At 64.9% G+C, this 49,262-nt stretch carries 48 protein-coding genes and 1 pseudogene (1 of these 49 cut by a window edge); 39 read left to right on the top strand and 10 right to left on the bottom strand.

Annotated features, from left to right (window positions below):
* Positions 1 to 613 precede the first annotated feature (613 nt).
* Entirely contained in the window at positions 614 to 739 is a 126-nt protein-coding gene (locus AC1DYK_RS16730; protein ID WP_478167344.1) for a hypothetical protein, read from the top strand.
* A 169-nt stretch (positions 740 to 908) separates the two neighbouring features.
* On the opposite strand, the gene AC1DYK_RS16725 is transcribed toward AC1DYK_RS16730, so the two are convergent.
* The 3 genes from AC1DYK_RS16725 to AC1DYK_RS16715 all read right to left on the bottom strand — a co-directional run bounded on the left by AC1DYK_RS16725 (position 909) and on the right by AC1DYK_RS16715 (position 2,637).
* A complete protein-coding gene (locus tag AC1DYK_RS16725) occupies positions 909 to 1,232 on the bottom strand; it encodes a type II toxin-antitoxin system RelE/ParE family toxin (RefSeq protein WP_478167343.1) in 324 nt (107 codons plus the stop codon).
* Complete coding sequence (locus AC1DYK_RS16720; protein WP_478167342.1) at positions 1,220 to 1,507, bottom strand: CopG family ribbon-helix-helix protein; 288 nt, start codon at positions 1,505 to 1,507, stop codon at positions 1,220 to 1,222. Before AC1DYK_RS16720 ends, AC1DYK_RS16725 begins: the two co-directional genes overlap by 13 nt.
* Positions 1,508 to 1,632: 125 nt before the next feature.
* Positions 1,633 to 2,637, bottom strand: coding sequence for a tyrosine-type recombinase/integrase (locus AC1DYK_RS16715; RefSeq protein WP_478167341.1), 1,005 nt, complete (start codon positions 2,635 to 2,637; stop codon positions 1,633 to 1,635).
* 943 nt (positions 2,638 to 3,580) lie between these two features.
* On the opposite strand from AC1DYK_RS16715, the gene AC1DYK_RS16710 reads away from it, so the two are divergent.
* Complete coding sequence (locus tag AC1DYK_RS16710) at positions 3,581 to 4,474, top strand: hypothetical protein (protein WP_478167340.1); 894 nt, start codon at positions 3,581 to 3,583, stop codon at positions 4,472 to 4,474.
* Positions 4,475 to 4,788: 314 nt separating this feature from the next.
* On the opposite strand, the gene AC1DYK_RS16705 is transcribed toward AC1DYK_RS16710, so the two are convergent.
* Entirely contained in the window at positions 4,789 to 5,019 is a 231-nt protein-coding gene (locus AC1DYK_RS16705) for a hypothetical protein (RefSeq protein WP_478167339.1), read from the bottom strand.
* A 101-nt stretch (positions 5,020 to 5,120) separates the two neighbouring features.
* Here AC1DYK_RS16705 and AC1DYK_RS16700 point away from each other — a divergent pair, with 101 nt between their 5' ends.
* From AC1DYK_RS16700 to AC1DYK_RS16685, 4 genes are all read left to right on the top strand, one after another.
* The gene (locus tag AC1DYK_RS16700) at positions 5,121 to 5,459 is read left to right on the top strand and encodes a DUF4113 domain-containing protein (protein ID WP_478167338.1); all 339 of its coding nucleotides are present in this window, start codon (positions 5,121 to 5,123) and stop codon (positions 5,457 to 5,459) included.
* Between the two features lie 211 nt (positions 5,460 to 5,670).
* Entirely contained in the window at positions 5,671 to 6,234 is a 564-nt protein-coding gene (locus tag AC1DYK_RS16695) for a phospholipase D family nuclease (protein ID WP_478167337.1), read from the top strand.
* A gap of 320 nt (positions 6,235 to 6,554) precedes the next feature.
* Positions 6,555 to 6,878 (top strand): DUF1016 N-terminal domain-containing protein, encoded by a 324-nt coding sequence (locus AC1DYK_RS16690; RefSeq protein WP_478167336.1) that lies wholly within the window; start codon positions 6,555 to 6,557, stop codon positions 6,876 to 6,878.
* A gap of 103 nt (positions 6,879 to 6,981) precedes the next feature.
* Positions 6,982 to 7,692 carry a PDDEXK nuclease domain-containing protein gene (locus tag AC1DYK_RS16685; protein WP_478167335.1) on the top strand — a complete coding sequence of 237 codons (711 nt, stop codon included), beginning with the start codon at positions 6,982 to 6,984 and terminating at the stop codon, positions 7,690 to 7,692.
* 171 nt (positions 7,693 to 7,863) lie between these two features.
* Here AC1DYK_RS16685 and AC1DYK_RS16680 read toward each other — a convergent pair whose 3' ends face one another.
* Positions 7,864 to 9,243 (bottom strand): replication initiation protein, encoded by a 1,380-nt coding sequence (locus tag AC1DYK_RS16680; protein WP_478167334.1) that lies wholly within the window; start codon positions 9,241 to 9,243, stop codon positions 7,864 to 7,866.
* A 524-nt stretch (positions 9,244 to 9,767) separates the two neighbouring features.
* Here AC1DYK_RS16680 and AC1DYK_RS16675 point away from each other — a divergent pair.
* From AC1DYK_RS16675 to AC1DYK_RS16660, 4 genes and pseudogenes are all read left to right on the top strand, one after another.
* Positions 9,768 to 11,003, top strand: a complete 1,236-nt coding sequence (locus tag AC1DYK_RS16675) for an AAA family ATPase (protein WP_478167333.1) — start codon at positions 9,768 to 9,770, stop codon at positions 11,001 to 11,003.
* 357 nt (positions 11,004 to 11,360) lie between these two features.
* Positions 11,361 to 12,446, top strand: a complete 1,086-nt coding sequence (locus tag AC1DYK_RS16670; protein WP_478167332.1) for a ParB/RepB/Spo0J family partition protein — start codon at positions 11,361 to 11,363, stop codon at positions 12,444 to 12,446.
* A gap of 609 nt (positions 12,447 to 13,055) precedes the next feature.
* Positions 13,056 to 14,987, top strand: a complete 1,932-nt coding sequence (locus tag AC1DYK_RS16665; protein ID WP_478167331.1) for a phage integrase family protein — start codon at positions 13,056 to 13,058, stop codon at positions 14,985 to 14,987.
* Positions 14,962 to 15,105, top strand: a pseudogene (locus tag AC1DYK_RS16660) (IS3 family transposase); the annotation flags it as partial. The gene AC1DYK_RS16665 and the pseudogene AC1DYK_RS16660, both read left to right, overlap by 26 nt.
* Positions 15,106 to 15,358: 253 nt before the next feature.
* Here the strand turns inward: AC1DYK_RS16660 and AC1DYK_RS16655 are convergent.
* Positions 15,359 to 16,120, bottom strand: coding sequence for an IclR family transcriptional regulator (locus tag AC1DYK_RS16655; RefSeq protein ID WP_478167347.1), 762 nt, complete (start codon positions 16,118 to 16,120; stop codon positions 15,359 to 15,361).
* Positions 16,121 to 16,322: 202 nt separating this feature from the next.
* Here AC1DYK_RS16655 and AC1DYK_RS16650 point away from each other — a divergent pair, with 202 nt between their 5' ends.
* The 12 genes from AC1DYK_RS16650 (at position 16,323) to AC1DYK_RS16595 (ending at position 26,124) form a co-directional block, all read left to right on the top strand.
* A complete protein-coding gene (locus tag AC1DYK_RS16650) occupies positions 16,323 to 17,477 on the top strand; it encodes an ABC transporter substrate-binding protein (RefSeq protein WP_478158378.1) in 1,155 nt (384 codons plus the stop codon).
* 16 nt (positions 17,478 to 17,493) lie between these two features.
* Entirely contained in the window at positions 17,494 to 18,375 is an 882-nt protein-coding gene (locus tag AC1DYK_RS16645) for a branched-chain amino acid ABC transporter permease (protein ID WP_478167330.1), read from the top strand.
* Between the two features lies 1 nt (position 18,376).
* Entirely contained in the window at positions 18,377 to 19,285 is a 909-nt protein-coding gene (locus tag AC1DYK_RS16640; RefSeq protein WP_478167329.1) for a branched-chain amino acid ABC transporter permease, read from the top strand.
* On the top strand, positions 19,282 to 20,064 hold the full coding sequence (locus AC1DYK_RS16635; RefSeq protein WP_478167328.1) for an ABC transporter ATP-binding protein: 783 nt from the start codon (positions 19,282 to 19,284) through the stop codon (positions 20,062 to 20,064). Before AC1DYK_RS16640 ends, AC1DYK_RS16635 begins: the two co-directional genes overlap by 4 nt.
* On the top strand, positions 20,057 to 20,797 hold the full coding sequence (locus tag AC1DYK_RS16630) for an ABC transporter ATP-binding protein (RefSeq protein ID WP_478167327.1): 741 nt from the start codon (positions 20,057 to 20,059) through the stop codon (positions 20,795 to 20,797). Before AC1DYK_RS16635 ends, AC1DYK_RS16630 begins: the two co-directional genes overlap by 8 nt.
* A 4-nt stretch (positions 20,798 to 20,801) precedes the next feature.
* Positions 20,802 to 21,539: an SDR family NAD(P)-dependent oxidoreductase gene (locus AC1DYK_RS16625; RefSeq protein WP_478090642.1), complete on the top strand. Its 738-nt coding sequence runs from the start codon at positions 20,802 to 20,804 to the stop codon at positions 21,537 to 21,539.
* 37 nt (positions 21,540 to 21,576) lie between these two features.
* A complete protein-coding gene (locus AC1DYK_RS16620; RefSeq protein WP_478167326.1) occupies positions 21,577 to 22,410 on the top strand; it encodes a polysaccharide deacetylase family protein in 834 nt (277 codons plus the stop codon).
* 5 nt (positions 22,411 to 22,415) lie between these two features.
* Positions 22,416 to 23,849 (top strand): amidase, encoded by a 1,434-nt coding sequence (locus tag AC1DYK_RS16615; protein ID WP_478167325.1) that lies wholly within the window; start codon positions 22,416 to 22,418, stop codon positions 23,847 to 23,849.
* Positions 23,846 to 24,298, top strand: coding sequence for an N-acetyltransferase family protein (locus AC1DYK_RS16610; RefSeq protein WP_478167324.1), 453 nt, complete (start codon positions 23,846 to 23,848; stop codon positions 24,296 to 24,298). Before AC1DYK_RS16615 ends, AC1DYK_RS16610 begins: the two co-directional genes overlap by 4 nt.
* A gap of 16 nt (positions 24,299 to 24,314) precedes the next feature.
* Positions 24,315 to 25,079 (top strand): SDR family NAD(P)-dependent oxidoreductase, encoded by a 765-nt coding sequence (locus AC1DYK_RS16605; protein WP_478167323.1) that lies wholly within the window; start codon positions 24,315 to 24,317, stop codon positions 25,077 to 25,079.
* Between the two features lie 357 nt (positions 25,080 to 25,436).
* On the top strand, positions 25,437 to 25,577 hold the full coding sequence (locus tag AC1DYK_RS16600) for a hypothetical protein (protein WP_478167322.1): 141 nt from the start codon (positions 25,437 to 25,439) through the stop codon (positions 25,575 to 25,577).
* A gap of 67 nt (positions 25,578 to 25,644) precedes the next feature.
* Positions 25,645 to 26,124 (top strand): hypothetical protein, encoded by a 480-nt coding sequence (locus AC1DYK_RS16595; protein WP_478167321.1) that lies wholly within the window; start codon positions 25,645 to 25,647, stop codon positions 26,122 to 26,124.
* Here the strand turns inward: AC1DYK_RS16595 and AC1DYK_RS16590 are convergent.
* Both AC1DYK_RS16590 and AC1DYK_RS16585 read right to left on the bottom strand, forming a co-directional pair.
* A complete protein-coding gene (locus tag AC1DYK_RS16590) occupies positions 26,115 to 27,581 on the bottom strand; it encodes an NAD-dependent succinate-semialdehyde dehydrogenase (RefSeq protein WP_478090056.1) in 1,467 nt (488 codons plus the stop codon). The two genes, AC1DYK_RS16595 and AC1DYK_RS16590, sit on opposite strands and share 10 nt — an antisense overlap.
* Entirely contained in the window at positions 27,578 to 28,846 is a 1,269-nt protein-coding gene (locus tag AC1DYK_RS16585; protein WP_478167320.1) for a 4-aminobutyrate--2-oxoglutarate transaminase, read from the bottom strand. Before AC1DYK_RS16585 ends, AC1DYK_RS16590 begins: the two co-directional genes overlap by 4 nt.
* 107 nt (positions 28,847 to 28,953) lie before the next feature.
* Between AC1DYK_RS16585 and pdxR the strand changes: the two genes are divergently transcribed.
* The gene (gene pdxR / locus AC1DYK_RS16580) at positions 28,954 to 30,414 is read left to right on the top strand and encodes a MocR-like pyridoxine biosynthesis transcription factor PdxR (RefSeq protein ID WP_478167319.1); all 1,461 of its coding nucleotides are present in this window, start codon (positions 28,954 to 28,956) and stop codon (positions 30,412 to 30,414) included.
* 428 nt (positions 30,415 to 30,842) lie between these two features.
* On the opposite strand, the gene AC1DYK_RS16575 is transcribed toward pdxR, so the two are convergent.
* Positions 30,843 to 31,775 carry a MurR/RpiR family transcriptional regulator gene (locus tag AC1DYK_RS16575; protein ID WP_478167318.1) on the bottom strand — a complete coding sequence of 311 codons (933 nt, stop codon included), beginning with the start codon at positions 31,773 to 31,775 and terminating at the stop codon, positions 30,843 to 30,845.
* Positions 31,756 to 33,186 carry an amidase gene (locus AC1DYK_RS16570; RefSeq protein ID WP_478167317.1) on the bottom strand — a complete coding sequence of 477 codons (1,431 nt, stop codon included), beginning with the start codon at positions 33,184 to 33,186 and terminating at the stop codon, positions 31,756 to 31,758. Before AC1DYK_RS16570 ends, AC1DYK_RS16575 begins: the two co-directional genes overlap by 20 nt.
* 180 nt (positions 33,187 to 33,366) lie before the next feature.
* Between AC1DYK_RS16570 and AC1DYK_RS16565 the strand changes: the two genes are divergently transcribed.
* From AC1DYK_RS16565 to AC1DYK_RS16490, 16 genes are all read left to right on the top strand, one after another.
* A complete protein-coding gene (locus tag AC1DYK_RS16565) occupies positions 33,367 to 34,989 on the top strand; it encodes an ABC transporter substrate-binding protein (RefSeq protein ID WP_478167316.1) in 1,623 nt (540 codons plus the stop codon).
* 47 nt (positions 34,990 to 35,036) lie between these two features.
* On the top strand, positions 35,037 to 36,008 hold the full coding sequence (locus AC1DYK_RS16560) for an ABC transporter permease (RefSeq protein WP_478167315.1): 972 nt from the start codon (positions 35,037 to 35,039) through the stop codon (positions 36,006 to 36,008).
* Positions 36,005 to 36,859, top strand: a complete 855-nt coding sequence (locus AC1DYK_RS16555) for an ABC transporter permease (protein WP_478090063.1) — start codon at positions 36,005 to 36,007, stop codon at positions 36,857 to 36,859. The genes AC1DYK_RS16560 and AC1DYK_RS16555 overlap by 4 nt, the downstream gene beginning before the upstream one ends.
* Positions 36,856 to 37,836: an ABC transporter ATP-binding protein gene (locus AC1DYK_RS16550; protein ID WP_478167314.1), complete on the top strand. Its 981-nt coding sequence runs from the start codon at positions 36,856 to 36,858 to the stop codon at positions 37,834 to 37,836. Before AC1DYK_RS16555 ends, AC1DYK_RS16550 begins: the two co-directional genes overlap by 4 nt.
* Positions 37,836 to 38,600, top strand: coding sequence for an ATP-binding cassette domain-containing protein (locus tag AC1DYK_RS16545; RefSeq protein ID WP_478167313.1), 765 nt, complete (start codon positions 37,836 to 37,838; stop codon positions 38,598 to 38,600). Before AC1DYK_RS16550 ends, AC1DYK_RS16545 begins: the two co-directional genes overlap by 1 nt.
* Positions 38,601 to 38,638: 38 nt before the next feature.
* Positions 38,639 to 39,493 (top strand): carbon-nitrogen hydrolase family protein, encoded by an 855-nt coding sequence (locus AC1DYK_RS16540; RefSeq protein ID WP_478167312.1) that lies wholly within the window; start codon positions 38,639 to 38,641, stop codon positions 39,491 to 39,493.
* Positions 39,494 to 39,527: 34 nt separating this feature from the next.
* On the top strand, positions 39,528 to 40,844 hold the full coding sequence (locus tag AC1DYK_RS16535; protein WP_478167311.1) for a M20 family metallopeptidase: 1,317 nt from the start codon (positions 39,528 to 39,530) through the stop codon (positions 40,842 to 40,844).
* Positions 40,845 to 40,917: 73 nt separating this feature from the next.
* Positions 40,918 to 41,121 (top strand): hypothetical protein, encoded by a 204-nt coding sequence (locus tag AC1DYK_RS16530; RefSeq protein ID WP_478093458.1) that lies wholly within the window; start codon positions 40,918 to 40,920, stop codon positions 41,119 to 41,121.
* A 70-nt stretch (positions 41,122 to 41,191) separates the two neighbouring features.
* Complete coding sequence (locus AC1DYK_RS16525; protein WP_478167346.1) at positions 41,192 to 42,457, top strand: Glu/Leu/Phe/Val family dehydrogenase; 1,266 nt, start codon at positions 41,192 to 41,194, stop codon at positions 42,455 to 42,457.
* A 4-nt stretch (positions 42,458 to 42,461) separates the two neighbouring features.
* A complete protein-coding gene (locus tag AC1DYK_RS16520; RefSeq protein ID WP_478167310.1) occupies positions 42,462 to 43,778 on the top strand; it encodes an NAD(P)/FAD-dependent oxidoreductase in 1,317 nt (438 codons plus the stop codon).
* A gap of 78 nt (positions 43,779 to 43,856) precedes the next feature.
* A complete protein-coding gene (locus tag AC1DYK_RS16515) occupies positions 43,857 to 43,991 on the top strand; it encodes a hypothetical protein (protein WP_478167309.1) in 135 nt (44 codons plus the stop codon).
* A 201-nt stretch (positions 43,992 to 44,192) separates the two neighbouring features.
* Positions 44,193 to 44,441, top strand: a complete 249-nt coding sequence (locus AC1DYK_RS16510; protein WP_478167308.1) for a hypothetical protein — start codon at positions 44,193 to 44,195, stop codon at positions 44,439 to 44,441.
* Between the two features lie 139 nt (positions 44,442 to 44,580).
* The gene (locus AC1DYK_RS16505) at positions 44,581 to 46,389 is read left to right on the top strand and encodes a serine hydrolase domain-containing protein (RefSeq protein WP_478167307.1); all 1,809 of its coding nucleotides are present in this window, start codon (positions 44,581 to 44,583) and stop codon (positions 46,387 to 46,389) included.
* Between the two features lie 429 nt (positions 46,390 to 46,818).
* Positions 46,819 to 47,181: a hypothetical protein gene (locus AC1DYK_RS16500; RefSeq protein ID WP_478167306.1), complete on the top strand. Its 363-nt coding sequence runs from the start codon at positions 46,819 to 46,821 to the stop codon at positions 47,179 to 47,181.
* 663 nt (positions 47,182 to 47,844) lie between these two features.
* Positions 47,845 to 49,038: a CaiB/BaiF CoA transferase family protein gene (locus tag AC1DYK_RS16495; RefSeq protein WP_478167305.1), complete on the top strand. Its 1,194-nt coding sequence runs from the start codon at positions 47,845 to 47,847 to the stop codon at positions 49,036 to 49,038.
* Between the two features lie 159 nt (positions 49,039 to 49,197).
* Positions 49,198 to 49,262, top strand: partial view of a Bug family tripartite tricarboxylate transporter substrate binding protein gene (locus tag AC1DYK_RS16490; RefSeq protein WP_478167304.1) — the start only. 907 nt of this gene lie beyond the right edge of the window; the window shows 65 of its 972 coding nt (coding positions 1–65); the start codon lies at positions 49,198 to 49,200; the stop codon falls past the right edge of the window.

Here is a 49,262-nt window from a genome sequence, read left to right as displayed (position 1 = left end):
CAACACACTCAGATTCGACAGGCTGACGTTGCCTCTTTGCAGTGGCAGGCAGTGCTCTATCTGGGCGAACTGGGCTGGCGAAATCTCCATGCACGAAGTGTCTCGCATCAACCATGGTCAGCTCAATTAGTGTTAACACGCCCTAGTCGGTCAAGCCTCCGCAAGTTCTGGAGGCGCTGCAGGAGTTGGCACACGTGCGTCGGCAGTTGCGGCAGTTGCGCGCCGACACCTACCTCCCAAATTCACCTCAGCTATCGTGTCCTCGCCCGGGCCATCTGCGAAGTACCCCACGACGCGCGCCCTGTCCTCGGCGCTCGCCGGCCCTGGGATGCCGCCGCCGCTGACGCTAGACCTGGCCAGATAGTCCCCCATCACATTGCCAAACACATCGGTCCTGTCGTCCGGTCCTAGCCACATCGCCCCGCACGCCAGTACTGGCGCGGGTTCGCGGGCGTCACATCGATCGCATTTAGGCGCGTGCCACGCCCCGCGCGCACGCGGTATCGGGTTTGAAGGTGGCGCAGCAGCTAGGAAGGGATGGCTGCGTGTTCAGGGTTTGCACCGAGTGAAGTCGCGCCGACCAGCCCGATCTACGCCGCTTTGAGGAGAGACGATGGCCAGCTTCACGATCCGCATGGTTCTGCACAAGGCGACCTGGGACGACTACACCCAATTGGCCACCGAGATGGCGCGTGAGGGCTTCGGGGACATCATCACCGCAGACGATGGCAAGCGCTAGAAGATGCCTGATGTCGAGTACACCGGCACTGCGGTGGATCGTGCCGTCGCCCTGAACAAGGCCGCCGCGGCGGCAACGCGGGTCGTAGGGAGCAGGTTCGCGGTTCTGGTGACGAAATCGGCCGGACGCACTTGGCAGGGGCTCGAGGAGGTCTGAGCCTCGCTTTTGTTCAGTTGCCTGAGGCGCTTGAAGCCGGCTCGTAGCCGGCCTCGCGCTGGTGACGCAAGGCCAGCACGGTGACGACGTCGCCCTCGCCGGCATAGCGGTACAGCGCCACGTAGCCGCTCGCGCCGAAGTCGATCACCCACTCGCGATATTCAGGCGGCAGATCCTCCACGGGCCGCCCCACCATCGGCTGCTGACGCAGCACCTGCACCGCCTTGATGATGGTCTCGCCGGCACGCCTGGCGGCCGCCGGGTTCTTCGGGCGCAGTAACCCCCGCAGCAGCTCCAGATCGCGCAGCGCCGCCGGCGCGAACCTCACTTGTGGCATGCAGGCGCTGGCAGCTCGTCGTCAGTGCCCCAGGTCTCCAACCACGCCATCACCTCGTTGCCCGTAACGTGCAAACCGGTTTCCTCGAACTCTTGCCACGCGGCCACGGCTTCCTGGTGCAGGGCCTGGCGCTTTTCTTCGCGATCGACGTACTGGGCAATCGCCTCGCGCATCAGCCAGTGCGGCGCCCGGTGGCGCGCCGTGGCCAGGCGCTTCAGGCGCACCTTGAGCTCGGGATCGAGCTTGACGGGCGTCGGGCTGATGGGGGTATTCATGGGTAATACTTTACCAACAAGGCGTTGGTCGGCCAACAACGGTCGCCGAAGCCCGTACGGAGGACCGACAGGCGCTGCGCGCCGCAAGATGGACTCGTGGCCGCAAGATGGATGTGTGCAGCCCTTCAAGCGTCGTCGTCCTCGGCCTCCCCCGCCAGGGCGTCCAGAAGCGCGCTGGCATCGTCCCCGCTCGCCCGTTGAGGGTCTCCCCCCATCCAAGGCCGTCCGCTCACCCCTCGCCCGCCGGCGGGCAGTCCACGTTCTCGCCGCCTGATCCCGGGGTGCGTCTGCGGATGCATCCGCTGCAGCTGCCGGATCGCCACCTGCGTGTAGATCTGCGTCGAGCTGATGTCCGCGTGCCCGAGCATCACCTGCATGTGGCGGATGTCGGCACCGCCCTCCAGCATCAGGGTGGCCATGGTGTGGCGCCACAAATGGCAGCCGCCGCGCTTGTCGACGCCGGCGGCTGCCACCCGGTTGGCGATCAGGGTGGACAGCCACATCGGATGCAGCGGATGGCCCTCATTGCCCAGGAACAGCGTGCGGTCAATCTGGTTCCAGGCGAACTGCTCGCGCGCCTCGTCCAGGTACAGCTGCACCCAGCGCAACGCCCGCTCGCCCAGCGGGATCAGACGATCCTTCTGGCCCTTGCCGAGCCGGATCAACACCACCACCCGCTCCACGTCGATGTCGTCGATGGCCAGGCCCGAGAGCTCCATCCTGCGCATGCCCGTGGCGTAGAGCACCCCCATCATGGAGCGGTCGCGCAGGCCGATGGGCGTTCCGATGTCCACACTGGCGAGTACCCGCTCGGCCTCGCTCGCGGTGAGCACGGCATGCGGCAAGCGCTTGATCTGGCGCGGCAGGTCCAGGTCGGCCGCGGGGTTGGCCGGGATCTCACCCGAGCGCGTGAGCCACTTGAAGAAGCCGATGATCTTGCCACGCTGGCTGGTCGCGGCCAGCGGCGCGCCGTCCTTCTTGCGGTAGTGGTACAGCCAGCGCTGGTAGCGCTCGAGTACGGCGCGCGTGACCTGCTGCGGGTGCGTCAGACCACGCTCGTCAGCCCAGGATGAACTCGCGGATGTAGCGCTCGACGTTGTACCGCCCGATCGGGGTGTAGGTGGCGGCAACTTACCTCGCACATTGGGAGGGCCGGTTGACCCAGTGCAGGGCCCATTTCTGCGCGCGGGTCATTTCCGGGCCGGGCGCAGCACCAAGGTCTTCATCAGCAGTTCGTCCGCACGCGTCGGCTCGATGCTTCCGCTTCGCCCGATGATGCTGTCGACGTCACGTCGTCGAAATCGGGAGGCGTACCGATTGCGCGGCGACCTCGTGGGCAGTCCTACCAATGCGACGGTTTGCTGACTGGTTTCTTCCTGGAAGGCACATGCGTCGGCAATTGAGAAGGTGCAAGTCGGCCTTGTTCGGAGGCTGTCCTGGGACATAGGGGGGAAGGGATGAGGGCCCCAGGATGTGGAAGCCGTGGATGACCTCGACGAGTTCGGGGTGCCTGAGCATCAGGGCGCGGTGATACCGCTTCCGGGCGGACTCCGAGTCGGCACCGTGGCTAGCGTAAGTCGCCTTGATTGGCGCCGTGAAGAACTTGACTGCCACCACATTCGCGGACGAATCCCGTATGGTGAGGATGGCGTCGCGAAAAAGTGCAGCCACGTCCAGCCACTTGAAGGGCGACCCGCGCAGGCGCGAGAAGTAGAGGTTGTAGCCGTCGATGTAGACCGTGGTTCCGATACAGTCGCCAGATGTGAAAAGACCACCCGGAGGTGGTCCTTTCGCCCTAAGCGAGAGCCAACCGAATGACACTGCGAGAGGATTGTCCCTTCGTTTTAGCACTTCGCCGGCCCAGAGGCCTGCCGCACACCGAAGTGCGATGGGCATACCGGCTCCCCGAGGCGCTCGCCGACACCCTCCCAAGCCTCGATACATCGAGCTCGAGTTGTTCGGCACCGAGTGTCCCTGAAAGACGCGAAATGCCTCATCGCAAACGAACTTGCCATGAAGCCGGGCACAGTTGTTTCCGCGCTGCCTTGATACCATTGATGCACCGGTGACCCGATGCAACTTGACATCTTCGAACACGGCCGCGAAGTGATGCTAAGGAACGACGCTGCGCATGCGCTCGAGCGGCGCGACGCCTCGGCCGCTCGGCAGGCTTGCAATCTCCTTTCCCAGGAATATCCGGCCGACGACTGCTTGCCGTCGCTGCGCCTTCTCACTGACTACATCGAGGCCGCCGAAATCGGCCGCGACGATGCGTTTCGCGACCACGCATCCTTGCGCGAGGCGCGACAGATGTTGGAGAAGACGATTCGTGACGCTGCGCGGCGCACTTTCGGCGACCGGGCTGCCGCCGGCTGGCTCGCTGCGAGTTGGCAGGACATCGCACGCCGCGCCGGATCACTGGCCTTCGATGCCCGGGATCCGCAGGACCATGCGGCGCCGATCTGGCTGCGTGCATGCAACTGGGAGGCCGCCGCGCAGGCGGTCGCCACCATCGAATCGTGGCGACGCAAGCCGGCGCCGCTGGCCTGGATGGCCGAGGCCCGTTTGCACCTGCTCGGTCTGCAGGCGACCTGGCCACTGCTCGCGGAACTGGGATGGCTGTCGCCGACGCTGCTGGAGAACGTTGCGCAACGCTCGCCCGACCCGCTTCTGCCGCAGTTGATACGCAGCTTCGATGCGAAGTTCGACGAGACCTCCCCGGCCGACGGCGAGATTGCGGACCTGAGTTGGTTTGCTGCCTGGGTGCTCATCGAGCGCCCCGGTCTTCGTGAGCAGCTGGCGCTCGCCCAGGCCTCGCAGCACAGCGTGCAGGAGCAGGCGATGCGCCTGCTGGTGGAACTGCTCGGCCTGGAGCGGCAGGGCCGCCACGCCGACATCGTTGAGCGACGCAAGGTGCTGCGCGACCTCCAGCCCTCGCTGTACGCGGCATACATGAAGAGTCGCTGACGACCGCGCCGGAGGCCACGACTCGAGTGAACTACCCGCGGCCGGCCCCGCTTGCTTCTGCGGCGGCCGCTGCTTGGGCGACACCCGCCGTCAGGGTCAGCCAGGTCTGGTGGTCGAACAGCAACAACTCCCTTCGGGATGTCCGCGCACGGGCAGTCGTGGCCTTGCGGCGGGCGGGCGCCGCCGCGGCCTTCGCGTTCCCGAAAATGGGAAGTTCGAGGTTCTTGTGACGATCTTTGCCCAAACTGGAAAGGTTCTCAGTGACGCTGGCACCGAATACCGGCCAGCGCCCAGTCCCTGCCCCTGGCGGTGCGTCAGGGCCAGGGGCCGACCTGCACGATCACGACCAGTGTCAGTGCGTCGAGCGCGAAGATGATCGCCAACACGACGTTTTGTCTGAAGCGTTGTCGTCCTGCGGACCCCTTGAGTCTGATTCTGCGCTCGAAGGCAGCGAGGGTTCCCGCGTCGCTCGACATCGCGACGCCGGCCGGGGTTTCGGCGGACTCGCGATTGCTCTTGTCGGTAACGACATCGCTGCTAGGCATGCCTCCAGTCTGCATCATTCGCGCCTCCCCTGCTGCGTTCGTTGAGATTTTCGGAAAGTACCGGGCCGTGCCATTGCGCAGGCCGACGGGCAGGCACCCGCTTGTTTGCGGCGGCGTCAGCAATTCGCGGCCATTACGCCATCTTCAAGCCTGGCTACAACGACGCCAAGGCGGGCGTCGGGCTCCAGGACGCCGCCGTTATGCAGGGCGAACTCGCGGTGGACCAGCCCGGCAAGGATCCTCGCTATGAGATGCGCGCGATCGACGCCATCAACCAGCAGCATGGGCGCGGCGCGATTCCGTGGGCAAGCGCGAGGATCACCAGCGCGAAGCACAGGATGGTCATGCGCCAGTCCCTAGAGATGCCCCACCACCCAACCACACCATCACTTGCGCCGACTCGCCGTTGCACGCGCATGACCAACGAGCTGATCAAGTAGGCAGCTTCCCCGTGCAGCAACCACCAAGCGTTCCAGAAGAGCGCGACCACAGGTGGGGCCACGAACGCCGCAAGCATCGTAGCTGAGCTGTCGTGGCGCACCATGGAATGTATGCAAGATCGGCTGGCAGCTTCGCCGAACAGGCGCGGCTGCGGCGCGCCAGACAGCGCGTACAAAGTTGCTACAGTCGCCGCCCCAACCTGAACACCGCATGCGATCCTTTTTCCTTCCGGCCTCGCGCCCTACCCTGCTGGGCATTGCCTTCGCCCTCCTCGCTGGCTGTGCCAGTTCCCTCAGCGCCCCGCCTTTCGACTCGCAGATCGAAGTGGCCTTTTCGCCCGATGCGGGCTCCGAAGCGCTCGTGCTCAAGGTCATCGGCAGTGCCCGCAGCTCGATACGGCTGGCCGGCTATTCCTTCACTTCGCCTTCAGTCGTCCGCGCCCTGACCGATGCGAAGCGACATGGCGTCGATGTGCGCGTGCTCATCGACGACAAGGGCAACCGCGGCAAGGCGAACATCGCGGCGATGAACCTGCTCGTCGGCGCCAACATTCCGACCAAGGTGATCTCGACCTATGCGATCCACCACGACAAGTACATTGTGGTGGACGGCAAGCACACGCAGACGGGCTCCTTCAACTACAGCCAGGCGGCAGCGAAGTCCAATTCTGAAAACGTGCTGGTGGTGTGGAGCAATCCGAAGGTGGCGGCAACCTACCTCGCCCATTGGGAGAGCCGGTGGGCCCAGGGCACGGTCATCGAGATGACCTACTAAGGCACCGAAGAGTTCAACGACAGTCGTTGGCGAAGCGCCCTGCCCTGCCCCTGCGTCTGCTGCAGGCCGACCGCAGCCTTCGTCACGGCTGGGCGGCGCCTTCAGGCCCAATAGGGAACGTATTCGGCGAAGTTCTCACCCGCCCCGAGATCCTTCCGGTTGATGCGCACTGCCTGCGTACATCGTGATGATGAGCCGCTCGGCCCGCACTTGTGGTCATGTTGAAATCCATCGCCTCCTTGGACCCGATTTGGCGGGGAACAAGCAGAGGTATCGCATTGACGCGGGCGCCGCGCTCACGCTGGTCTACAGTGGGAGCAATGACTCGCAGCCCTGACCTCGCCGACGACTACGCAAATTTCATCAAGACCTTGAAGGAGCGCGTCGCCGCGGCGCGCCTGTCGGTCGCGCGCGCGGTGAACCGCGAGCTGATCGCGCTCTACTGGGACATCGGCAAGGCCATCGTCGAGAAACAGCAGGCGCTGGGTTGGGGCCAGTCCGTGGTCGAGCAGATCGCGCGTGACCTTCGCGCCTCGTTCCCCGGCACCCAAGGCTTCTCGGCGCGCAACGTCTGGGACATGCGTCGACTCTACGTACTCGAGCGCGCCGGTTCTGCGACAGCTTGCCGCAGAAAATCCCCGTAGCTCCGTCGGTCGGCCGCGCCGGTCGTTAGTGACTGCGGGTCGCGGCGCGAAGGTCGAACTTCTGCGACAGCTTGTCGCAGAAGTTCCTTGGGGCCATCACCTGGTGCTGCTCGGCAAGGTGTCCGACCCGGCCGAGCGCATCTTCTACCTGAAGGCCGTCGCGGCGTTCGGCTGGAGCCGCAATGTGCTGCTCAACCAAATCAAGGCCCGCGCGTACGACCGCTCGCTCGCCGAGGGCAAGAGCCACAACTTTCCGCTCGCGCTGCCCGACCACCTGGCCGAACAGGCCGAGGAGGCGCTCAAGAGCAGCTACAACCTCGAGTTCCTCGGCATCCGCCAGGCAGTGAGGGAGCGCGAGCTCGAGAATCAGCTCATCGACAAGCTGCGCGACTTCATCCTCGAACTCGGCTATGGCTTTTGCTTCATCGGACGTCAACACAGGCTCACCCTCGGGCGCAACGAGTACTTCATCGACCTGCTCTTCTATCACCGCTTCCTGAAATCGCTGGTGGCCATCGAGCTGAAGATCGGCAAGTTCGAGCCCGAGTACGCCGGCAAGATGGATTTCTACTTGAACCTGCTCAACGAGAAGGAGCGCGCAGCCGACGACGCACCATCGATCGGCATCATCCTCTGTGCCGAGAAGGACAACCTCGAGGTTGAATTCGCGCTCAAGAGCAAGACAAACCCGATCGGGGTTGCCGAGTATCAGCTCCAGGACAAGCTGCCCCCGGCTATGAAGGGCAAGCTCCCCTCCCCTCGGCAGTTGCAAGATGTCATCCGTACCGCGCTCCCGGGTGCGACAAGAGCCTGACCGGATCCAGCGGCACCGAGAGCCTGGCGAGATGGCTCCCTGCGCGTCCACGACGGCGCTGAAAACAGCGTCCGTGATCAGCCTGAAACAGGCGTCCACGATCGCTGAAATCAAATCCGCAGTTAGTCCACCTCAGGCTCTCAGACTGAGAGAGACCGGCGCTTGCATGCGCTAAATCCCCTGCACCCCACGTTGCAGTGCGAAATCGAGCAATACGCGATCGCTGGGCTCCTCGGGCCAGGTGTCCTGCGCGAGCCACTTGAAGAAGGTCGTCGCTGCGATGCGGCTGTCCGGTCCGTCGCGCCGCCAGGCGCGGGCGATTGGCGCAGCCACTTGTTCGAGTCGCTCGGTCTCGAAACGGGTACGCAGGTCAGCCTGCGTGGGCTCGAGCATCTCGGCGAACATTGCGCGCGCCTTTCCCGTACGGTCGTTCTCCCACAGTTCGCGGATACGGCGCAGCCGATCGGCCTCAGACAATGCCGGGGCCGGGGCCGGGGCGACGAGCGCGGGAGCCGCGCCTGCCACCAAGGAAGACGCGGGTTCGACTGCGGTGAGCCCGGCGTAGCCCTTCTTCAATGCGTCCTTGAAGTAGGCCGCCGGCGATTTAAGGGCGGGCATCGACGCATTGCGCATGCGGGCATCGACATGGTCGAGGGTGGCGCGGATCTGCCCCTCGTCCGTGGTCGCGTAGAGATCCTGTGCCTCGTCCTGTTTGATGCCGAGTCCGACCAAGCGCGCCACAAGCTCCAGGTCAAACACGTTGCGGTTCGGCGCATCGATATCGCCGAGGCGCTGCTGAACCTTGGGCACCACCCGGAACTGGATTTCCTCGATTTTGCGGCCCCGTTTGTGCTCGATCAGTTCCAGGCCGAATTCCTCGCACAACGCATCGATCTCGGCGATGGCCTTGGTAATCACGTCGCGCTTGAGGAAGCGATAGTCGACCTCCTTGATGTCGCTGCGACCGGTGAGGACCGCGGCCCACCACATCACGTCCTCGCGCATCGAGAGCCGTCCCGGCGACGTCAGGTAGCGCGCGCCGATCTCGTAGAGCACAGCGGCCGAGTAGCTGCGCATCTGGCTGCTCATCTCGAGCAGGACTCGGGTGTACTGGTGCGGCTTGACCAGCCTCTCCTTGATTTCCTCCGGATAGCGCCACGTCACCATGCAAGGACGCCCCCTGCCCTGCTCCTCGATGGTCACGGTGCCAAGCAGCTGCGAGGAGACCCAGCGCTTGAGTGAACTGCTGCTTGTCGACCATTCGATCGTGGTGGCTTGCATGTCGCGCAGATGGGACTTCAGCAGTTCGGTGTTGTTGGAGTTGAAGCGCGCGTCGCCGATGAGTTCGCTCAGGGCGAGCCGGTAAACCGGCTCGTCGACGCCCTGGCGCTGCGAGTGATAGAGAAGCGCGTTGTAGATGCGGCGCGACAGCAGGGTCAGGCGTCCGCGCTTGGGCCGGATGGCGATGGCCTCGTTGGCCTTGGCGACGCTCTGCTCCTCGGCTGTCGGAGGCTGACGAGGTGCGCTGCGTGGAGAGTCATCCTCGGCCATGGGGAAAGCGATCGTTGGAAGGGTTCACATGATGCCCAGGTATTGTGAAGAGGTCAATTCACAGTGAGCGAGCGATCGTTCTTTGTTTCTTTGGAATTAAACACTTGGGATATTGAAGAGTTGGGCGCGGCGTTTCCCCAGGCGGGGCAAGGAGTTGGCGCGCATTCTGTGAGTCCGTTTGGGATTCTGTGTGAGATCCGATGGGATTTGACGTGAGTGCGGATAGGGTCAAGGTGTGTCGTACGTGAGTGGCAGTGGGGTTTGATGTGAGTGGATATGGGGAACTCCCCTCTCCTTCCCGTTCCGCGGTCCGCAGGAGCGCGGAATTGGGTCTCGGCGTGGCCGATGAAGGGCATGATTCGCCTCGTGGAGGGCTTGGGCTGCCCTTGTCTTGCCACTGAAGACGGGAGTTGCCCAACCGTCCTCACAATAGGAATGGCGTATTCCTTGCCGATATCATCGGATATTGTTCATTCGATGGATTCCCATAGAATGGCCAAATTCCGTTGAATAGGGCTTCCTATATGTCAGTTACTGTCCCGCCGGTCGGTGGAAACCAGGTTTCCACCGAGATCCAGGCACCGCCGCGTCAGGTCATCAACATGGCGAAGATTGCCGCCTTGGCAACCCGGGCCGGTTCCATGGTCGAGCAGATCCGCGGCTTGCTCCTTGCGCCCGAGGCCAGGAAGATCGCCCCGACATATTCCACAGCCCAACTGGCCGCACTGTGCGGGGTCGATAAGGCGCACGTGGCTTACCGGATCACCAAGGAGGATCTGCCGTCGGGCCGTCTCACGCCTTCGGGCGGCAAGCGCACCTTCGGCCTGGACGAGTTGCGGCGCTGGACGCGCACCTACCGCGGCGAGAAGATGCGGCCCGCCGGACGCAAGGCGGTGACCATTGCCGTGGGCAATTTCAAGGGCGGGGTCGCCAAGACCACGACCGCCATGATCCTGGCGCAGGGGCTGAGTCTTCGGGGCCACAGGGTGCTGGCCATCGACACCGATCCGCAGGGGTCGCTCACCACCTTGCACGGACTCCTGCCGGAGGCCGAGGTGACTGAGGACATGACGATCGGGCCGCTTTGCGACGGAACCGAGAACGACATTCGTTATGCGATCCGCTCGACCTATTGGGATGGCATTGACCTCGTTGCGGCGGCACCTTTTCTGTTCTCGGCCGAGTTCGCCCTCCCCGCGCGTCAGATGCAGCAGCCCGGCGCCAAGTTCTGGGACGTGCTGAACGAAGGCCTCGAGGGTGTGCGGGACCTCTATGACGTGATCGTGATTGATACGCCCCCTTCTCTGTCGTACGTCACTATCAATGCGCTATGGGCGGCGAACGGCATCGTCGTGCCGGTGCCCCCGTCCGGCCTGGACTTCGCCTCGTCGGCGCAGTTCTGGTCGCTATTGGCGGATCTCGGAGGCAACCTGGACGGGCAGAGCCAGGATCGTGAGGGCAAGGCCTTCGACTTCCTGCACGTCCTTCTGAGTCGGGTCGACGCGGCCGATCCTGCCATGCCCGCGGTGCGCCAGTGGATCCAGGCGACGTATGGGGAGTACACGCTGCCGGTCGAGATCCCGAAGACCAGCGTCACCAGCAACAAGGCGGCCGAGTTCGCGACCGTCTATGACGTCCAGAAGTACGAGGGGGCGGCTAAGACCTACAAGCGCGCTGTCGATGCCTATGACTCGTTCGTCGAACTGGTGGAGCAGTCGGTCGTCGGTGCCTGGGCCGCCCAGGGGAAGACGCAGAAATGAGGTCGACCGACGGCACCCCCAGTGGAAACCCGGTTTCCAGGTATCGCAATCGGGCGGAGCAGGGGAGGGGGAGCGCGCTGCGCCACACCACGCCGAGGCACGATCTCCGCTTCCCGGACTTGTGCCGGCGCGTAGTGCGCTCTGAGCAGACGCGGGGTCGTGGAAACCAGGTTTCCACGTGGGTCCCAGCCACTCCGGGAAGGGAAGATGTGGAAACCTGGTTTCCACGCAGACAGGCTGTTCTGCGGCGGGCGCGTGACTGCCCGATTGGAAGGGTCGAGTCGTGTCTTCCTCCGCGGTACACGCCCGCCGAGGCGCATCCCCGATCAAGCGTCTTCGTTCAAGGAGATACCCATCATGGCTAGTACCCGAAAGCGGCTTGAGGCGCTGACCGCAGGATTGTCGCTTCCCCCAGCCGCGCCGGACCATGCGGGCCCGGTACCGCCAGCAAGCTCGACGGAGTCTCAGCCGCTCGCCGCCGCAGCCGTGGAAACCAGGTTTCCACCGGCCGTCACGGGTCCGATGGCGCCTCGAACCGGTCCCGGCCAGATGATGGCGTTCCGTGGGCAGATTCAGCAAGTGGAAGGGGAGATGGCGGCGTTGCGCGACAAGCTTCGCCAATATGAAGGGGCGCTTCCGACCCGCAAGCTGGATCCCCGAACGATTCGCCCGAGCAGCTGGGCCAACCGCCATGCATCGTCGTTCAGCACGAGCGAGTTCGCGGGATTGAAGGCTGATATCGAGCATGCCGGGGGAAATGTGCAGCCGATCCTGGTGCGCCCGCTGAAGGACGATGCGGACCAATACGAGCTGGTCTTTGGCCACCGTCGCCACCAGGCAACCTTGGAGCTCGGTATCCCCGTACTGGCGTCGATCTGGACGGAGGAGCTGAGTGATCGAGACCTGTTCGCGGCCATGGATCGGGAAAACCGCGAACGTGCAGACCTGTCGCCGTATGAGCAGGGGGTCATGTACCAGCGGGCTCTCGAGGCACAGCTCTTTCCGACGCAGCGCCAGCTCGCCGAAAATCTCGGCGTGAGCCATACCTGGGTTCGCAAGGCGCTGATCGTGGCCCAACTCCCGTCAGCCGTCGTCGACGTGTTCAGAAGCCCACTGGAGATCAGCTTCCGCCACGCGGAGCAGATCAACGCCGCCATGGACAAGGATCGAAAGGGTGTCCTCAAGAGAGTGGAAAAGCTGCGCGGCCAGAATCTGCCGGCAGCCACGGTACTTGCGCGTTTATTGGATGTGAATGCTAACTTTCAAAAACTCAGGAGGGTGGAGGTTGAGGTGGCGGGAGCGAAGGCTGGGGTCTTGAGCAGGTCGGTGGCGGGCGATGTGACCATCACGTTGGCTGCCGGACCCGCCGCGACCGCATCCACGATGGCCTTGGGTGCGGCAATAGGGGAGGCATTGGAACGGCTGCGCCGACTCGACGCTTGAGCCATGCCACGCCCAATGTGAGAACCGTTGGGATTGTTGCGGGGCTATGGAGATGCATGGATTTGCCAAACCGGCAACCATTCGCGTCCAACAGCGCTTCCTCCTGCAACAACCGGAATTCGAAAAACTCCAATAAATTCAACCACTTGAAAAGAGCTTCTCGAAAAATGCCCTCGGCGACGCTACAAAATGATATTGATGATAATAATGTCCATCATCACGTCAAACCCGGTCACACGCGATTCCGCTCTCCAAGAGGGAGGAGGGCAGTGCTATCTCGATGGCCCCACCGTTTGTGATGCATCCGACCAAACGTCCAGCTTTTAATCGGTTGACCTTCCCAGCCATGGCTGCCGTACCGACACCTGCGCAACTGGAGCACCTTGATGAGGAGGCGCTCGAGCGCCTGGCTGTGTCCTGGCGCACCCTGGCGCTTCGCGGCGACCGAGAGGCGAACGGGGTTGCCCATGCCCTCGAGGTCGAGCTGCGCCGAAGGGTGCGGGCGAGCCAGTTGGCGCGACTGCCGCCGCAGCCGCTGGCGGCACCTCGGCCCTGGTGGAAGTTCTGGGGATCCCGGGCCGAGCAGAACCGCGGCCCTTCGTGGCCGACATGAAGCAGCCCAAGGCACTTCCGCGCAAGCTGCACGGCGGGCACTTCGCCTTCATGCGGGCCCTGGCCCAAGGCCTCGATGAGCGCGCGAGCTGGGACCGCTACCTGCGCCTCGAAGGCGAGCACACGGACCTGAGGACAGTCCGAAAAACGATCGCCTGGATCCGCGACGAGTTTGCCGCCGCGGCCAGGCGGGAGAACAAGCCAGGCACCGCCCGGCTGATCCTGCTGGACGCGGAACGGATCAAGTCGGCGCCCAAGCAGCCCACGCTGGCCGAGTTTGCCCAAGCGCAGGGCATGGAGGATTTTTCGGAAGCCGAGCAGCTGGAAGCCTATGAAGAGGCCTACCCGCCCAGTGCGAGGGGAGCCAGGAGCGGGCAGGGCAGGGGACCCCAGGGCGCTTCGGCCCAGCCCACGCGGCGGGCCCGCGTCATCGAGCGGCAGCTCGAAGCGCTGCGCTGGTTGCAAGGCCTGGTGGCGCAGGATCCTCGACCGGGCGATCGCGTGGGGGCGTGGCTGAATCCTTCGCTGGCCAGCCGCCTCGAGCGCGCCGGTGTCCCGACACTCGCGGCGCTCGTCGAGCGCATCAACGGCATTGGCGCGCGCTGGTGGGTGCAGGTGCCTGGCGTGGGAGCGCTCAAGGGCGCACGGATCCTCGAATGGCTCCATGCGAACGAGATCGTGCTGGGGCTGCGCATCGGGTCGCACGTGGACCAGCCGCGTGCGCAACTGTCGGTGTCCACTCTGGCCGAGGTGGTGCCAGCGGCCACCGCCATCCGCCCTTTCGAGAAATTCCTGCTGCCGGCCGATCTGGATGGCCGTGCGGGGCGCTTTCGTGCCCCGATCGAGAGATGTCTCATCCTGGCCCGCAACGACCACGAGGCGATCGGCGCCTGGCTGGCTTCGAAGCAGGCGGGACGTTTGAACGGCGAACTCTCGTCGACGCAGCGGGCATATCGCAAGGAGGCGGAGCGGCTGCTGTTGTGGGCGATCCTTGAGCGAAAGAAGGCGTTATCTTCGCTGTCGGTGGAGGACGCGACGGATTACCGATCCTTCCTCGCCGATCCGCCGTCGACCTGGTGCGGGCCGCGGCATCACCAGCGCTGGTCGCCTCTGTGGCGGCCCCTTGAGGGACCGCTGGCCCCGGTCGCGCTGCGGCATTCGCTGACCATCCTGAGGAGCCTGTTTGCTTTCCTCGTGGGCCAGGGCTACGTCACAGGGAATCCTTTCACAGCTGTGGCATTGCCGAGCCAGCCGCCGCGGCCGCTCGGCGCGAGCCGGACCCTGACCTTCGCCCAGTGGGACCACGTCGACGTGCTGTTGAAGGACCATGTCGGCACGGAGGCCGGGCGGCGGCTGCGGCGCGGCATGCGCTGGCTCTACGCGACCGGGCTGCGCCTGGCCGAGATCACCAACGTGAAATGCGAGGACCTGGAGCAGGTCGACGACAAGGCGGCCAATGGGACGGTGGCGAACGACTGGATGCTGTTGGTCGTCGGCAAGGGCGGGCGCCGCCGGCAGGTGCCGGTTCCGGGCGAGCTGGTCGAAGAGCTTGGTGAAGAGCTGGCTCGATTCGGCTTCGAGCGTCAGGTGAGCGCACCGAGCAATCGGGGCATTCCTGTGATGGCGCGCTTCGACGCCACGCTCGAGCGGCCGGCATCCTGGTCGGCCTCGGGGCTCTACCAAGCGATCAAGGCGTTCCTGGCGCAGGCCGCCGACAGTCTTGACGGCGCCGATGCGCGGCAGCTGAAAAGGGCCAGCACGCATTGGCTACGTCATTCACATGCGTCGCATGCCTTGCAGGGCAGGGAAGGAAAGGCGCCGGTCCCCATCCAGGTGGTGCAAAACAACCTGGGGCATGCTTCCGTTGAGACGACGTCGATATACCTCGCTAACGAGCCCAATGAGAGCCTGGCAGGCGACGACCATTGAGCAGTTCATTGAGGTAGTTGATTCCTACATCCGTTGGTACAACGAGAGGCGGATCAAGATCTCTCTTGGCTCTCTCAGCCCCATCGAATACCGGGAGAGCCTTGGACTTGCGACTTAAAACCAGTTCAAGTTTTTATCCGCATCCCCGGTGGGTCAAAGCTCAACCGGCGCCGACACTTTCGCCTTCAGCCGTGCGGACCTGAGGCGAGGTCGCGCAGGCGAGATAGGCTCGTCGTCTTGCACGCCGACGGCGGCGGCAGTTTCATCGACAACAAGACGCGACGTGAAGAATTGTTTTATGGAATCCTTGAGGCTGACATCGCAATTCGACCCCTATGCCTTTGAGCAGAGAATGGGCGCCTTCGTTCATCCTATCCGCGCCCGAGGGCTCTGGCAGCCTCGATGACTAGTGGTGCGAAGCGCTGTGTGAACGACTCGCGGTTCCATTCAGAACAAGACCCGGCAATATGGACGGCCGCGATGGGTTGGTTGTTGTGGTCGAGGATTGCCGAGCTTACTGCGATCTCGCCAAGCAGGCTCTCCTCCAGTGACAGGCCGTAGTTGAGCGCTTTCGCCTCGGCGACCTTCAACTTGATCTGCGCCTTGTCCGTCACGGTCTTGGGCGTCAGGGGCGCAAGCACCGAACGATCCAGGATGTCGTCGACCGCTTCTTCGCTCAAGAACGACATGATGGCTCGCCCCCCCGATGAGCAGTAAGTTGGGATACGTCGTCCCACCAGTGTCGCGAAGAACGTCTCGCGCTTACTCTGCCTGCGCATCGCATAGATGATGGACAAGTCGTCGAACAGGCTCAAGTCGACGCGCTCACCCGTCTGCCGCTGCAGATCGGCAAGGACGGGTGTAGCACGTTCCATGAGCGGATTGCCGCGCAGAAAGTCGAACGTGCGCTCCAGCAGTTTCTTGCCAAGAACGTAGCCGCGGCCATTCGGTCCCTTTTCCAGATATCCCAAGGTGGCCAGGGTATGTGCCATGCGTTGGGCCGTGCTTCGGTCTATGCCGGCCTGCTCCGCAAGCTCATTCAGGCTGAGCGGCCCCGGCCGCGCCCCCAGTGCTTCCAGCACGCTCATGCTCTTCGCCACGGACTGCACAAACAAGTGATCAGGCGCTGACATCCGGTTTTCCAAGGTAAGTAAATCGACGCGATCCAGGGCACGCACGAAAATCTGCGTACTAACCCTGATAAATGGTTTGATCGTACTATTATAGAATCATAGTGTACTGCATTGCAATACAGATAGCCCAAAATTTATGGATCTGCGTCGAATCGGTGCATTTCCGAGACTGTGTTGACTCCCCAAAAGAAGGATCCTTGATATGAAGCGAATCGTCATGCGTCGTGCCGTTCTGGCACTGTTTGCTGCTGCCGTCGTTCCCATGGCTGGTGCCCAGGGTCAGAGCGAACCGATCCGGCTGGGTGTGATGCTCCCCTTGACCGGGCCCGCCGCGCTGGCCGGCACCTCCATCCTGGAAGGAATTCGCTTCGCCGCGGACGAGGCCAATGCCAAGGGCGGCGCCAACGGTCGCAAGGTGCAGCTCTTCGTCGAGAACGACGAGGGCTCGTCGACCAAGGGCGTGACCGCCGTGCGCAAGCTGGTGGAATCCGACAAGGTCATCGCCATCAGCGGCACCTATGTGAGCGCGGTTGCGCTGGCTGCATTCAAGGTGGCGCGGGAGTTCAAGGTGCCCATGGTCTCGGCAGGCTCGACCTCGTCGAACGTGACCGACGCGAACACCGCAGGCGACCCGTGGTTCTTCCGTGCCTTCCCCGGCAGCGACGAGCAGGGCGAGCAATCGGCACGCGACATCGTCAAGAAGCTCAATGCGAAGAAGGTCGCGCTCATCCAGGAGAACTCGATCTACGGTTCGTCCCTGGCCGAGCAGATGAAGAAGGTGATTCCGCAGTACGGCGGCCAGATCGTCGGTGTCGAAAGCTACAACCCCGACGAGCGCGACTTCTATACGGTGCTCACCAAGGTGCGCATGAAGCAGCCCGACGCGATCTACATCGCGGGCCTGATGGATGCCGGCGCGCAGATCATCAAGCAGTCGCGCGAGGTCGGGCTGAAGGCCGAGCTGGTGGGCTCAGGCTCGATGATGAGCGACAAGCTGATCGAGCTGGCGGGACCGGCCTCGGAAGGTTTCGCGGTGTCGTCCATGTTCGAGCCGTCCACGCCCAACAAGGTCGGCCAGGCATTCACCGCCGCCTTCCGCCAGAAGATGAGGAAGGAGCCCGACGTCTACAGCGCGCTGGGCTACGACTCAATGCACCTGCTGATCGAGGCTGCCCGCCGCGCGCCGAAGCTCGACGGCGCCGCCATGCAGGCCACGCTCAAGTCGATGAAGGACGTGCCGCTGGTGCAAGGACCGGACGGCACGGTGTCCAAGTTCGACGACAAGGGCAGCGTCAGCTTCAAGATCGGCCTGGCCGTGGTGCGCAACGGCAAGCGCCAGTGGCTGCCGTTCGACTGACGAGCCCCAGGTCAAAATGGATTTGCTCAGTCTGTTCCCGCAGTTCCTGGCCAACGGGCTGGTCAACGGCGCCAGCTACGTGCTGGTGGCCGTCGGCCTGACCCTGGTCTTCGGCATCCTGCACATCGTCAACTTCGCCCATGGCGAGTTCTACATGCTGGGCGGCTATGCGGCCGTCACAGCCTCCGCGGTGTTCGGCCTGCCTCTCTTTCTCACGCTGCTCGTGGTGGTGCTCTGTCTTGCCGCATTCGGCATGCTGGCCGAGCGGATCGTCTTCAAGCCGCTGGCCAATCGAGATCCGGGCAACGCCATCATTGCGTCCTTCGGTCTCTCGGTGCTGCTGCAGAACGGCGCCCTGCTGGTGTTCGGCGCCCAGCCGCAGTCCCTGAAGACCGACCTGGCGAGCGTCCCGGTGCAGATCGGACCGGTGTTCCTGACGGGGCAGCGCGTGCTGATCGTGGGCGTCACGATCGCGATCGTGGTCGCGCTGCTGCTGGTGCTGCGCTTTACTTGGACCGGACGCGCATTGCGGGCGATGGCGCAACACTCTGTCGTGGCGCTGATCAGCGGCGTGAACGTGCGCAAGATCGCCGTGATCACCTTCGCCATCGCCGCCGCCATGGCCGGTGTGGCAGGCGCTTTGATGTCATCGGTGTTTCTGGTGCAGCCGACTGCGGGTGCCATGCTGGTCATGAAGGCCTTCACGGTCGTGATTCTCGGCGGCATGGGCAGCATCGGCGGCGCCGTGATCGCCGGTATCGGCCTGGGTGTGATCGAGGCGATGGTGTCCGGCTACATCGGCAATGAACTGCGGGACATGATCGGCTTCTTCCTTGTCATCGCCATGCTCCTGATCCGCCCGCAGGGCCTTCTGGGCCAATCCACGGAGCGTTCCTGACATGCGTCATCTTCTTGCATTGCTGGTCGCCATCGGCGCCTTGCTTCTTCTGCCGGCGATGGGGCCGGGCGGCTATGTCCTGAACATCCTGGTGATGATCTTCATCTTCGTCATGCTCGCGGTGAGCCTCGACCTGGTCATGGGCTGGGCCGGGCAGTTCTCCTTTGCGCATGCGGCCTTCTTCGGGATCGGCGCCTATACGACCGCCATTCTCGCGCGGGATCTCGGGACCGGCATCTGGCTCAACCTGCCGGCGGGCATGCTGGTCGCCGGCCTGTGCGGTCTGCTGCTCGGACTGCCGGCGCTGCGGCTGCGCGGCCACTTCCTGGCAATCGTGACGATCGCGTTCCAGACCATCGTCTACCTCGCACTCACGCAGTGGAAGGGGCTCACCGGCGGCCAGTTCGGCATCGAAGTGAAGCCGGTTGCGGGCTTCGAGTCGATCGACCGCTTCTACTACCTGGCCCTTGGACTGAGCGTGGCGAGCGTCGCCATCGGCTGGTGCCTTGCGCATTCGCGCCTCGGCATGACGTGGAAAGCCGTGCGCGACGACGAGGTGCTGGCACGGGCCATCGGCCTGAACACCACGGCCAGCAAGCTGACGGCCTTCGTGATCGCCTCGGCGCTGGCCGGCGCGGCGGGCGTGCTGGTGGCACACCACATCCGCGGCGTGACGCCGGACGACTTCACCGTGCTGACCTCCTCGACGATCGTCGCGATGGTGGTCGTGGGCGGGCGCGGCACGATCTGGGGCCCGCTGCTGGGTGCGGTCGTCTTCACCGCGCTGCCGGAGGTGCTCGGTTTCGCCGCCAACTACAAACTGATCATCTATGGCCTGCTCATGATCGTGATGGTGATCGTGATGCCGCAGGGCGTGTTCGGCGCATGGGTCGGAAGGACGAAGAAATGAAGGCGCCTCTGCTGCGATTCGACACCGTGACGCGCCGCTTCGGCGGGCTGGTGGCGCTCAACGGGATCAGCTTCGACGTCGGCGAGGGCGAGATCGTGGGGCTGATCGGGCCCAATGGTTCGGGGAAGTCAACGCTCGCAAACATCGTCACGGGCGTCCTGCCGCCGAGCGCCGGGGCGGTCTACATGGGGGACACCCGGATCTCCGGCACCGCGCCGTGGCGCATTGCGCGCGCGGGCGTCGCGCGCACCTTCCAGATGCTGCGGCTGTTCCCCTCGATGTCGGTCGCCGACAACATCGCGCTGGCGATGCAGCCGGGGCTGAAGAGCGGTTACGGCGCCTCGATCTTCCGCCTGGCCTCGGCCGGCCGGGAAGACGGCGAGGTTCGCGCGAAGGCCATCGAGACGCTGTCGTTGTTCAACCTCGAGAAGTTCATCGACCAGCCTGCCACGGCGCTGTCGATCGGCCAACAGCGCATGGTCGAACTGGCGCGCGGCCTGGCCACGGGACCGCGTGTGTTCGTTCTCGACGAGCCGGCCGCCGGGCTCTCGCCGCCCATGGTCGACCGCCTGATCGAAGTCATCGGGCGCATGCGTGCCGACTACGGTGTGACCGTGCTGCTCGTCGAACACGTGATGCGCGTGGTCCAGGCCGTGTGCGACCGCGTGGTGGTGCTCGATTACGGCGAGAAAATTGCCGACGCCACGCCGTCGGAGGCCATCAACGACGCGCGCGTGGTCGAGGCGTATTTGGGAACAGGACGGTCGAAGCATGCTTGAAGTCAGGAACATCGAGGCCGGATACGAACGCACCAAGGTGCTGTATGGCGTGTCCTTCTCCGTGCTCAAGGGCGGCCTGACGGCGGTGCTGGGCGGCAACGGATCCGGCAAGTCGACCACGCTGAAGGCGCTGGCCGGCCTGGTGGTGCCGACCGCCGGCGAGATCCTGCTCGACGGCCAGCGCGTCGATCAGGTGCCGGCGTACCAGATGGCCGGCAAAGGCCTGGTGCTGGTGCCGCAGGGCAAGGAAGTGTTCGCCGGCATGTCGGTGGAGGAGAACATCCTGATGGGCGCCTATCACCGTCGCAGCGAGAAGGCGCAGATCCGGCGCGACCTCGCCGAGGTCTACGCGCTCTTCCCGCGGCTCGTCGTGCGCAGGAAGGCGCTGGCCGGACTGCTTTCGGGGGGCGAGCGCCAGATGCTGTCCATCGGGCGCGCGCTGCTGGCCAAGCCCCGCTTGCTGCTGCTCGACGAACCCTCTGCCGCGCTGTCGCCGAAGGTCGTGGGAGAGATCGCGGACATCATCCGCGACCTGCGCACCCGGGGCCTGTCCATCCTGCTCGTCGAGCAGAACGTCTCGATGGCACTCGAGCTCGCCGACGAGATCCACATCCTGCGCGAAGGCCGGGTGGCGCACTCGTGCGTCAACGGACCCGATGTCGACCTGGCCTCGCTGCAGCAGTTTTACCTGGGCGCCGCGCCGATGCCGGTCGCCGCTTCGAAGGAGGCCTGAGCGCATGCGATTCAAGGACAAGAACATCATCGTCACCGGCGCGGCCCGGGGCATCGGTCGCGCGACCGTGGAGCGCTTTGCTTCCGAGGGGGCCAGGGTGCTGGCCGTCGACCTCGATTTCGAGGCAGGCGAGGCCATCGGCGCCGGCGTACACACGCTGGCGCTGGACCTCGCGAGCGACGAGGCGCCCCTGCGCGTCATAGAGGCGGCCCGGGGGCTCGGCGGCGCCGTCGATTTCCTGGTCAACAACGCGGGCGTCGGCGGCTCCAAAGCGCTCGCGCTGTCGGACGATGCCCTGATCGACCGCATCCTCGGTGTCAACCTGCGTGCGGTGCTGCGCCTGACGCGCGATGTGCTGCCCGCGCTCGCGGACGGCGGCAGCATCGTGAACGTCGCCTCGGTCTTCGGCGAGACGGGCTTCCCGGGTTCGACCGCCTACGCGGTGGCCAAGGCCGGCATCTCGCAGCTCACCCGGCAGCTCGTGTCCGATCTGTCCGCGCGCGGCATCCGCATCAATGCGGTGGCGCCCGGCGTGATCCATACCGCGATGACCGCGCACCGTCTGAATCACGACGCCGCCTACCAGAAGGCCATGGTCGACGCGACGCCACTGAAGTCGATCGGCACCGGTGCGCAAGTCGCGTCCGTCATCGCGTTCCTCTGTAGCGAGGACGCCTCCTTTGTCACAGGCCAGGTCATCGCCGTGGACGGCGGGTGGCTGGCCTGCCACGCGCACGCCTGAGCGCCGCGTGCCTTCCATCCACTCCAAGGACATACCGATGAATCCCAACGATCCCGTGATCTGGCCGAACGGCGCGCGCTGCGCGGTCATGCTGGCCTTCGACTTCGACGCCGAGACGCTCTGGCTGTCTCGCGATCCCGCCAACGCGAAGCGCCCCGGCACCTTGTCGCAAGGCACCTACGGTGCCAAGGTCGGCGTGCCGAAGATCGTCGAGACGCTGAAGGACGCCGACGTGCCTGCCACGTTCTTCGTTCCTGGCTGGACCGCCGAACGGCACCAGGACAAGGTCGAGCTGGTGCTGCGCCACGGGCACGAGGTCGGGCACCACGGCTACCTCCACGAATGGATCGATCCCGACAAGCCGGAGCTCGAGGAAGAGGTCTTCGTCAAGGGGCTCGAGGCGCTTCGGGCCACCGTCGGCGTCAAGCCCCTGGGCTACCGCTCGCCGGCGTGGGAGACGAGCCACAACATGATCGCGTTGATCCAGAAGTACGGGCTGCGCTACGACAGCTCGCTGATGGACCAGATCAATCCCTACCGCCATGTGCTGGCCGACGGCAGCGCCGGCCCGATCGAACTGCCAGTCCATTGGAGCCTCGACGATGCACCGTTCGCGCTGTTCTCCATCAAGACGCCGCGCACGATCGTCTCGAACCAGCAGATCCTCGAGGTCTGGAAGGACGAGTTCCGCGAGATCTACCGCTGGGGCGGCCTCTTCTCTCTGACGATGCACCCGCAGGTCATCGGCCGGCCGTCGCGCATCGCGATGCTGCGCGAATTCATCGCCTGGATGCAGGGTTTCCCCAATGTGTGGTTTGCGCGCGGTGGCGAAGTCGCCGACGCTTGGGCGAGCGCCGAGGCCAACGCCTGAGCTCCATGCAAGATCACGAGTACGAAAAGCTGGACGGCCTGGGCCTGGCCGCGCTGCTGCGGGCCGGCGAAGTTACGTCGCAGGAACTGATGGAGTGCGCGATCCGGCTGGCGCGCGCGCGCGCCCCGGCCCTGAATGCGCTGAGCTACGAGCAGTACGAGGAATCGATGGCCGTCGCGCGGGCGTGGACGTCGCGCGGCGCCTTCGGTGGGATCCCGTTCCTGTTGAAGGATTCCGGCCTGGCCTCGACGCGGCTGCCATCGAGCCTGGGTTCGAGGCTGTTCAACGACATGCGCTACACGCGCAACGCCACCCTCGTGGACCGCTTCGAGATGGCCGGCTTCATCGCGTTCGCACGCTCGAACGTGCCGGAGCTGTGCATGGCGCCGAGCACCGAGGCGGTGCGCAACGGCGGCCCGACGCGCAACCCCTGGGATGGAGGCCGTTCGGCCGGCGGATCCAGCGGCGGCGCGGCCGCTGCGGTGGCGGCCGGCATCGTTCCGGTGGCCCATGGCAGCGATGGCGGTGGATCGATCCGGATTCCCGCCTCGTGCTGCGGGCTGTTCGGCCTCAAGCCCTCGCGCGGCCTGGTGCCGATGGGGCCGTTCCGGGGTGAAGGATGGGGCGGCCTGGCGGTCGACGGCGTGTTGAGCCGCACGGTGCGCGACACCGCGGCCGCCATGGATGCCATCGCCGGCGCGGAGCCCGGCGCGCCCTATGCCGGCCCGGTGTTCGAGAAGACCTTCCTCGCAGCGCTCGATCAGGGCCCGGCGCGGGCGCTGCGCATCGGCGTATGGCGCAAGCCCTTCGGCGACATGGTGCTTGCCCCCGAATGCGTGGCGGCACTCGAGGCGACGGCCAGGCTTTGCGCATCGCTCGGACACGAGATCGTCGAGATGGACACGCCCGCCTTCGACTACGACGGCTTCGTCGATGCGCACGCCGAAGTGCTGGCGGCCAACATCGTGGTGTCGGTCGATGCACGCCTGAAGGTGCTCGGCCGGGCCTTGCGCGACGACGATCTCGAAGCGGCGATCCGTGACGGCTACGAGATGGGCCATTCGGTGTCGGCGGCGGTCTACGCCTCGGCGATCAACCGCTTCCATGACATCGGGCGCCAGATGGAGGCTTGCATGGACGGCGTCGACGTGCTGATGACGCCGGGGCTGGTCCAGTTGCCGGCTCCGATCGGCGAGCTGGCGATGACCGGTAGCTTCAGCGACTTCCGCCGCCGCATGGGGCGCTACTCGACCTTCTTTGCATTGATCAACGCTTCGGGGCAGCCCGCTGCGAGCCTGCCGACCTACTGGACACCCGAACGGCTGCCCGTGGGCACCCAGATCATTGCGCGCCTCGGGCGTGACGACCTCATTCTTCAACTGGCCGCGCAGATCGAAGCGACCGGAACCTGGCAACCTCACAAAGGAACAGCGACATGACAAGCGCGGTCTCCATTCGTCTCCTGACCTCGGCCGACTTCGATGTCTGGGCGTCGCTCTGGAAGGGCTATCAGCAGTTCTACAAGGTCGACCTCGCGCCGGCGGTGAGCGAGCGCACCTTCGCGCGCCTGCTCGACGCCGCCGAGCCGATGCATTGCGCGCTGGCCGTGCAGGACGGCCGGCCCGTGGGTTTCGTGCATTTCATCTTTCATCGCTCGACCTGGACCGAGGGCGACTACTGCTACCTGCAGGACCTGTTCGTCGACCCGGCATGCCGGGGCGGCGGGCAGGGCCGGAAGTTGATCGAGCACGTCTACGACACGGCCCGCAAGCAGGGCGCCTCACGCGTCTACTGGCTGACCCACGAGACGAACACGGACGCCATGAAGCTCTACGACAAGGTCGCCGAGCGCTCGGGCTTCGTGCAGTACCGGCGTGCCATGCCCTGACACGGGAGACCCATCGATGACCCAACGTTTCGAAGGCCGCGTGGCGGCCGTGACCGGGGCCGCGAGCGGCCTCGGAAAAGCTACCGCGCTGGCGCTTGCCGGGCAGGGCGCACGCGTGCTCCTGTTCGATCGCGACGCGGCCGGCCTGGCATCGACCGCCGCGCGGTGTGCCGGCTCGGTGAGCGTCGTGGGCGATGCCTCGTCGGCCGACGACGTCGCGCGCGCCGCCGAGACCGCGCGCCGCGAGCTCGGCCCGGTCGAGCTGCTGGCCGCCGCCGCCGGCATCCTCGGCCCGGCCAAGCCGGCCATCGAGATCGAGGAGGCCGAGTGGGATCGGCTGTTCGCGGTCAACGCGAAAGGCCCGTGGCTCGCCGCGCGCGCTTTCGTGCCCCAGATGCGGGAGATCGGCCGCGGCTCGATCGTGCTGTTCTCGTCGACCGCGGGCCTGATCGGCTCGCCCTTTCTCTCCGCGTACTCGGCGTCCAAGGGCGCGGTCACGATGCTCACGCGCAGTCTCGCGCTCAACCATGCGGCGGAGAAGATCCGCGTGAACTGCGTCTGCCCCGGGACCATCAACGGGCCGATGACCGACACGAGCTTTGCGCAGGCAGGGGACAGCGACGCCCGGGCGGTCCGTGCGCAGACCATGCTTTCGCGCATACCGAGCGGCCGCTTCGGCGAACCCGAGGAGATCGCCGCGGCGGTGCTCTATCTGCTCGGGGACGAGGCCGGCTTCACCACTGGAATCGCGCTGCCGGTGGACGGCGGTCGCATTGCCTGAGCGGGAAAGGCCATGGGCTCGCATCCCACACCCATCCCCTCGAGCGACGGCGATCCCTACGAAGACAGCGTACTCGAAACGCTTTTTCGGGATGCACGCCCAGGTGCGGCAGGCCGGCCCCGTCGGGTTCCTCTCGCGGTACGGCGTCTACGTGATGGGCCGCCATCGCAACGTCCAGCCGGCGCTGAAGGGCTGGCAGACCTTCTCCTCTGAAGGCGGTTCGGGCCTGCCCGACATCCGCAAGCCGGGCGCCTGGCGCGCGCCCAGCCCGATCGTCGAAGTCGATCCGCCGCGCCACACGCAGGTGCGCACGGCCGTCCAACGGATCCTGTCGCCGCACAGGGCACGTTCGACGGCGTGCAGGACTTGGCGGAGGCCTATGTCGGCGAGACTCTTCCGAATGCGCCCAGGCTGTGGCACTCGCCGGAACGGCGCGCCAACCTGTTCCTGCTGGGCGAGCGGACCTTCGACGGCCAAGGGCCGCGCAATGCGCGCTAGGAGGAGACGCAGCGCCGCGTCGACCTCTTCGCAGATTGGTACAACGCGAACATGCAGCGAGAGAGCCTTGATTCCGGAGCAGTTCGCAATCCTCAGGGCCGATCCGGCCAAGGCCCGCATGGCATTGGAAGAGTCGATGCGGCTGGTCGCGCACGATGGTGCGGTTTTGCGGCGGCTCGAGCTCCTGGACGACCTCGTAGAAGGCATCTCTCTTCATACGTGTCACAAAGAAGACGCCCCGGTTGTCCACCACGATGGTGCCGGCGCCGAAGTCAGTCAACTGGGCAACCTTCACGTCTGGCACCTTGCCGTCGGCGACCACGCCGAGGCACGGCAGGTAACTGTCGTGGTCGAGAACCAGGTGCAGCTTCACGGCGCCCTTGGTACGCTGCTACTTGGCCCAGGCGTACATGGACAGGCTCAGGTCAATGACGGTGGAGTCGATGCTCACCAGTGGGGTCAAATGCACTATGTGTATCACTGGTTGCCCGGGACACCGGTCCTCTTCGCACGCACCGTCATTTGTGGGAGCACGGGTCAATCCTGAAGACACACGTACTTGAGTTCGAGGTAGTCCTCGATGCCATGCCGCGAGCCTTCGCGGCCCAGGCCTGACTGCTTGACGCCGCCGAAGGGCGCGACCTCGTTCGAGATCAGCCCGGTGTTGACGCCCACCATGCCGGTCTCGAGCGACTCGCTGACGCGCCGGATGCGGCGCCTGTCCTCGGTGAAGACATAGGCGGCGAGCCCGAACACCGTGGCATTGGCCATCGCAATGGCGCCGTCCTCGGTCTCGAAGCGGAACAGCGGCGCCACCGGCCCGAAGGTTTCCTCGCCCGCGACGCGCATCGATTGCGTCATGCCGGTCAGCACCGTGGGCTCGAAGAAGTTTCCGCCGAGTGAATGGCCACTGCCGCCGGTCTGCAATTTCGCGCCCTGGGTCAGCGCATCGTCGATGTGCTGGCGCACCTTGGTGATGGCGCGCCCGTCGATCAATGGGCCCTGCGTGACGCCCGGTTCCAGGCCATTGCCTACGCGCAGCGCCTCGACAGCCTTCACGAGCCGGCGAGCCAGCTCGTCATAGACGCCGGCTTGCACGTAGATTCGGTTGGCACACACGCAGGTCTGGCCCATGTTTCGGAACTTCGAGGCCATGATGCCCGTGACCGCGCGGTCCAGGTCAGCGTCGTCGAAGACGATCAAGGGCGCATTGCCGCCGAGCTCGAGAGACAGCTTCTTGATGGTCGGCGAACACTGCTGCATCAGCAGACGGCCGACGCCGGTCGAGCCGGTGAAGCTGAGCTTGCGCACCGTGTCGCTCTCGCACAGCGCGGCGCCGATCGCGGCGGCATCGCCGACCAGGATCTGCAGCACGCCGGGCGGGATGCCCGCCTCCTGCGCCAGCGCGCCGAGCGCGAACGCGCTGAGCGGCGTCAGCTCGGACGGCTTGACGACGATGGTGCAGCCGGCCGCGAGCGCCGGGCCGACCTTGCGCGTGATCATCGCAGCCGGGAAGTTCCAGGGTGTGATCGCCGCGCAGACGCCGATCGGCTGCTTCAGCACCAACATGCGCTGGCCGTCGCGCTGCGCCTGCAGCACCTCGCCGTCGACGCGCTTGCCCTCCTCGCCGAACCATTCGATGAACGACGCGGCATAGGCGATCTCACCGCGCGCCTCGGCCAGCGGCTTGCCCTGCTCGAGGGTCATCAGGCGCGCCAGATCCTCCTGGTGCGCCAGCATCAGGTCGGCCCAGCGGCGCAGGATCGCGGCACGGTCGCGCGCCGTTCGTGCGCGCCAGGCCGGCAGCGCGGCCTCGGCGCCGGCGATGGCACGCCCGGCTTCGATGCGGCCCATGTTCGGCACCAGGCCGAGCAGTTCCCCATTGGCCGGGTCGCGGACCTCGAGGGTGCCTTCGTCATCGGCGGGCACCCACTGGCCATCGATCAGGCAGGCGTTCTTTAGCAGTTGCGGGCGGCTGAGCCCGAGGTCGCGCAAGCTGCTCATGCCTGCAACGCGCCATCGAGGATCGTCAGCGCACGCTCGAACAGCGCATCGGGAATGGTCAGCGGAAACAGAAAGCGGATCACGTTGCCGTGCATGCCGCAGCTCAGAAGCAACAGGCCCTGCGCCAGCGCGCGTGCCTGCACGCGCCGCACGGCCTCGGGATCGGGCCCGCCAGTCGCGGGGTCGCGCAGTTCGATCGCGACCATGGCACCCTGCGCGCGCACATCGGAAATGCCCTGGTTCGATTCCTTCGCCGCCAGCAGGCGCGCCACCAGCCGACGGCCGAGCGCGTCGGCGCGGCCGCAGAGCTGTTCGTCCTCGATCACGTCGAGCACCGCATGGGCCGAAGCCACCGCCAGCGGATTGCCCGCGTAGGTGCCGCCCAGGCCTCCTGGCGCGGGCGCGTCCATGATCGCCGCGCGGCCGGCGACGGCCGACAGCGGCATGCCGCCGGCGAGGCTCTTGGCCATGGTGATCAGGTCGGGCTCGACGCCGTGATGCAGCATCGCGAACAGGCGTCCGGTGCGTCCGAAGCCGGTCTGGATCTCGTCGGCAATCAGCACGATGCCGTGCGCGTCGCACAGCGCGCGCAGCCCCTTCATGAGTTCGGTCGGCGCGACGTTGAAGCCGCCCTCGCCCTGTACCGGCTCGATGATGATCGCCGCGACGCGCTGCGGGTCGATGTCGGTCTTGAACAACTGTCCGATGGCGGCCAGCGAGTCGGCTGCGGCCACACCCTGCTGTGCGCTCGGGAACGGCACGTGGAATACGTCGCCCGGGAACGGGCCGAAGCCGACCTTGTACGGCGCCACCTTGCCGGTCAGCGCCAGGCCCATCAGCGTGCGGCCATGGAAGCCGCCGCCGAAGGCGATCACGCCCGGCCGCCCGGTGTGGGCGCGGGCGATCTTGATGGCGTTCTCGACCGCCTCGGCGCCGGTCGTGAAGAAGGCCGTCTTCACCGGACCGGTGATCGGCACCCGCTTGTTCAGCCGCTCGGCCAGGCTCACGACGCTCTCGTACGGGACGATCTGGTAGGCCGTATGGGTGAAGCGCGCCAGTTGCTCGGCGATGGCTGCCTCGACGCGCGGATGGCGGTGCCCGGTGTTGAGCACGGCGATGCCGGCTGCAAAGTCAATGAACTCGCGGCCTTCGACGTCCCAGAGGCTGGCGTTCTCGGCTCGTTGGGCAAAAAAGTCGCACATCACGCCGACACCGCGCGGCGTGGCTGCAAGGCGTCGGTCACGGAGTTCACTGTTGGTGGTCATGGTCAAGAAAGTGGAGTGATTGCTGAAGATCTGATTGAATGTCGAATTGGCACCAATTGAAAGATCCACTTTCGTTTGTTTGGTGGTGCCAATTCAAAGAGCCAAGTATGAAATCGATCTGCGCCGACCTGGTGCTGCAGCGCCTCGCGGCCGACGTCCGCACCGCGCTGAACCGCCGGCTCTACGACTGCCTGCGCGAGGCGATCCTCGACGGCAGCCTGCCGCCGTCGAGTGCGCTGCCGGCTTCGCGCGACCTCGCGCGGGAGACCGGCATGTCGCGCAACACCGTGCTGCACGCCTATGCGCAGCTGCAGGCCGAGGGCTACCTGCATTCGCGCGTCGGCAGCGGCACCTTCGTCGCCGAGACCACGCCAGACAGCCTCCTCAGCGCGGGCCTCGCACGCAGCACCGAGCCCGCCGCCAGCTCACCGGTGCGCCTGGCGAAGCGCGCGCAGGCACTGCTGGCCAACGCCTCGGCGGCTCCGCAGCAATGGGGAGCCTTCATGCCCGGTGTGCCCGACGTGACGCAGTTCCCGCACCGCACCTTCAGTCGCATACTCACGCGACTGTGGCGCGCACCGGCTCCGGAGCTGCTGACCTATTCGCATGGCGGCGGCCATCCGGCGCTGCGTGCCGCCATTGCCGAGCACCTGCGCGTGGCACGCTCGGTGCGCTGCGATCCAGACCAGGTGCTGGTGACCGAAGGTGTGCACCAGGCGATCGACATGACCCTGCGCATGCTGGTCGACCCACGGGACACCGTGTGGGTCGAGGAGCCGGGCTATTGGGGCTTCCACAAAGTGCTGCAGATGGGCTCAGCACGCGTGCGGCCGTTGCGCGTCGAGGCGGGGTCTGCTGCCTGGCCGCGCGGAGGGCAGCCGCCGCGGCTGATCTTCGTCACGCCGTCGCACCAGTACCCGCTGGGTTCGGTCATGAGCCTGGCGCGGCGGCGCGAGTTGCTGGACTTCGCGCGCGCATCGGGCAGCTGGATCGTGGAGGACGACTACGACAGCGAGTTCCGTTTCGCCGGCCGTCCGATTCCCGCAATGCAGGGGCTGGAGGCCGAGAGCCCAGTGATCTACGTCGGAACTTTCAGCAAGACGCTGTTTCCGGGCCTGCGCGTGGGCTACATGGTGCTTCCGAAAGCGCTGGCCGAGCCGTTTCGCACCGCCCATGCCGATCTCTACCGCGAGGGGCACGCAATCACGCAGGCTGCGCTGGCCGAACTGATCGACCAAGGTCACTACGCCGCTCACATCCGGCGCATGCGGGTGCTGTATGCGCGGCGGCGCGCGCTGCTGGCCGGACTCATCGGCGAGCGGCTCGGGCCGGCCTACCTTGATGCGCAGTCGAGCAATGCGGGGCTGCACCTGGTGCTGCGCCTGCCCGACGGCAGCGATGACGTGGCCGTCACGCAGCAGGCGCAACAGCGCGGCGTCCTGACGCGGCCGCTGTCGCGTTACTACGCGCGAGGGGGCACGCAGCGCGGCCTGCTGTTGGGATACGCCTGCGTGCAGGAGGAGCACATTGCGCCGGCGTTCGAGTTGCTGCTGGGATGCTTGCGCTGAATGAAAGGTACGTCACGAAAATGCCCGATCCCAAATCCGTAGTTGGCGCTTTTCCCTGACGCTCAACGAGGGTTGCGATCTGGCTGTGGGAACTTCTGAATAGCAAGTCACCTTCTCAGTGACCGGGCACTGCTCGTCGGGGATCTGATTTGGAATCAACTCCAAAAGTACCGCACCTACCTTGCGGAGAACTCTGTGCTTGCCACCCACCAGGTCGTCAAGGGCTCTGAATTTCTCCATGTCATGGTGGTGATGAACGACAAGCTGGCCGGCGGCAACCAAATTTCCTACGACAAGATGTTGGGGCTCTGTTGAATTTCAAATGGGATGCGGGGCTTGCGGGTTGATCGCATGAAAGTCGAACTTCCCCGCGATCAGCGGTTCGAAAAAACCCAACTCAAGCCCGCGTGGCGTTCACCGCGCGCGAATCAGTCGACGAACATGCCGAACGAGTCCTGCAACGCGCGAAGAGCCTTCAGCCGGTCGGCGGTGCGGTGCCTTAGCTTGCAGGCCACCTGGTCGAGCATCAAATTGGTGAGGCTCAAGTAAGGCGCCTGCGCGTCCCAGAACAGGTTGCTCTCGGTATTGACGGTGAAGACCGCGTCGGTGCAGTCGCGAGCCCAGTGGCAGTGGGTGTCGCAAATTATCACGAGCGGGACACCCTGCTGGCGGCACTGCTGCCCCAGCAACTGGCTGAACTTTGTGTAGCGACGCATTTCGAACAGCACCAGGCATGGACGTTTCGCGCTGCCAGCGAACAACTCCGCGAAGGTGCCGTCGCGGCCATCGAGCATACCGACCCCGGGGCGCAAGTACTGCAACCGGGCCGCGAAATCGGCGGCAAGGCCGCCCAAGGTCTGGAAGCCCGCGACGAACACCTGGTCGCTCGTGACGAGCCGCGCAACGGTCTGGTTCCACAATGGTGTGCCGACCTGCTCGTACACCGCGATCAGTGCGTTCACTTCGAGCTGGAGGTTGTCGTGCAGCGCGACACCATCGCGGTCGTTGCCGCGGATGCGGTCGAGCCGGTCGCTGACCAGCAGGCCGGGAGTGGTGGCAGTGCCGCGCAATTCGTTCTTCAGTTGATCAAACCCTCGATACCCGAGCGAGCGCAGGAACCGGCTGACTGTCATCGCGCTGACGCCCACCTTGTCCGCAATCGCAGCAGCGTGTTCGAACGGCAGCAGGTGCTCGTTGGCCAGCATGTAGCTTGCGATCCTGCGGGACGAAGGTGTCATGTCCGGGTAGGCCCCGGCTATGCGGTCGCTGAGCGTCGCGCCTACGCCACCCCCGCGCGCCGGCCGTTTCGCGGCCGTCTTCGCGGCGCTGCCCGCGCTCCGTTCAGACTGGCGCGGGGACATGGTCGAACCAAGGCTGCGCCTGTTCCAGCTGGCCGGCGAGTCGAAACAGCAGGTCTTCCCGACCGAACGCCGCACTGAACATCACGCCCACCGGTAAGCCGTCCGGGGTCCAGTGCAGCGGCACCGACATGCTGGGCGCGCCGCTCATGTTGAAGAGGTTGCAGAACGGGGTAAAACGCATATGTGTCCGAGTGTACGCTTCGAGCTCGGGATTGCTCATGCTCAGCGGGCCGAGTGGCACGGCGACCTGCGCCAGGGTCGGACTGAGCACGATGTCGTACCGCTCGTGGAACGCCGCCATGCGGCGGCCGTGCTGGTGGATCCTGAGCAGCGCGTCCGCATGGTCCAGCGCGGAGAGCGTGGCTGCATGGCGAACAGCGCGCCACGTCACGGGTTCGACATCGTCCTCGCGCAGTGCGCGTCCCAGCACCGCTGCCTGTCGGTGCAGGGCGCCGCTCACGCCGGTGGCCACCAGCGCCCAGGAAGCGGTTCCCAGCTCTTCCATGTTCCCGGGCAGTTGTGCCTCTTCGACGATGTGCCCGAGGCTCGAGACCAACTGCGCGGCGCTCCGGGCTGCAACGATGCACTCCGTATCGACCGGGGAGCCGGAGAGCGGTGCAAGTTGCAGCGCCACGCGCAGCCGGCCCGGGTCGGCCCCGACCTCGCTGAGGTACTTGCGCGCGACTGGAGGGGCGGCATAAGGGTCGCCCGGGGCGGCGCCTTGGGTCTCATCCAGCAGTGCGGCACTGTCACGCACGCTCCGCGTGAGGACGTGAGCGACGCCCATGCTGCCCCAGCTTTCTCCAATCACCGGGCCCAGCGGTGTGCGGGCACGGGTCGGCTTCAGCCCGAACAGGCCGCAGCAAGACGCCGGGATGCGGATCGAGCCGCCGCCGTCGCTGCCCTGGGCTGCCGGCACGATGCCGACAGCGACCGCGGCGCCGGCACCGCCCGACGATCCCCCCGAGGTGTGCTCGTGATTCCACGGATTGCGCGTGATCCCATGGAGCGCAGTCTCGGTGGAAGCGGCAAGGCCCATTTCCGGGGTGTTGGTCTTGCCGAAGATCACGAGGCCCGCCCGCTTGTAGCGCTCGACCAGCGTCGAGTCCGCAGGCGCCACGCTGTCGGCAAAAAGCTTGCTGCAATTGCTCGTCGCCGTCCCGGCGAGCTGCACGGAGATGTCTTTCAGCAGGAACGGAACGCCCCTGAACGGGCCGTCCGGCAGCCCGTTTCGGATCGCCGCGCGTGCCAGATCGTAATGCGTCTGGGACAGGGCGCCGATCAGCGGGTTTACTGATTGGGCGCGATCGATGGCCGTTTGCAGCAATTCGTCGGGGGTGATGTCGCCCCTGGCCACCCGTTGGGCCAGGCCGATCGCATCGTGGCTGCGGTACTCGTCAAAAGTCAGCACGTAATCATCCTTTCGCGCGGCGCGCGTAGGCAGCCAGTATGCGCCTGTCGGCAGCTGAATGTTATGCAAGCAACAGCATTGACATGACGATATTTCGATAACATAATCGCACGGCACTGAAATGACAGTCGAACCACGCGCTGGCGCGAACCCGACGACCTACTCAAAGGAGCGTTCCCAATGAAGATTCCTATGCTCGCCTGTGGCAAGCGCGGCGCGGCGACCTTGATCGCCGCCGCCATCCTCTTCGCCCCCTGCACCGTGCTGGCGCAAAAGGCGCTCAGCTGGGGCGTCGGCGGCGACGTGGACAGCATGGACGTGCACGTCGCGGGTACCGTCAACTCATGGCAGATATACGAGATGGTTTATGAGACGTTACTCACGATCGACAAGGACATGAGGCTTCGTCCTGGGCTGGCTGAGAGCTGGAAGCAGACGTCGCCGACCAGCTATACGCTCACGCTGCGCAGGGACGCAAAATGGTCCAACGGTCGTCCGGTTGTCGCAGCCGACGTGATCGGCAGCCTTGAGCGCATCACGGGCGTGGAGATCAATGCGGCCGGCGTGGCGGCGGCGAAGACCGAAGACGACGCGAAGAAGGCGAGCGGTAAGATCTCGTCGTACTGGTCCCGTCAATTTGGGGTCATCAAGTCGATGTCCGCGCCCGACGAGCACACTGTCCGCGTGGAGCTTGAAAAACCGCACACTGCCTTCCTGCCGGCACTTGCGCACATCACGGCGGCGGTCATCCCGATGAAGGAGCTGAAGGATGGCAGCTACGATCCGTCCAAGCAGCTCATGGGCTCCGGCCCGTTCATGGTCAGCGCCTACAAGCCCAAGGAAAGTTGGGCCCTGGTGCGCAACCCGTACTACTGGCGCAAGGGCTATCCGAAAGTCGACAAACTCAATGTGCTGATCATCCCGGACGACGCGGCGCGCGTGGCGGCGTTGCGGGACGGCCGGATCGACTACTCGACGTTTTCCAATCCGGACATCGGCCGCCTGGTGGCCGGTGACAAGCGCCTGGTCGTCGACACACAGGCGACGAGTAATTACTACCGCCTCGACATCAACGCGCTGTCGGACAAGTCGGCCTTCAAAGACAAGCGGATTCGCCAAGCGATGAATCTGGCGATCGACCGCGATGCGATCGCGAACATCGTGTTTGCAGGCGCCTCGAAACCCGACTACCCGGTACCCAGCGCCTTCGGCAAGAACGCGTGCAGGGACGTCGACACCTACCGGCTGCCGCGCGCGGAGCGGCTGGACAAGGCGAAGAAGCTGATGGCCGCGGCCGGCAAGCAAAGCGTGGATGTCGAGGTGATCGCCTCAACCGCAGACCCGATCTACGCGCGAATTGCGCAGGTGATCCAGCAGAACGTGAGGCAGGTCGGCATCAACATCAAGATCCAGCAGATGCCCGCGGCCGAATACCTCAACAAGACCTTCAACAAGGGTGAGTTCGATGCCTCCCTGTCGTGGCTGGCCGGATACAGCGACCCGAGCATGGTTGTGGCCTGGTGGAACCCGAAGTATGCGGTCTGGAATACGGTGTTCCAAGAATACGTCCCGGCGCTGGCCGACTTGCTCGACAAGACGAAGAGTGCCCCTGAAGGCGCCGAGCGCGACGCCCAGCTGGCCGAGGTGTGCCGCATGATCGACGATGGAGCGAACATCCTCGCGCTGGTCACCAAGGTGGACTTCATCGTGCATCGAGGCGACACCATGGACATCCGGCTCGACCCGGTGTCCGGCTCCTCGAACACGTTCCAGTATGTGGCCGAGTTCGGCTCGAAGCGATGATTGCGCCAGCACACCCACGGAATCGGCAGCTTGCTCGCGTTCGAGCAGTGAGCGCGCGTCTGATTCCCTTCCTTGCGCCGAGGCTCGGGATCGCGGTGATCACGATGCTCGGGGTCGCTCTGATGGTCTTCGTCGCGCTTCGCCTGCTGCCCGGCGGCTACGCCGATGTCCTTCTCGGACCCTTCGCCACGCCGGAGGCGCGCGCGATAATCGGCGCGAAGTACGGACTCGATCAGCCTGTGCCCATCCAGTTCCTCAAGTGGCTCACGGCGCTGATGCGCGGCGACTTCGGCGTTTCAATGGTGAACAAGAGCCCCGTGATTGACGAGCTGCTCCGTCGGCTGCCAGTGACGGCTGAAATCGCAGTGCTGACGCTGGCGTTCGCGCTTGGCGTCGGCTTTCCGCTCGGGATCGCCAGCGGCATTCGATCGAGCGCCAGCGGAACAGGGGGGGCGGGCCGGCTGGTGGGTGCACTTGGCGCCAGCGTGCCGGAGTTCGTGCTCGGCAGCGCTCTGATATTCCTGTTCTCGCGTTGGTCGCTGGGCCTGAAGGTAGGCGGCTTCGTTCCGCTGATGCAGGACCCCTGGGAAAACCTGCGATCCGTCGTGCTGCCCACCGCTTCCCTCAGCATCTTCGGCATCGCCCTCATCCTGCGGACCACCCGGGATGCGGTCCTGAGGGTGATGACCGAGGGACATATTCTGGCAGCGGTGGCCCGTGGCGAGACGCCGAACCAGATCGTGCGGCACCACATCCTGCGCAACGCGGCTATCCCGATCGTCACCGTGACTGCTACCTATTTCGGCTTCCTGCTCGGTGGCGCGATCATCGCCGAGATCCTGTTCTCGATCCCCGGTGTCGGGTACTACATCTTCAGTTCGCTCGAGAGCCGCGACTACGCGGTGGTGCAGGCTGGTGTGCTGGTGGCGTCATTTGCCTTCATCTCGCTCAACATGCTCGCGGACGTGGCGTATGCGCTGATCGACCCACGCATTGGCGCTAAGAGGGCCAGCACGTGAAGCTACTGTCTAGCCGCGCTGCGCTGCGCGTCCTGGGGGGTGACCGGCTCGGCCTGCTCGGTGCGTGCCTGCTCGCGCTGTTCCTGTTTCTCGGCGTCTTCGGCCCCCACCTGCCGCTTGGGGATCCGACGGCGATCGGCGCGGGTGTACGGCTCGGCGCGCCGACTGCACAGTTCCTCTTCGGCACCGACGAACTCGGCCGGGACTATCTGCCACGCGTGGTCGAAGGCATTGGTGCGACCTTCCTGCTGTCCTCGATCGCGGTGGTCATCACCGCAGTCATCGGCGCTTTCCTGGGTATCGCCGCCGGCTATCTGGGCGGGGCCGTCGATAGTGTGATCGCGCGCTGCGCGGACGTGCTGTTCGCCTTTCCGGCGCTGCTGTTCGGGTTGCTCGCCGCCGCCGTGATTGGCCCGGGCAGCACATCTGCCATCGTCGTGATCTCCACGGCGACGCTGCCGCTGTTCATTCGCGTGATTCGTTCAGTGTCGCTCACAGTAGGGGAGCGCGAATTCGTCGTCTCGTCGGTCATCGCCGGCGCGTCGACGATGCGCGTGATGGTGGTACACATCCTGCCGAACGTCATGGGCGCGGCCATCGTCCAGCTGACCTACGCGCTGTCGGTCGGCATGCTGATCGAGAGCGGCCTGAGCTTCCTCGGGCTGGGCGTGCAACCGCCGAGCGCGTCGCTCGGCTCGCTGCTCCGACTCGGGAGCGTCTACCTAACGGTGGCGCCATGGCTGGTATTGATCCCCGGCGTCGTGCTGGCGTTAGCGATCGCATCCGTCAACTTGCTTGGCGACGCTATCCGGGATGGTTTGGAGCCCCTGCGTGGGAGGCCACTGACATGACGAAACGAGTTGAAATCCGGGATCTCGTAGTGTCGTACGCGTCGCGCGACAGCTCGATTTGCGCACTTGATGGCGTGAGCCTTGCGATCGCCGCCGACGAGACGATCGGCATCGTCGGGGAAAGTGGGTCAGGCAAGTCCACACTCGGCATGACCATCGGCCGCTTGCTGGCTCCGAATGCAACTTTCGACGGCGGCGACGTCTTGGTCGAAGGCCGTTCGATTCTGCGCTGCACGGACGCGCAACTGCGCGCCGTCCGACGCGACCGGCTCGGTTTCGTCTTCCAAAACCCGATGTTGGCGCTGGACCCGACGATGCGCATTGGCCGCCAGATTGCCCTCGCGCTGAACTTGCCTTCCGGCTCGGCCCGCATCATCGAACTGCTCGCGAAAGCGAGCCTGAGCGATCCCGCCAGGGTGGCGGCCTGCTTCCCACACGAATTGTCCGGCGGCATGGCGCAGCGGGTGGTGATCGCCCTGGCGATCGCGCGCAACCCCGCGGTCGTGATCGCCGACGAACCGACCGCGTCCCTCGATGCCTCCATCACGGGCGCGATACTCGACTTGCTTATGGCGCTCGGCCGCGACACTGGCGCCAGCTTGGTGATCACGAGCCACGATTTGCGGATGGTCGCCCGGCGCTGCGCGCGCATCCTCGTCATGTATGGCGGCCGCGTCGTTGAGTCAGGCGAGAGCCGCCAGGTCTTCGCCGCGCCCCGTCACCCCTACACGCAGGCGTTGGTGCGGGCTGCGGCCGGCAACGAAGGCCCCGGTGGCCAGCTTCAACCTATTCCCGGAGTGCCGCCCGTGCTGCACCAGCGATCAACCAATTGCGCATTCGCGGCGCGTTGCGCGCATGCGCAGCCGATCTGTCACAGCCAGCGCCCGGCTGACGTCAACCTGCGAGGACGGGTGGTCGCGTGCCACTTTGCGCTCGACGGCAACACTGTTCCTGCCAAGCCCTTGGAAGCGACGTGATGGTCACCGCCCAACCTACCATCCAGTTGCGCGGACTCGGTGTCACCTACCGCAAGGGTCCGCCTTGGCACCGCATCCCCGTACCCGCCGTCAATCGGGTCGACCTCGACATCGCCCCGGGCGAAACGGTCGGCCTGGTCGGCGAATCCGGATCGGGCAAGACAACGCTGGGGAGGATCATGCTCGGCCTCGTGCGGCCCACCTTCGGGACTTTTCTGTTCGAAGGCAAGCCGTTCGATCCCGTCGTGCGGCGGCAGGGCGCGCTGTCGGTGGTCTTCCAGCATCCGGAGTGGGCATTGAACCCTCGCCTGCGCTGCGGCGCCTCGATTGCCGAGCCGTTGCTGATCCAGAAACTCGGCGACCGCGCCGAGCGACAGCGCCGGGTCGCCGCCATGCTCGCCGAGGTCGGCCTCGACGGCGAGCTCGCGGCCCGCTACCCGGGCGAGCTGTCGGGCGGGCAGCGCCAGCGCATGGCGATCGCACGGGCGCTGATCACGAGCCCACGGTTTATCGTGTTCGACGAGGCAGTGAGCGCGCTCGACGTCTCGGTGCAGAGCCAGATCCTGAATCTGATCCGCGGCCTGCAACAGCAGCACCGCTTCGCCGCACTGTTCATTTCGCACGATCTCGCGGCGACCCGCTACGTCTCGCACCGGATCGCGGTCATGCGCGCGGGCGACTTGGTGGAAGTCGCTTCCGCGCAGCAGTTCTATACCCGTCCCGAGCACCCGTACAGCCGTGCGCTGCACGATTCGATCGTGTGACGACCCCGACCGCGCGAGTCGATTCCTGGAGACCCTGTTTGAAGCCTTTCTCTATCGCTGGCCTGCAACTCGCCCTGGCGCCCGGGGACAATCGAGACCGCATCGAGCGCGAAATCGCGTCGACGGTGAAGCGCTTTCCATGGGTGCAGATGGTCCTGTTGCCTGAACTTGCCTCGTTCGGCTCGGCGCTCGGCAGCGCCGAACCATTGCCGGGACCGACCGAGGCGCGTTATCAGGCGCTCGCCCGAAAGCTCGGCATCTGGCTCGTGCCCGGATCGTTGTACGAACGGGAAGGTGACCGCATCTACAACACCGCCATCGCGATCGACCCGGCGGGCATCACCGTTGCCCGTTATCGCAAGATCTATCCGTTTCTGCCTTACGAAGCCGGCGTCGCCCATGGCAGGGAATGCGTGGTGTTCGACGTGCCGGAGGTCGGGCGCTTTGGCCTGTCGATCTGCTACGACCAATGGTTTCCGGAAGTGGCCCGAGCTCTCGCGTGGAAAGGGGCGGAAGTCATCCTGCATCCCACGCTCACCAGCACGACCGATCGTGCCCAGGAGCTTGTGCTGGCGCAGGCGAACGCCATCGTGAACCAGTGCTACTTTGTGGACATCAACAATGCGGGGGAGCTTGGCAACGGCCGCTCGATCATTGTCGGGCCCGAAGGCGAGGTCATCCACCAGGCCGGCGAGCACAACGAGGTCATTCCGGTGACGCTCGACCTGGAGCGGGTCCGCGCGTCCCGCAGGCGCGGGATCAACGGGCTGGGCCAGATGCTGAAGTCCTTTCGCGATACGCGCGTCGACTTTCCGTGCTACGCGAACCCGCCGGCCGATTCGCGAAGCTTGCGTGAGTTGGGACCGCTGACGCTGCCGGCGCGCGGCGAGTAATTGTGAATGCGCGCCAGCGCGATGGAGGAACGCAATGAGCACCTTGACCTCGAGCACCTTGAATGAACAGCAGATCCTGGGCGCCGTCCGCAGTTTGAAAGGGGAGAGCGTCGACATGCTGTGCGAACTGGTGGCGCATGCGTCGCTGCTGGGGGAGGAAGCCCCGGCGCAGGCCGTGATGGCGCGCAAGTTTGACCAACTCGGGCTGAAGGTCGATGAGTTCGAGATCGATGAATCGAAGATCCAGCAGCATCCAGGCTACTCGCCTTCGCTCATTTCATACCACGGCCGACGCAACGTGGTGGGCGTGCACAGACCGCGTGGCGCCACAACCGGTCGCTCGCTGATCCTGAACGGACACATTGACGTGGTGCCAATCGGCCATCCGCAGCTGTGGGCGACGCCGCCCTTCGAGCCGCGCATTGTCGGCGATCGCGTTTACGGGCGTGGTGCTGCCGACATGAAGGCGGGCATCGTCGCCTACACGATGGCGTTCAAGGCGTTGCGCCAGCTTGGCTTCGAACCGGCAGCGCCGCTCTACCTGCAGTCTGTAATCGAGGAGGAGTGCACCGGCAACGGTGCGCTGGCCTGCCTCGTCGCCGGCTACACGGCGGATGCGGCACTGATCCCGGAGCCTAGCCAGGAATGCGTCATGACTGCCCAGATCGGCGTGATGTGGATGGCGATCGAAGTCTTTGGCGTGCCCGTGCATGCGTCGCGTGCACAGGAGGGCATTGCCGCGACCGAGTTCGCCCAATACCTGGTCGACGAACTGCGCGCCCTGGAGCGGCAGTGGAACCAGCCCGAAGCGCGCCATCCGATGTACTGCGAGCATGCGCACCCGATCAACTTCAACCTTGGCCGGCTGGCGGGCGGCGAGTGGACCTCATCGGTGCCCACGCATTGCCGCGCGGACCTGCGAATCGGCTACTACCCGGGGCGGCCAGTCGTTGAGGTGCAGGCCGAGATCGAAGCATTGCTGAAGGCAGCGCACGCCCGGCATCCGCGCGCCGCCAACGTCCGGTACGAGGTGGTCTACGGCGGATTTCAATCCGAGGGCGTCGTGGTTGACATGGAAGCGCCCGTGATCTCCACCTTGATGCAGTGCCACCAGGACCTGTTGGAGGCCCAGCCCGGAACAACTGCCTTCACGGCAACGACCGACGTGAAGTTCTTTCACCTCTACGGAAAAATCCCGTCGACTTGCTACGGGCCCACCGGCGAGAGCATTCACGGCGTCGACGAATGGGTATCGATCGAGAGCCTGCAGCGCGTGACGGCGGTCTACGCCCTGTTCATTGCAAGGTGGTGCGGAGTAAATCGGCTTGCGGACCGTTCTGGAGGGCGTTGATCCGGCGTACCACTGCGGTACGCAGCCGGCGGGCGCTTTTTTGCCCGCGCGCCGGCGAACAACTGGCGTCTACATGTCGACCACCCACCTTGCCGCCCCGCAGGCCGCCGATGCAGACCGCGTGCCGCCGAACAACCCCGACTGGCGCCGTCGCAAGGACGAGGCCACGCCGCGCGGCGTCGCGGTGCAGCAGACCTTCTACGCCGCCCGTGCCGAGAACGCCGAGCTGATCGACGACTACCTCGTCACCAAATACGTGGCCCTGGCGGGCCTGTGAGCCGCATCCAATGAACCACCGCACCACCTCCACCGAACTGGCCGACGCCAACGCCAACGACGTCAAAGGCATGCTGTCCTATGTCCAGCCCACGGCCGTCAGCCCCTGGGGCACTTACCTCACGCAGGTCGACCGCGTCGTGCCGTACCTCGGCCCGCTGGCGCGCTGGGCCGAGACGCTCAAGCGCCCCAAGCGCGCGCTGATCGTCGATATCCCGGTCGAGCTGGACAACGGCGCGGTGGCCCACTTCGAGGGCTACCGCGTGCAGCACAACCTGTCGCGCGGGCCCGGCAAGGGCGGCGTGCGCTACCACCCCGATGTGACGCTGGAAGAGGTGATGGCGCTGTCGGCCTGGATGACGGTGAAGAACGCGGCCGTGAACCTGCCGTACGGCGGCGCCAAGGGCGGCATCCGCGTCGACCCGAAGGGGTTGTCCATCAAGGAGCTGGAGCGCATCACGCGGCGCTACACCAGCGAGATCGGCATCATTATCGGGCCGCAGCAGGACATCCCGGCGCCCGACGTCAACACCAACGCACAGGTGATGGCGTGGATGATGGACACCTACTCGATGAACACCGGCGCCACCGCCACCGGCGTGGTCACTGGCAAGCCGCTGCACCTGGGCGGCTCGCTGGGCCGCGTCAAGGCCACCGGGCGAGGCGTGTTCGTCACCGGCCGCGAGGCGATGCAGCGGTTGGGCATCGAGCTGGCCGGCGCGCGCGTCGCGGTGCAGGGCTTCGGCAATGTCGGCGGCGTGGCGGCTGAACTGTTCGCGCAGGCCGGCGCGCGCATCGTCGCAGCGCAGGACCACACCGGCACCGTATACCAGTCCGGCGGCCTGGACGTGGCGGCGCTACAGGCCCACGTGGCACAGCATGGCGGCGTGCATGCTTTTGCGGGCGCCGAGGTGCTGGGCGACGATGCCTTCTGGGACGTACCCACAGAGGTGCTGATTCCGGCCGCGCTGGAAGGTCAATTGACCGCGGAGCGGGCCGGGCGCTTGGCCGCGCGGCTGGTGCTCGAGGGCGCCAACGGGCCAACCGTGCCGCGGGCCGATGACATCTTGGCCGAGCGCGGCATCACCGTGGTGCCCGACGTGATCTGCAATGCCGGCGGCGTCACGGTGTCGTACTTCGAATGGGTGCAAGACTTTTCCAGTTTCTTCTGGTCCGAGGAGGAGATCAACCAGCGACTGGACAAGATCATCCTCGATGCCTTCCGGCACATCTGGCACACGGCTGACACGCACTGCATCGGGCTGCGCACGGCGGCCTTCGTTGTGGCCTGCTCGCGCATCCTGACGGCGCGGCAGGAACGCGGCCTGTACCCCTGACGCGATGGCCAGCCCCGTGCATCGCATCGTAGTGGTTGGGGGGGGCGCCGGTGGCCTGGAGCTGGCGACGCGGCTGGGCAATCGCCTGGGCCGCCGCGGCTGTGCCCACGTCACGCTCATCGACCGCAACCGCACCCACTTCTGGAAGCCCCACCTCCACGAGATTGCCGCCGGCAGCATGAACCTCGGCCTGCACGAGCTGAGCTACATGGCGCAGGCGCACTGGCATGGCTTCACCGACCGCATCGGGGAGATGACCGGGCTGGACCGCGACCGCCGCGTCGTGCAGGTGGCGCCGCATCTCGATGAGCACGGTCGGCCGGTGACACCGGCGCGCGAGTTCCTGTACGACACGCTGGTCATCGCGGTCGGCAGCCAGACCAACGACTTCGGCACGCCCGGCGTGCGCGAACACGCGGTGGCGCTGGAGACACCGGCCGATGCCGAGCGCTTCCACCGTCGGCTGGTCAACGCCTGCATCCGCGCCCATGCGCAGAGCTCGCCCCTGGCGCCCTGGCAGTTGAAGGTGGCCATCATCGGCGCCGGTGCCACCGGCGTGGAACTGGCCGCCGAGCTGCAGCGCACGACGCGCGAGCTGATCAGCTACGGCCTCGACCGGCTCGACCATGCGCGGCACATCGGCATCCACCTCATCGAGGCCGGCCCGCGTGTGCTGCCGGCGCTGCCCGAGCGGCTGTCGGCCGGTGCCCTGCGGCAGTTGCAGGCCCAGCACGTGACCGTGCACACCGGCGCCCGCGTCGCCGCGGTGGACGGGCAGGGCGTGCAGCTGGCCGACGGCCGGCGCATCGATGCCGAGCTGGTGGTGTGGGCCGCGGGCATCCGCGCGCCGGCATTTTTGACCGGGCTGGGATTGGAAACCAATGCATTGAACCAGCTGAAGGTGCTGCCGACGCTGCAGACCACGCAGGACGAGCACGTGTTCGCCGTTGGCGACTGTGCCGCCTGCCCATGGCTGGGCCGCGAGCCGGCTACCGTGCCGCCGCGCGCGCAAGCCGCGCACCAGCAGGCCACGCATGTGGCCGATGCCCTGGCGCGCCGGCTGCGCGGCCGACCGCTCAAGCCTTGGCACTACCGCGACTTCGGGTCGTTGGTCTCGCTGGGGCGCTACAGCACGGTGGGCAACCTGATGGGCAGCCTGAAGGGGGGAACTCTGTGGCTGGACGGGTACTTCGCGTGGGTGATGTACCTGTCGCTCTACCAGATGCACCAGCACGTGCTGCATGGCGCGGCACGGGTCGTGCTCAACATGCTCGGGCACTTCTTCACGCGCCGCACCCGCCCGCGCGTGAAGCTCCATTGAGCCGTTGGGGCATGGCACCCCAATGGGTTACGCACACGAGGGATTGGTCGGGGCGGCAAGGGCATCACCCCGTCGAGCATGTGGGCCTACGACGCCAAGCTGAACACCCCGTTGTTCGACGTGGCGAAGGCAAAGCAGCTGATCGAATCTTCCGGCGTTCCGAAGGAGCAGCGCAAGCTCACCGCGGCTTACATCAGCAACAGCGAGGAGTAAAAGAACTCGCTGCTGCTGTTCAAGGCCAACCTGGAGAAGATCGGCGTCGAGCTGGAGCTCAAACCCGGACCCCGGGGCAAGATCTGGGACGACGCGAAGAAATTCGAGTCGGTACCGAACATGATCTCAATGACCTGGTGGCCGGCCTACGCCACGCCGTCGGACTGACTGATCGGCCTGTTCCGCACCGAGAAGCCGACCGTGTTCAACCTGTCGCACTACTCGAACCCGGCCTTCGACGAGCTGGTCAAACAAGGGCGTCGAGAAGGAAGCCAGCGACCGCGTGGCCGCCACACCAAGACCGCCAACCCGGACATGATGTCCGGCCCCAACACGCCGTCGGTGTTCGGCGTACGCGGCGGCAAGCAGGTGGCCGAGAGCCTGACCGGCAAGTTCGCTCTGGAGACCAACAACATCGGAGCCGACGGCACGATCGCCGCCCGCTTCTGAGGCCGCTGGATCTCAGGGGATACGGCAGCAGGATTGACGCCGGGACGTGAGCATTCATGAGGGAGGGTTACAGGCGAATTGCAGGGGTGACTATTGAGTCATCTTTAGGCAGTCCAAAAATCCAAATCGGAAACAAATAATGACAAGCCTTCAACTTCTAAAAACGCTGTGCGCCGCCGCATGCGTGGCTGGGGCGCTGAGTGCCCGCGGAACAGGAGGACAGGTTGATAACATCGAATCTTATGCGCCTCTTTATGCGCCTTTGTCAGGTACCGGCGCGGTCGCCCGCACCGCCGCCAATCTCAGCTACGCCACCTTGATGGGTAGCTCCGCCAGCTTGGTCGACTATGGCGCCTTTGCCGTTCCAACGAACGCAGCCAACCCCGGCCAAACTTTCGAGGGCACACTGAAGCTAAATAACCTCGGCACCACTGGTAGCTTCAGTGAACAGGGCACCTCGCGTGCCGTTTTTTACCAGGATCCGGGCCACCTACCCGCCTTTTCTTTTCAGTTCGTTCAGACCGGAACGCACATCGTCCCCGTCGCGCGCGGCTTGATCAGCACCACCCATCCAAATTGGTCCTACATCCTAGAACCGGGTCGGGTTTGGAAGGAAACGAACGATCAAGGCTACGCCCGCGCAGCTATGCCTTTTTCCCTGCAGGAGAAAGGCGCGAACTGCACCCATAACGGGGTGATGAGCTTTCTCTTCAAGTCTGACGGTAGCGTCAGCAAAGTTGCCTACCAGATCGCTGGCGAGACGTGCCAGTACTTCAAATTCAATATGTGGGGCCTTGCGGCGGCTAGCTACACGCCACAAACCATCGACAACGCCGCCGAAACAATCGCCGCCTACCAGACCGAAGTCGCCGCACGCATGCCGACCAGGCCAATCGATCAGTTAGCCACTGATTTCCCCGCCTCTGGAATCGTGCCAGCAAATATCGGCAGCGAACAATCCCTTTCTGCCAGGAGCCTCTGGGGAGTTGCCACTGACGGCATCAACTACGTCGGCGGCTGCGAAACACGCTATGGAACCTATCCGTTTTGCGATGTCATCGACCTGCCCTCCTACTCGCTGGCCAAATCGGTGGCTGGGGCCATTGGCCTGATGCGGATTGAGAAGAAGTATGAAGGTGTTCAGAGCGCGATGACCATACAAGCGACGGTAGGGCCGTGCTCCGGCGACCAATGGAGGGAAGTAACACTACTGAATACGCTGGACATGGCGACGGGCAACTATGCGAGTACCGGCTATGAGGTGGACGAACGCTCCGCAAACGCATACAGCAATTTCTTCAGCGTCAATACGTACAGCGAGAAAGCCACTCATGCCTGCAGCTATTCCAGGATGTCCACGCCTGGAACAACCTGGGTCTATCACACCTCCGACACCTTTCTGCTCGGCTCCGCTCTCAACATGATCTATAAACATTGGGAAGGCGATACCAAGGACTACTACCGCGATATGCTGGTGACCGAGCTGTGGAAGCCGCTGAAAATGAGCCCAACCACTTGGACCTCCACCCGTGTCATCGACAGCGTCGCCCATCCCTTTACCGGCTATGGCCTCACCTTTCACCATGACGACATGGTCAAGATCGGTGAATTCCTGAACAAGAACAACGCGTCCATCGCCGGTGTCCAGATGCTCGACAGCACCCTCTACGACGAAGCCATGCAAAGAACCAGCAACCACGGTCTGACCGCCGGCGCCGCCAGCTACAAGTATCTGCACGGCTTCTGGGCTTGGGACGCGGGCAGCCCGGATTCAGACGCGGCTGTCTGCCCAAATGCGAAGTGGATTCCCTTTATGTCCGGATTCGGCGGCATCGGCCTTGTCCTTCTTCCAAACAATATGGTGTATTACTACGTAAGTGACAATCACGAGTATGGGTTCAAAAACGCAGTGATCGAACTGAATAAGATCCGGAGCATCTGCAAATAGACATGATGGTCGCCGTCCCATGGTAGGCGGCCGGCTCCAACATCGTAGATTGAACGCCGAGGCGTGTAGAGCTACATGCTGTGACTTTCGTCGTCAGCAACACAAGGAGACCGACCATGAAAGAGCGTACCAAGTTTCACGTGGGCCTGGATGTCCATAAGGACAGCATCAGTGTTGGCGCGGCCGAGTTGGGTCGAGCACCGGCACCTTGATTGGCAAGGTGACGCACGATCTGAACAAGCTTCTGAAAGTGTTGACCAAGATCGGATCCGCCGAGCAGTTGCACATCGTGTATGAGGCTGGACCGACCGGCCTCGGGCTGCAACGCGCCTTGAAGGAAAGGGGCTACCTCTGCGAGATCATTGCCCCTTCGCAGATCCCGCGGCGTCCGGGCGACCGAGTCAAGCCGATTGACGTGACTGCATTCAATTGGCCGAGTGCTCCCGCGTCGGACAGTTCAGTGCGGTGTGGATACCCGAGCCTGGCGACGGAGCGATCCGCGACTTGGCGCGGGCGCGCGAAGACGCCGTCAACAGCCGCGTCCAGGCCCGACACCAACTCAAGGGCTTCTTGCTGCGCCACGACATTCGCTACCCCGGCAAGACCTCGTGGAGCATTGCCTACTACCGCTGGCTGTCGACGCTGAACCTCGACGCCGGCGCCACCCAGACGGCGTTTACCGAGAAATGGCACACGGTCGAGGCCGCTGACGAGCGAGTCGATCGGTTGATGGAGGCGCTGGTGGCGTCGATCACGAACCGGCGTTTCGAGCCTGTAGTCCGTGCGCTCTAAGCTCAGCGACCATTGCAGCAAAGACGTCGCGGCAATCCCAAAGGCGGCGATCATAGGTGTTCAGTCCACCATCTACATCTGAACATCCGAGGGCCGGCTGTAGCGGCTGCGAAGCTCGAGCTGTGCTCGCGTCGCATGTGTCCTTCACTCAGCGCAAGCATTTCGCGATCCAGCTGCCCGGTGCGCGCGCGAAGTCCAGCAACTCGCGCCGCCGCGCCAGGCTCATGACCGAACCAGAGGGTACTGGTGCGACGGCGTGACGAAGATCAGCCACGGCGGCGTGCCACCGCGCGGCCAGGCCGCCGGCCCCACCTCGACGCGCAGCGGCCGCACGCGTGCTGAGCCCATCTGAAGCATTTTGTGGAAGCCCCAGTGGCCCGGCTCCTCGACCCACTTCGGGCGTGGTCTCGGCGACGAAGGTGACCATGCGTTCCCTCGACGAAGCGCTGTCGTCAAACGGAGGTAGCCGTATCGGCCCTTATAAGAATCGAGGCAATTTAAAATGTGTGCCTTGAGATCGACATACCTGTCTGCTGACGCGCACCTGCGCGCGTAACCGCTCCAAGCCAACTAGTGAGCGCAAACCTTTGTGCTGACCGTTGATATATCAGGAAGACCGTGCCGTAATCGTGTCGTCCCATACGAAAAGCGAGTCGTGTAAGCATGAGAGGTTATGTCAAGCAAGGTGCACTCGCGCCACTGCGAGTGCTGGATCTTAGTCAAGCGCGAGCCGGTCCTGTGTGCGCAATGCATCTGGCGGGCTTCGGCGCCGAAGTGCTCAAAATCGAGACGCCTATCGGTGCGGCTCGAGAGGAGCTGTACGTCGGTGAACGAGATGGCGCCGACATGCAGAACCTGCATCGCAACAAGCGTTCCATCACGCTCGATCTCAAGTCCGATGGTGGCCGGGAGGTAATGCACCGCCTCGTGGCGACGTCGGACGTAGTCGTGGAAAACTTCCGACCCGATGTCAAGCGCCGACTCGGCCTCGACTATGAGAGTTTGAACCGCATCAACGGCCGCATCATTCTGGCGAGCATTTCCGGTTTTGGCCAAAATGGGCCCTACGGCAATCGCCCGGGTTTTGACCAGATCCTGCAGGGAATGTGCGGTCTGATGAGTACCACTGGTGATCCCTCCGGCGAACCAACTCGGGCTGGGGCGGCAGTGATCGATGTCGGAGCAGGCCTTTACGCTGCGATCGGAATTCTGGCGGCGCTCTTCGAGCGGGAACACAGCGGTCGCGGACAATGGGTGCAGACTTCGCTATTGAGCACTGGTATCAACCTGATGGATTTTCAGGCTGCGCGCTATCTCGCCGACGGTGTCGTCGCCGGGCGTGTTGGGAATGACCATCCCACCAACATGCCGACCTCCGCATACCGCACTGGCGATGGCTACTTGAACATCGGAGCTGGAAGCGAAGCCATGTGGGTTCGGCTGTGCGAGGCGCTGGGTGATCCGGATATGGCCACTGCTCCCAAATTCCACAAGAACGCAGACCGCGTGGCGAACAGGCAGGAACTTAACGAGCGAATCTCCGTGCTACTTCAGACGCGGACCGCTGCGGAGTGGGTGGACAAGCTCCTGGCGGCTGACGTGCCATGCGGACCGGTCTACACCATGGACCAAGTCTTCAACGACCCCCAGGTCAAGCACATTGGGATCGCTAAACCGATGTTGCATCCGCGTCGCGGAAAGCTCCATGTCGTCGGGCAAGCGGTCGAGATGTCGCGCACACCTCCCACGGTGACAGCGCCGCTGGAGGACAGGGGCGAGAGTACGGAGGCAATACTGAAGGAGCTGGGTTACGCCTCCGGAGAAATACACAGCCTTCGTGTGGCCGGGGTCATTTGACGGGGCTGTCACGCTGGAAATTCAACGTACCCGCACGGGAGCGCCCTTCGCCATCCTCAGTGGGAGACGGTCCGCCGGCGGTGCAACCGATGTTTCTGCTGCGTGGCTACCTCGCGCATCAATTCCACGACAGCATTTGGATAAGGACAGGAGACAAAAATGACAGTGAATCGTAGAGCGTTCACGACGGCACTGCTGACTGCGACGCAATTTCGCGCTGCATG

This window comes from Variovorax sp. P2_H12 (genome assembly GCF_056403395.1).
This window is presented reverse-complemented; position numbering and strand designations above follow the sequence as displayed.

Coding starts and splice junctions, on each gene's coding strand:
- AC1DYK_RS16665 (WP_478167331.1), top strand. CDS start 13,056: ATGAAGCAGCCCAAGGCACTTCCGCGCAAGCTGCACGGCGGGCACTTC.
- AC1DYK_RS16695 (WP_478167337.1), top strand. CDS start 5,671: ATGCGATCCTTTTTCCTTCCGGCCTCGCGCCCTACCCTGCTGGGCATT.
- AC1DYK_RS16720 (WP_478167342.1), bottom strand. CDS start 1,507: ATGAATACCCCCATCAGCCCGACGCCCGTCAAGCTCGATCCCGAGCTC.
- AC1DYK_RS16615 (WP_478167325.1), top strand. CDS start 22,416: ATGCAAGATCACGAGTACGAAAAGCTGGACGGCCTGGGCCTGGCCGCG.
- AC1DYK_RS16550 (WP_478167314.1), top strand. CDS start 36,856: ATGACGAAACGAGTTGAAATCCGGGATCTCGTAGTGTCGTACGCGTCG.
- AC1DYK_RS16625 (WP_478090642.1), top strand. CDS start 20,802: ATGCGATTCAAGGACAAGAACATCATCGTCACCGGCGCGGCCCGGGGC.
- AC1DYK_RS16505 (WP_478167307.1), top strand. CDS start 44,581: ATGACAAGCCTTCAACTTCTAAAAACGCTGTGCGCCGCCGCATGCGTG.
- AC1DYK_RS16675 (WP_478167333.1), top strand. CDS start 9,768: ATGTCAGTTACTGTCCCGCCGGTCGGTGGAAACCAGGTTTCCACCGAG.
- AC1DYK_RS16525 (WP_478167346.1), top strand. CDS start 41,192: ATGCTGTCCTATGTCCAGCCCACGGCCGTCAGCCCCTGGGGCACTTAC.
- AC1DYK_RS16725 (WP_478167343.1), bottom strand. CDS start 1,232: ATGCCACAAGTGAGGTTCGCGCCGGCGGCGCTGCGCGATCTGGAGCTG.
- AC1DYK_RS16585 (WP_478167320.1), bottom strand. CDS start 28,846: ATGACCACCAACAGTGAACTCCGTGACCGACGCCTTGCAGCCACGCCG.
- AC1DYK_RS16495 (WP_478167305.1), top strand. CDS start 47,845: ATGAGAGGTTATGTCAAGCAAGGTGCACTCGCGCCACTGCGAGTGCTG.
- AC1DYK_RS16690 (WP_478167336.1), top strand. CDS start 6,555: ATGACTCGCAGCCCTGACCTCGCCGACGACTACGCAAATTTCATCAAG.
- pdxR (WP_478167319.1), top strand. CDS start 28,954: ATGAAATCGATCTGCGCCGACCTGGTGCTGCAGCGCCTCGCGGCCGAC.
- AC1DYK_RS16645 (WP_478167330.1), top strand. CDS start 17,494: ATGGATTTGCTCAGTCTGTTCCCGCAGTTCCTGGCCAACGGGCTGGTC.
- AC1DYK_RS16575 (WP_478167318.1), bottom strand. CDS start 31,775: ATGTCCCCGCGCCAGTCTGAACGGAGCGCGGGCAGCGCCGCGAAGACG.
- AC1DYK_RS16670 (WP_478167332.1), top strand. CDS start 11,361: ATGGCTAGTACCCGAAAGCGGCTTGAGGCGCTGACCGCAGGATTGTCG.
- AC1DYK_RS16655 (WP_478167347.1), bottom strand. CDS start 16,120: ATGTCAGCGCCTGATCACTTGTTTGTGCAGTCCGTGGCGAAGAGCATG.
- AC1DYK_RS16630 (WP_478167327.1), top strand. CDS start 20,057: ATGCTTGAAGTCAGGAACATCGAGGCCGGATACGAACGCACCAAGGTG.
- AC1DYK_RS16635 (WP_478167328.1), top strand. CDS start 19,282: ATGAAGGCGCCTCTGCTGCGATTCGACACCGTGACGCGCCGCTTCGGC.
- AC1DYK_RS16530 (WP_478093458.1), top strand. CDS start 40,918: ATGTCGACCACCCACCTTGCCGCCCCGCAGGCCGCCGATGCAGACCGC.
- AC1DYK_RS16610 (WP_478167324.1), top strand. CDS start 23,846: ATGACAAGCGCGGTCTCCATTCGTCTCCTGACCTCGGCCGACTTCGAT.
- AC1DYK_RS16565 (WP_478167316.1), top strand. CDS start 33,367: ATGAAGATTCCTATGCTCGCCTGTGGCAAGCGCGGCGCGGCGACCTTG.
- AC1DYK_RS16590 (WP_478090056.1), bottom strand. CDS start 27,581: ATGAGCAGCTTGCGCGACCTCGGGCTCAGCCGCCCGCAACTGCTAAAG.
- AC1DYK_RS16710 (WP_478167340.1), top strand. CDS start 3,581: ATGCAACTTGACATCTTCGAACACGGCCGCGAAGTGATGCTAAGGAAC.
- AC1DYK_RS16680 (WP_478167334.1), bottom strand. CDS start 9,243: ATGGCCGAGGATGACTCTCCACGCAGCGCACCTCGTCAGCCTCCGACA.
- AC1DYK_RS16705 (WP_478167339.1), bottom strand. CDS start 5,019: ATGCCTAGCAGCGATGTCGTTACCGACAAGAGCAATCGCGAGTCCGCC.
- AC1DYK_RS16620 (WP_478167326.1), top strand. CDS start 21,577: ATGAATCCCAACGATCCCGTGATCTGGCCGAACGGCGCGCGCTGCGCG.
- AC1DYK_RS16515 (WP_478167309.1), top strand. CDS start 43,857: ATGTGGGCCTACGACGCCAAGCTGAACACCCCGTTGTTCGACGTGGCG.
- AC1DYK_RS16520 (WP_478167310.1), top strand. CDS start 42,462: ATGGCCAGCCCCGTGCATCGCATCGTAGTGGTTGGGGGGGGCGCCGGT.
- AC1DYK_RS16545 (WP_478167313.1), top strand. CDS start 37,836: ATGGTCACCGCCCAACCTACCATCCAGTTGCGCGGACTCGGTGTCACC.
- AC1DYK_RS16640 (WP_478167329.1), top strand. CDS start 18,377: ATGCGTCATCTTCTTGCATTGCTGGTCGCCATCGGCGCCTTGCTTCTT.
- AC1DYK_RS16535 (WP_478167311.1), top strand. CDS start 39,528: ATGAGCACCTTGACCTCGAGCACCTTGAATGAACAGCAGATCCTGGGC.
- AC1DYK_RS16730 (WP_478167344.1), top strand. CDS start 614: ATGGCCAGCTTCACGATCCGCATGGTTCTGCACAAGGCGACCTGGGAC.
- AC1DYK_RS16650 (WP_478158378.1), top strand. CDS start 16,323: ATGAAGCGAATCGTCATGCGTCGTGCCGTTCTGGCACTGTTTGCTGCT.
- AC1DYK_RS16605 (WP_478167323.1), top strand. CDS start 24,315: ATGACCCAACGTTTCGAAGGCCGCGTGGCGGCCGTGACCGGGGCCGCG.